56 protein-coding genes (1 of these 56 only partly in view) are annotated in these 54,873 nt (G+C 68.4%); 29 read left to right on the top strand and 27 right to left on the bottom strand.

Annotated features, from left to right (window positions below; genetic code table 11):
• Together VG502_RS02845 and VG502_RS02840 are read left to right on the top strand one after the other, a co-directional pair.
• On the top strand, positions 1–474 hold the 3' portion of the coding sequence (locus tag VG502_RS02845) for an ArnT family glycosyltransferase (protein ID WP_325548489.1). The gene continues 1,683 nt to the left of window position 1, outside the view; the window shows 474 of its 2,157 coding nt (coding positions 1,684–2,157); the start codon falls outside the window, past its left edge; its stop codon occupies positions 472–474.
• A gap of 14 nt (positions 475–488) precedes the next feature.
• Entirely contained in the window at positions 489–1,388 is a 900-nt protein-coding gene (locus tag VG502_RS02840) for a dolichyl-phosphate beta-glucosyltransferase (RefSeq protein ID WP_414655694.1), read from the top strand.
• A gap of 60 nt (positions 1,389–1,448) precedes the next feature.
• On the opposite strand, the gene ligD is transcribed toward VG502_RS02840, so the two are convergent.
• The 3 genes from ligD to VG502_RS02825 all read right to left on the bottom strand — a co-directional run bounded on the left by ligD (position 1,449) and on the right by VG502_RS02825 (position 3,761).
• Positions 1,449–2,411, bottom strand: coding sequence for a non-homologous end-joining DNA ligase (ligD, locus tag VG502_RS02835; RefSeq protein ID WP_325548487.1), 963 nt, complete (start codon positions 2,409–2,411; stop codon positions 1,449–1,451).
• A gap of 65 nt (positions 2,412–2,476) precedes the next feature.
• Entirely contained in the window at positions 2,477–2,998 is a 522-nt protein-coding gene (locus VG502_RS02830; protein WP_325548485.1) for a gamma carbonic anhydrase family protein, read from the bottom strand.
• 40 nt (positions 2,999–3,038) lie between these two features.
• Positions 3,039–3,761 (bottom strand): response regulator transcription factor, encoded by a 723-nt coding sequence (locus tag VG502_RS02825; protein WP_325548483.1) that lies wholly within the window; start codon positions 3,759–3,761, stop codon positions 3,039–3,041.
• Between the two features lie 153 nt (positions 3,762–3,914).
• Here VG502_RS02825 and VG502_RS02820 point away from each other — a divergent pair, with 153 nt between their 5' ends.
• Both VG502_RS02820 and VG502_RS02815 read left to right on the top strand, forming a co-directional pair.
• Complete coding sequence (locus VG502_RS02820) at positions 3,915–4,190, top strand: GlsB/YeaQ/YmgE family stress response membrane protein (protein ID WP_325548482.1); 276 nt, start codon at positions 3,915–3,917, stop codon at positions 4,188–4,190.
• On the top strand, positions 4,187–4,384 hold the full coding sequence (locus tag VG502_RS02815) for a hypothetical protein (RefSeq protein WP_325548480.1): 198 nt from the start codon (positions 4,187–4,189) through the stop codon (positions 4,382–4,384). The genes VG502_RS02820 and VG502_RS02815 overlap by 4 nt, the downstream gene beginning before the upstream one ends.
• Here the strand turns inward: VG502_RS02815 and VG502_RS02810 are convergent.
• Positions 4,365–5,957 (bottom strand): ABC-F family ATP-binding cassette domain-containing protein, encoded by a 1,593-nt coding sequence (locus VG502_RS02810; RefSeq protein ID WP_325548478.1) that lies wholly within the window; start codon positions 5,955–5,957, stop codon positions 4,365–4,367. The genes VG502_RS02815 and VG502_RS02810 overlap by 20 nt on opposite strands.
• A 225-nt stretch (positions 5,958–6,182) precedes the next feature.
• On the opposite strand from VG502_RS02810, the gene VG502_RS02805 reads away from it, so the two are divergent.
• On the top strand, positions 6,183–7,982 hold the full coding sequence (locus VG502_RS02805) for a long-chain-acyl-CoA synthetase (RefSeq protein ID WP_325548476.1): 1,800 nt from the start codon (positions 6,183–6,185) through the stop codon (positions 7,980–7,982).
• A gap of 43 nt (positions 7,983–8,025) precedes the next feature.
• Here VG502_RS02805 and VG502_RS02800 read toward each other — a convergent pair whose 3' ends face one another.
• Positions 8,026–8,769: a histidine phosphatase family protein gene (locus VG502_RS02800; RefSeq protein ID WP_325548475.1), complete on the bottom strand. Its 744-nt coding sequence runs from the start codon at positions 8,767–8,769 to the stop codon at positions 8,026–8,028.
• A 157-nt stretch (positions 8,770–8,926) separates the two neighbouring features.
• On the opposite strand from VG502_RS02800, the gene VG502_RS02795 reads away from it, so the two are divergent.
• Positions 8,927–9,637, top strand: coding sequence for a hypothetical protein (locus VG502_RS02795; protein ID WP_325548473.1), 711 nt, complete (start codon positions 8,927–8,929; stop codon positions 9,635–9,637).
• Here the strand turns inward: VG502_RS02795 and VG502_RS02790 are convergent.
• From VG502_RS02790 to VG502_RS02775, 4 genes are all read right to left on the bottom strand, one after another.
• Positions 9,592–10,953, bottom strand: a complete 1,362-nt coding sequence (locus VG502_RS02790; protein WP_325548471.1) for an MFS transporter — start codon at positions 10,951–10,953, stop codon at positions 9,592–9,594. The genes VG502_RS02795 and VG502_RS02790 overlap by 46 nt on opposite strands.
• Positions 10,954–11,122: 169 nt before the next feature.
• On the bottom strand, positions 11,123–11,413 hold the full coding sequence (locus tag VG502_RS02785; RefSeq protein ID WP_325548470.1) for a hypothetical protein: 291 nt from the start codon (positions 11,411–11,413) through the stop codon (positions 11,123–11,125).
• Positions 11,414–11,506: 93 nt separating this feature from the next.
• Positions 11,507–12,772 (bottom strand): fatty acid desaturase family protein, encoded by a 1,266-nt coding sequence (locus tag VG502_RS02780; protein ID WP_325548468.1) that lies wholly within the window; start codon positions 12,770–12,772, stop codon positions 11,507–11,509.
• Between the two features lie 18 nt (positions 12,773–12,790).
• A complete protein-coding gene (locus tag VG502_RS02775) occupies positions 12,791–13,846 on the bottom strand; it encodes a ferredoxin reductase (RefSeq protein ID WP_325548467.1) in 1,056 nt (351 codons plus the stop codon).
• Between the two features lie 93 nt (positions 13,847–13,939).
• Here VG502_RS02775 and VG502_RS02770 point away from each other — a divergent pair, with 93 nt between their 5' ends.
• From VG502_RS02770 to VG502_RS02755, 4 genes are all read left to right on the top strand, one after another.
• On the top strand, positions 13,940–15,157 hold the full coding sequence (locus VG502_RS02770; protein WP_325548465.1) for a PucR-like N-terminal domain-containing protein: 1,218 nt from the start codon (positions 13,940–13,942) through the stop codon (positions 15,155–15,157).
• Positions 15,158–15,179: 22 nt separating this feature from the next.
• Complete coding sequence (locus tag VG502_RS02765; protein ID WP_325548463.1) at positions 15,180–15,584, top strand: VOC family protein; 405 nt, start codon at positions 15,180–15,182, stop codon at positions 15,582–15,584.
• A gap of 83 nt (positions 15,585–15,667) precedes the next feature.
• On the top strand, positions 15,668–16,603 hold the full coding sequence (locus tag VG502_RS02760; protein WP_325548461.1) for an alpha/beta fold hydrolase: 936 nt from the start codon (positions 15,668–15,670) through the stop codon (positions 16,601–16,603).
• A 144-nt stretch (positions 16,604–16,747) separates the two neighbouring features.
• Positions 16,748–17,356: a hypothetical protein gene (locus VG502_RS02755; protein WP_325548459.1), complete on the top strand. Its 609-nt coding sequence runs from the start codon at positions 16,748–16,750 to the stop codon at positions 17,354–17,356.
• Here the strand turns inward: VG502_RS02755 and VG502_RS02750 are convergent.
• The gene (locus tag VG502_RS02750; RefSeq protein WP_325548457.1) at positions 17,343–18,197 is read right to left on the bottom strand and encodes a hypothetical protein; all 855 of its coding nucleotides are present in this window, start codon (positions 18,195–18,197) and stop codon (positions 17,343–17,345) included. The two genes, VG502_RS02755 and VG502_RS02750, sit on opposite strands and share 14 nt — an antisense overlap.
• A gap of 104 nt (positions 18,198–18,301) precedes the next feature.
• On the opposite strand from VG502_RS02750, the gene VG502_RS02745 reads away from it, so the two are divergent.
• The 5 genes from VG502_RS02745 to mraY all read left to right on the top strand — a co-directional run bounded on the left by VG502_RS02745 (position 18,302) and on the right by mraY (position 22,937).
• Positions 18,302–19,969, top strand: a complete 1,668-nt coding sequence (locus tag VG502_RS02745; RefSeq protein WP_325548455.1) for an FAD-binding dehydrogenase — start codon at positions 18,302–18,304, stop codon at positions 19,967–19,969.
• On the top strand, positions 19,969–20,478 hold the full coding sequence (locus tag VG502_RS02740) for an NUDIX hydrolase (RefSeq protein WP_325548453.1): 510 nt from the start codon (positions 19,969–19,971) through the stop codon (positions 20,476–20,478). The genes VG502_RS02745 and VG502_RS02740 overlap by 1 nt, the downstream gene beginning before the upstream one ends.
• 48 nt (positions 20,479–20,526) lie before the next feature.
• Positions 20,527–20,895 carry an ArsR/SmtB family transcription factor gene (locus tag VG502_RS02735; RefSeq protein WP_325548452.1) on the top strand — a complete coding sequence of 123 codons (369 nt, stop codon included), beginning with the start codon at positions 20,527–20,529 and terminating at the stop codon, positions 20,893–20,895.
• A gap of 2 nt (positions 20,896–20,897) precedes the next feature.
• Entirely contained in the window at positions 20,898–21,605 is a 708-nt protein-coding gene (locus VG502_RS02730) for a cation diffusion facilitator family transporter (RefSeq protein ID WP_325548546.1), read from the top strand.
• A 234-nt stretch (positions 21,606–21,839) separates the two neighbouring features.
• Positions 21,840–22,937, top strand: coding sequence for a phospho-N-acetylmuramoyl-pentapeptide-transferase (mraY, locus tag VG502_RS02725; protein WP_325548451.1), 1,098 nt, complete (start codon positions 21,840–21,842; stop codon positions 22,935–22,937).
• A gap of 21 nt (positions 22,938–22,958) precedes the next feature.
• Here the strand turns inward: mraY and VG502_RS02720 are convergent, their stop codons facing one another.
• Positions 22,959–23,318 (bottom strand): ArsR/SmtB family transcription factor, encoded by a 360-nt coding sequence (locus tag VG502_RS02720; RefSeq protein ID WP_325548449.1) that lies wholly within the window; start codon positions 23,316–23,318, stop codon positions 22,959–22,961.
• An 86-nt stretch (positions 23,319–23,404) separates the two neighbouring features.
• Here VG502_RS02720 and arsM point away from each other — a divergent pair, with 86 nt between their 5' ends.
• From arsM to VG502_RS02705, 3 genes are all read left to right on the top strand, one after another.
• Positions 23,405–24,214: an arsenite methyltransferase gene (arsM, locus tag VG502_RS02715; protein ID WP_325548447.1), complete on the top strand. Its 810-nt coding sequence runs from the start codon at positions 23,405–23,407 to the stop codon at positions 24,212–24,214.
• Positions 24,215–24,279: 65 nt separating this feature from the next.
• Entirely contained in the window at positions 24,280–25,341 is a 1,062-nt protein-coding gene (arsB, locus tag VG502_RS02710; RefSeq protein ID WP_325548545.1) for an ACR3 family arsenite efflux transporter, read from the top strand.
• A 54-nt stretch (positions 25,342–25,395) separates the two neighbouring features.
• Positions 25,396–26,151 (top strand): class I SAM-dependent methyltransferase, encoded by a 756-nt coding sequence (locus tag VG502_RS02705; protein ID WP_325548445.1) that lies wholly within the window; start codon positions 25,396–25,398, stop codon positions 26,149–26,151.
• 8 nt (positions 26,152–26,159) lie between these two features.
• On the opposite strand, the gene VG502_RS02700 is transcribed toward VG502_RS02705, so the two are convergent.
• The 4 genes from VG502_RS02700 to VG502_RS02685 all read right to left on the bottom strand — a co-directional run bounded on the left by VG502_RS02700 (position 26,160) and on the right by VG502_RS02685 (position 29,634).
• Positions 26,160–27,254, bottom strand: coding sequence for a mannosyltransferase family protein (locus VG502_RS02700; protein ID WP_325548443.1), 1,095 nt, complete (start codon positions 27,252–27,254; stop codon positions 26,160–26,162).
• Positions 27,255–27,334: 80 nt separating this feature from the next.
• On the bottom strand, positions 27,335–27,898 hold the full coding sequence (locus VG502_RS02695; RefSeq protein ID WP_325548441.1) for a bacterial proteasome activator family protein: 564 nt from the start codon (positions 27,896–27,898) through the stop codon (positions 27,335–27,337).
• Positions 27,899–27,939: 41 nt separating this feature from the next.
• Positions 27,940–28,908, bottom strand: a complete 969-nt coding sequence (locus tag VG502_RS02690) for an NAD(P)H-quinone oxidoreductase (protein WP_325548439.1) — start codon at positions 28,906–28,908, stop codon at positions 27,940–27,942.
• Positions 28,909–28,983: 75 nt separating this feature from the next.
• Positions 28,984–29,634, bottom strand: a complete 651-nt coding sequence (locus VG502_RS02685; RefSeq protein ID WP_325548437.1) for a class I SAM-dependent methyltransferase — start codon at positions 29,632–29,634, stop codon at positions 28,984–28,986.
• Between the two features lie 151 nt (positions 29,635–29,785).
• Here VG502_RS02685 and VG502_RS02680 point away from each other — a divergent pair, with 151 nt between their 5' ends.
• Complete coding sequence (locus tag VG502_RS02680; RefSeq protein ID WP_325548435.1) at positions 29,786–30,880, top strand: flavin-containing monooxygenase; 1,095 nt, start codon at positions 29,786–29,788, stop codon at positions 30,878–30,880.
• Positions 30,881–30,958: 78 nt separating this feature from the next.
• Here VG502_RS02680 and VG502_RS02675 read toward each other — a convergent pair whose 3' ends face one another.
• Positions 30,959–31,729 carry an IclR family transcriptional regulator gene (locus VG502_RS02675; RefSeq protein WP_325548433.1) on the bottom strand — a complete coding sequence of 257 codons (771 nt, stop codon included), beginning with the start codon at positions 31,727–31,729 and terminating at the stop codon, positions 30,959–30,961.
• Between the two features lie 81 nt (positions 31,730–31,810).
• On the opposite strand from VG502_RS02675, the gene hutH reads away from it, so the two are divergent.
• From hutH to hutI, 6 genes are all read left to right on the top strand, one after another.
• Positions 31,811–33,352 carry a histidine ammonia-lyase gene (hutH, locus tag VG502_RS02670; protein WP_414655693.1) on the top strand — a complete coding sequence of 514 codons (1,542 nt, stop codon included), beginning with the start codon at positions 31,811–31,813 and terminating at the stop codon, positions 33,350–33,352.
• A gap of 70 nt (positions 33,353–33,422) precedes the next feature.
• Positions 33,423–35,078 carry a urocanate hydratase gene (gene hutU, locus VG502_RS02665; RefSeq protein ID WP_325548429.1) on the top strand — a complete coding sequence of 552 codons (1,656 nt, stop codon included), beginning with the start codon at positions 33,423–33,425 and terminating at the stop codon, positions 35,076–35,078.
• A 5-nt stretch (positions 35,079–35,083) separates the two neighbouring features.
• Positions 35,084–36,508: a purine-cytosine permease family protein gene (locus tag VG502_RS02660; protein WP_325548427.1), complete on the top strand. Its 1,425-nt coding sequence runs from the start codon at positions 35,084–35,086 to the stop codon at positions 36,506–36,508.
• Complete coding sequence (locus VG502_RS02655; RefSeq protein WP_325548426.1) at positions 36,505–37,704, top strand: allantoate amidohydrolase; 1,200 nt, start codon at positions 36,505–36,507, stop codon at positions 37,702–37,704. Before VG502_RS02660 ends, VG502_RS02655 begins: the two co-directional genes overlap by 4 nt.
• A complete protein-coding gene (locus VG502_RS02650; protein WP_325548424.1) occupies positions 37,701–39,026 on the top strand; it encodes a formimidoylglutamate deiminase in 1,326 nt (441 codons plus the stop codon). Before VG502_RS02655 ends, VG502_RS02650 begins: the two co-directional genes overlap by 4 nt.
• Position 39,027: 1 nt before the next feature.
• Complete coding sequence (gene hutI, locus VG502_RS02645; protein ID WP_325548422.1) at positions 39,028–40,227, top strand: imidazolonepropionase; 1,200 nt, start codon at positions 39,028–39,030, stop codon at positions 40,225–40,227.
• On the opposite strand, the gene VG502_RS02640 is transcribed toward hutI, so the two are convergent.
• From VG502_RS02640 to VG502_RS02610, 7 genes are all read right to left on the bottom strand, one after another.
• The gene (locus VG502_RS02640; RefSeq protein ID WP_325548421.1) at positions 40,217–40,930 is read right to left on the bottom strand and encodes a hypothetical protein; all 714 of its coding nucleotides are present in this window, start codon (positions 40,928–40,930) and stop codon (positions 40,217–40,219) included. The genes hutI and VG502_RS02640 overlap by 11 nt on opposite strands.
• 30 nt (positions 40,931–40,960) lie before the next feature.
• Positions 40,961–41,710 carry a hypothetical protein gene (locus VG502_RS02635; protein WP_325548419.1) on the bottom strand — a complete coding sequence of 250 codons (750 nt, stop codon included), beginning with the start codon at positions 41,708–41,710 and terminating at the stop codon, positions 40,961–40,963.
• 35 nt (positions 41,711–41,745) lie between these two features.
• Positions 41,746–42,723: a magnesium transporter CorA family protein gene (locus VG502_RS02630; protein ID WP_325548418.1), complete on the bottom strand. Its 978-nt coding sequence runs from the start codon at positions 42,721–42,723 to the stop codon at positions 41,746–41,748.
• Entirely contained in the window at positions 42,720–43,028 is a 309-nt protein-coding gene (locus VG502_RS02625) for a DUF4333 domain-containing protein (RefSeq protein WP_325548416.1), read from the bottom strand. Before VG502_RS02625 ends, VG502_RS02630 begins: the two co-directional genes overlap by 4 nt.
• Positions 43,029–43,115: 87 nt before the next feature.
• Positions 43,116–44,507: a dihydrolipoamide acetyltransferase family protein gene (locus tag VG502_RS02620; protein WP_325548414.1), complete on the bottom strand. Its 1,392-nt coding sequence runs from the start codon at positions 44,505–44,507 to the stop codon at positions 43,116–43,118.
• A complete protein-coding gene (locus VG502_RS02615; RefSeq protein ID WP_325548413.1) occupies positions 44,500–45,513 on the bottom strand; it encodes an alpha-ketoacid dehydrogenase subunit beta in 1,014 nt (337 codons plus the stop codon). Before VG502_RS02615 ends, VG502_RS02620 begins: the two co-directional genes overlap by 8 nt.
• On the bottom strand, positions 45,510–46,634 hold the full coding sequence (locus tag VG502_RS02610) for a thiamine pyrophosphate-dependent dehydrogenase E1 component subunit alpha (RefSeq protein ID WP_325548411.1): 1,125 nt from the start codon (positions 46,632–46,634) through the stop codon (positions 45,510–45,512). The genes VG502_RS02615 and VG502_RS02610 overlap by 4 nt, the downstream gene beginning before the upstream one ends.
• A 78-nt stretch (positions 46,635–46,712) precedes the next feature.
• On the opposite strand from VG502_RS02610, the gene VG502_RS02605 reads away from it, so the two are divergent.
• Both VG502_RS02605 and VG502_RS02600 read left to right on the top strand, forming a co-directional pair.
• Complete coding sequence (locus tag VG502_RS02605) at positions 46,713–47,228, top strand: Lrp/AsnC family transcriptional regulator (RefSeq protein WP_325548409.1); 516 nt, start codon at positions 46,713–46,715, stop codon at positions 47,226–47,228.
• A 71-nt stretch (positions 47,229–47,299) separates the two neighbouring features.
• Complete coding sequence (locus tag VG502_RS02600) at positions 47,300–48,829, top strand: APC family permease (protein WP_325548407.1); 1,530 nt, start codon at positions 47,300–47,302, stop codon at positions 48,827–48,829.
• Positions 48,830–48,836: 7 nt separating this feature from the next.
• Here VG502_RS02600 and VG502_RS02595 read toward each other — a convergent pair whose 3' ends face one another.
• Both VG502_RS02595 and VG502_RS02590 read right to left on the bottom strand, forming a co-directional pair.
• Positions 48,837–49,220, bottom strand: coding sequence for an ankyrin repeat domain-containing protein (locus VG502_RS02595; RefSeq protein WP_325548406.1), 384 nt, complete (start codon positions 49,218–49,220; stop codon positions 48,837–48,839).
• A 50-nt stretch (positions 49,221–49,270) separates the two neighbouring features.
• The gene (locus VG502_RS02590) at positions 49,271–49,597 is read right to left on the bottom strand and encodes a DUF4235 domain-containing protein (protein WP_325548403.1); all 327 of its coding nucleotides are present in this window, start codon (positions 49,595–49,597) and stop codon (positions 49,271–49,273) included.
• Between the two features lie 386 nt (positions 49,598–49,983).
• On the opposite strand from VG502_RS02590, the gene VG502_RS02585 reads away from it, so the two are divergent.
• Complete coding sequence (locus tag VG502_RS02585; protein WP_325548401.1) at positions 49,984–51,078, top strand: phosphatase PAP2 family protein; 1,095 nt, start codon at positions 49,984–49,986, stop codon at positions 51,076–51,078.
• On the opposite strand, the gene VG502_RS02580 is transcribed toward VG502_RS02585, so the two are convergent.
• Together VG502_RS02580 and VG502_RS02575 are read right to left on the bottom strand one after the other, a co-directional pair.
• Entirely contained in the window at positions 51,001–51,843 is an 843-nt protein-coding gene (locus tag VG502_RS02580; RefSeq protein WP_325548399.1) for a thioesterase family protein, read from the bottom strand. The two genes, VG502_RS02585 and VG502_RS02580, sit on opposite strands and share 78 nt — an antisense overlap.
• A 100-nt stretch (positions 51,844–51,943) precedes the next feature.
• The gene (locus VG502_RS02575; RefSeq protein WP_325548397.1) at positions 51,944–53,374 is read right to left on the bottom strand and encodes a protein kinase domain-containing protein; all 1,431 of its coding nucleotides are present in this window, start codon (positions 53,372–53,374) and stop codon (positions 51,944–51,946) included.
• 140 nt (positions 53,375–53,514) lie between these two features.
• Here VG502_RS02575 and VG502_RS02570 point away from each other — a divergent pair, with 140 nt between their 5' ends.
• A complete protein-coding gene (locus VG502_RS02570; protein WP_325548395.1) occupies positions 53,515–54,816 on the top strand; it encodes an MFS transporter in 1,302 nt (433 codons plus the stop codon).
• The last annotated feature ends 57 nt before the right edge of the window (positions 54,817–54,873 follow it).

The raw sequence follows: 54,873 nt of genomic DNA, 5'->3' as shown, positions 1-54,873 counted from the left end.
GGCACCGGCACTCCCGGTGGAACCACCGGCGGGCCGCCGACCGGCAAGGCTGCGACCACACAGCGCCAGGCTGGTGGCATGGGCGGCCTGCTGGATGCCAGCACGCCGAGCACCGCCATCGTCAGTGCTCTCCAGTCCGGCGCGAACAACTACACCTGGGTCGCCGCGGCGATCGGCAGCAACAACGCGGCCGGATTGCAGCTGGCGACAGGGCAGCCCGTCATGCCGATCGGTGGCTTCAACGGGAGTGACCCGTCGCCGACGCTCGCGCAGTTCAAGAGCTATGTGCAGTCGGGCCGGATCCACTACTTCGTGGCCGGTGGCATCGGCGGTGGCGGTCGGTCGGGCGGCTCGAACGCCGCGCAGCAGATCACCACCTGGGTCGAGGCGCACTACACGAAGGTGACGATCGGGGGATCGACCTTCTACGACCTGACCCAGCCGACCGATTCCTCGAGCGCGTCGACCAACTGAGAAGGACTTGAGTGATGAAAACCCTTCAGGAACTTCAAGATTCGCCGGGTGGCTACTTCGATCCTCCTCAGGTCGTGCTCGACGTGGTCATCCCGGTGCACAACGAGCAGCACGTCCTGGCGGCCAGCGTCGAGGCCGTGTGGCGGTTGCTGCACGACGAGTTCCCCTATCCCTTCCGGATCACCATCGCGGACAGCGCGTCGACGGACGGCACCCAGGTGGTCGCGCGCCGGCTCGCCTCGACACTGCCCGAGGTGCGGTTGCAGGTGATGGACAGGAAGGGCCGGGGGCTCGCCCTCAGTCATGCCTGGCTGGCCTCCGACGCACTGGTGCTCGCCTACATGGACGTGGACCTGTCCACGGATCTCGCTGGGCTCTTCCCGCTCGTGGCGCCGCTGTTGTCCGGGCACTCCGATGTCGCGATCGGCTCCAGACTGGCTCGCGGGTCGCACGTGGTGCGCGGACCGAAGCGCGAATTCATCTCTCGCAGTTACAACTTCATCCTGCATTGCGCGTTGCGCACCCGGTTCACCGATGCCCAGTGCGGCTTCAAGGCGATCCGTAGCGACGTCGCGAAGGCACTGTTGCCGTTGGTCGAGGACGAGACGTGGTTCTTCGACACCGAGCTGCTGGTGCTCGCCGAGCGGTGCCGGTTGCGGATCCACGAGGTGCCGGTCGATTGGTATGACGACCCCGACAGCCGGGTGCACATCGCCAGCACCGCACGTGACGACCTGCGCGGGGTATGGCGCCTGCGCCGCTCCCGTGGAGAGGATGACCCACAGATCCAACAGCTCCGAAACACACTGGGGCGACTCGGCATCGAGGTGTCAGCACGCACAGAGCCCCCGGTTCCAGGCGCACCCGTGCCGAGAGGACACCCAATTGCCGACAGGACACCCGTTTCAGGGTGATTTCGGCCCGAATTGGGTGTCCTCTCGATGATCGGGTGTCCTCTCGGCATGAAGGGCGGCTCAGTCGGTCGGAGGATCGTCGGCCCCTGCGCGTTCGTCACGTTCGGCCCACTCCAACAGGGTGTCGAGCCGGAACGCCTCGTCGTCGATGCCGGCCGCCGGGTCGCCCCGCTCGGCATACCGCTTCGGCACCGTGGCGATCGTGCACTCCTGCGGCTCGATGTCGTCGAGTTCGTCCCAGGTGAACGGTGTCGACACGGTGCCAGCGGCGTTGCCACGCACCGAGTAGGCGGCGGCGATCGTGTGGTCGCGGGTGTTCTGGTTGTAGTCGACGAAGATCATCCGCGGGTCGCGGTCCTTGCGCCACCAGGTCGTCGTCACGTCGTCCGGCATACGCCGTTCGACCTCCCGCGCGAAGGCGAGTGCCGCGCGGCGGACGTCCTGGAAGCCCCACTCGGGCTCGATGCGCACGTAGACGTGCAGCCCGGAGCCGCCCGAGGTCTTCGGATAACCGGTGATGCCGAGCTCATCAAGCAGTTCCTGAGCGACGTGCGCGGTCCGGCGCACCCGGTCGAAGCTCGCGTCCGGCATCGGGTCGAGATCGATCCGCCATTCGTCCGGGCGCTCGACGTCGAAGCGACGGGAGTTCCACGGGTGGAACTCCACGGTCGACATCTGCACGGCCCAGATCACCGCGCCGATCTCGGTCACGCACAGCTCGTCCGCGGTCCGATTCCACCGAGGGAAGTGAATGTTGACTGTTTCCAACCAATCCGGGGCGCCGCGGGGCACGCGCTTCTGGTGCACCTTCTCGCCGGTGACGCCGGTCGGGTAACGGTGCAACATGGTCGGCCGGTCCCGCAGCGCCTGCACGATGCCGTCGCCGACCGACAGGTAGTAGTGCGCCAGGTCGAGCTTGGTCTCGCCGCGCTCGGGGAAGTAGACGCGGTCCGGGTTGGAGATCCGGACCGTGTGCTCGCCGGCCTCGACCTCGGTCGCCGGAGTGCTGCCCTTGGCTGCCATGCCGCCAACCTACTGCCCGTCGTCGCCTTCCGCTGCTGCTCGGAGCGCGTCCAGCCGGTGCAGGCTCAGCTCACGACCTCACCGGCGGCGTGTATGCCGGCCAGATCGACATACGCCGAGCCGTTCAGCTTGATGCCGGCGCGCTCCTCGTCGCTCAGCTCGCGACGGACCTTGGCGGGGACGCCGGCCACCAGCGAGCCGGGCGGCACCTGCATGCCCTCGGGCACGACCGCGCCCGCGGCGATCAACGAACCCTCCCCGACGACAGCGCCGTTCAGCACTCGCGAGCCCATGCCGACCAGCGCGTCGTCCCCGATCGTGCAGCCGTGCAGGGTCGCGTTGTGCCCGACGGACACCCGCTCGCCGACGCGCAGCGGGCTGCCGGGATCCGCGTGCAAGGAGCAGTTGTCCTGGATGTTGCTGCGTGCCCCGACGCTGATGGACTCGATGTCGCCGCGGACCACAGCGCCATACCAGATGCCGACCTCGGCGCCGAGCGTCACGTCACCGACCACGGTGGCGTTCGGGGCGACCCAGGCCGAGTCGTCGATCGTGGGCGTCTTGTCCTGGATGCGGATGATCGTCATCGCGACAACGTATCGGCTCCCCGCCGGGCCAGCGCGACCGTCAGTCCGCGGAGACCGACGCCGGGTCCGTCGTGATCGTCGTCCCGTCACCGTGACGCCACGCATCGAGGCGGTGATGATCCGGCGTGAAGCCGTGCCCGATACCCCAGAGCACGGCTTGGGTGCGGCTGGTGACACCGATCTTGCGGTAGAGACTGCGGATGTATGACTTGATGGTGTTCGGGCTCAAGTAGGTCGCCGAGGCGATGTCGGCGTTGCTGCGGCCCTGCGTGATCAGCGCGAGGACCTCCGACTCACGATCGGTCAGGCCCTCGTGACGTCCCGGCCAGTCGAGTCCCGGGTCGACGTGCAGGTGCGACGGGTGCTCGCTGATCACGGTCCGGCCGGCGTGCACCGCCTCGAGGGCGTCGACGAGCTCGTGCGCCGGAAGGGTCTTCGACAAGTAGCCGTCCACCCCGCGCTCGCGTGCCGACGCGATCAGCTCGGGATGGAAGCTCCACGTGTAGACGACCACGCGCCGCGCCCGCGGGCTGGACACGAGCAGGTCGATCTGGCCGGTGTCGGCCTCACCCTGTGCGAACGAGTCGTAGAGGGCGATGTCGACGTCTTCGGCGAGTGGCTTGTTCGCATCGATCTCCGTGATGACGACCCGGTCGCGGTAGGCGGCCAGAATGTGCGCCAGCCCGCCGAGGACGACGTCGTAGTCGTCGACCAGGGCGAGCCTGATGGGTCCAGTGGTGCGGGGAGGCATGCGGGGAGGCATTGCCCGAAGATAACCGCCTTTGGGGTGTGCCGCACCGGCCCTAGGGGTGAAAACGTCGTGTTCGGGCCAATCCGGCCCAGCGGGGGCTTCACGGCCGTGATCGGATCAACCCGTCGCGGTCAGCACACACACACCTGGAAAGTGGATCTCATCATGCTCGGTCTCGTCATCAGTCTGGTCATCATCGGCCTGATCGCAGGAGCGGTCGCCCGTCTGCTCGTGCCCGGTCGTCAGCACATCGGCATACTGGCGACGATCGTGCTGGGGATCATCGGCTCCTTCATCGGCGGTTTCCTCGGGTACCTGATCTTCCACAAGGACAGCCAGAACGGCTTCTTCCAGCCGTCCGGCATCATCGGCTCGATCATCGGCGCAGTGATCGCACTGCTCATCTACCTGAGCGTGGGCAGCCGCCGGGCCGTGCGATGACGCCCGGCCGCGATGTCACGTATGCCGTCATCGCGCGCCGGCGCCAGCTGCGCTGGCACGTTTCCGTCCCCGGGTTCGGCAGGGCGACGACGTTCCGCCGCGGCCGGGTGGAGGTCGTGGCCCGACAGCTGATCGAGCAGCACACGGGGCAGACCGCGGTGCGCCTCGTCGTGCTCAGCAGGCCCCGTCCTTGACAGGCCGGAGCTGCACCCGATCACCCGTCCACCGGTCCCGCAGCCACCGGTCATGGCTGGCGAGTATGACGGTGACCGGACTCGCGCCGAGCGCTTCCTCCAGCTCGTCCACCAGTGCCAGGGACAGGTGGTTGGTCGGCTCGTCGAGCAGCAACAGATCCGGTTGCCGGGCGATCAGCAGCGCCAGCTCCACCCGTCGCTGCTGACCGAGGCTGAGCTCGCCGAGCGGGCGGCCGTGATCGCGCGGGTGCAGCAAACCCAATGACGACAACGTGATTCGATAATCCGCCAGTCGGAAGAGTTCGCTCGCCGAGGTGCGCAGGTCGGGCAGGCTCACGTCCTGGGTCAGCAGTCCGACCTGGCGCGCTCGGACGTCGACCCGCCCCGAGTCGAGCACCCGTCGACCTGCGATCACGTCGAGCAGCGTCGACTTTCCGGCGCCGTTGGTTCCGGTCACCAGCAGGTGCTCACCCGGTACGACGTCCAGCCGGTCACACCGCAGCCGATCGCGCACCCGAGCGTCCCTGACTGACACGGCAGCGATCGGCTGCCGATCGAAAGATCCCGAAAAGCGCATCACCGCAGGCGGTTTCGGTATCCGCTCACGTTCCAGCAGCTCGATGCGCTGCTCGGCATTGCGGCGCCGGCGGCTCACCGTGGCCTGCACCCGCTGGCCCTTGAAGGCGTGGATGAACTTGTCGTTGTCCCGCGGCCCACGGTTGTGCGCGATGTCGGTGTTGGTCGTGCGTGCAGCGGCCCGCAGCTCGGCCAGCTCGTCCTGTTGCGCCTCGAACTCCTCCTGCCAGCGGTGCCGCGACGCACGTTTGGCGGCCAGGTAGTCGGTGAAGTTGCCCGAGAAGAGCCGTCCGCCCCGCCCGTCGGTGCCGAAATGGGACGGGTCGAGGTCGAAGATCGCGGTGCACACCCGGTCCAGGAAGACGCGATCGTGCGACGCGACCAGGGTCGCCCCGTCCATCGAATTCAGCTCCTGCTCAAGGAAATCCAACGCCTCGTCATCCAGGTGGTTGGTCGGCTCGTCCAACAACAACACTTCGGGACGCCGCGTGAGCAACGCCGCGAGGGCGAGCCGCGAACGCTCACCGCCGGACATCGACGCGACGGTTCGCCCTGGATCGAGCGCGCCCAGGCCGAGCCGGTGTGCCGCGACCTCGGCCCGCCGGTCGGCGTCCCAGGCGTCGTGCACCATCGCCCAGTCCAGTAGCCGCGCGTACTCGTCGGCGAGCTCCGGGTGGTCCTCGAGCTGCCCGGCGAGACGCTCCATCCGCTCGACGCCGTCGTGCAACGGCGCGAGGGCGTCATACATGACCTGAGCGAGCGTCGCGGCCGGGTCCAGTCCGGAGTCCTGGCTGAAATACCCGATGTCGTCCGGTAGCTGGACACTTCCGCCGTCGGCTTCGCGCAGCCCGGCAGCCACCTGCAGCAGCGTCGATTTGCCGGAGCCGTTCTCGCCGACCAGGCCCACGGTCGAGCCGGGTATGACGGAGAGGCTGACGCCGTCCAGGACGCGCCGGTCGGCATACGAATGAACAAGATCGGTGATCTGAAGTGACATGAAGGATCCGTTTCACGAGGCTTCCACAAGGAGTGGGAGTGCTCGCCGGGCGTGGCCTCGGGCGCGAGCGATGACGGACTCAGTTCTTCATGATGCAGACACGATGACACGAGGCGCGGCGGGCGTGCAATCCGATTAACCGTGGACGATCCATCGAACGTTTGGTTACTCGTGGGTATCGTGGAGCAGTCCCGGGAGCCGTGGCACCAGCAACAAGGAGTTCGAATGAGCCCACAGACCCGTCAGCGCGTCAGCCTGCTCGACCTTGGCAAGGGAGCGCTCGGCATCCTGCCGGACCTGCCGCTGCTCGCGCGCGAGGCGCCGGGCCTGCTGCTGCGCAAGCCGACCGCCAAGAACTCGCTGGGCCTGATCTTCCAGCACAACGCGGCCCGCCACCCGGAGCGCGACTTCCTCAAGGGGGAGGGCGCCGACGGGGCCGTCCGCACCCTCACGTATGGCGAGGCGAACGCCCTCGTCAATCGCTACGCGCACGTCCTGCAGGCACACGGTGTCCGGCGTGGGGACGTCGTCGGACTGATGGCGCACAACGGCATCGACAACCTGCTGGTGATGTTGGCGACGGTCAAACTCGGTGCGATCGCCGGCCTGCTCAACTACAACCAGCGCTCGGACGTCCTCGCGCACAGCCTGGGCATCCTGGGCGCCCGCGTCGTGGTCGTTGAGGACTCATGCACGGAGGGTTTGGCGACCGCAGGTGATGCGGCGAGTGCGCAGCAGGTGCTGACGTTCTCGCAGCTGAGCGAGGCGGCCGAGGCGCAGAGTGAGGAGAACCCGGCGGTCTGCGAGCAGATCGTCGCGCACGAGAAGGCGTTCTACATCTTCACCTCCGGCACGACCGGCATGCCGAAGGCGTCGGTGATGAGCCACTTCCGCTGGTTGAAGTCCTACAGCGGCCTCGGCGCGCTCGGGGTCCGGCTGAAGTCGAGCGACACGATGTACTGCCCGCTGCCGCTCTATCACAACAACGCGGTCACGGTCGCGCTGAGTTCGGTGCTGGTCAGCGGTGCGTCGATGGCGATCGCGCCGAAGTTCTCGGCGAGCCGCTTCTGGGACGACTGCATCCGGTATGACGCAACGGCTTTCGTCTACATCGGCGAGCTGTGCCGTTACCTGCTCGCGCAGCCGGCGAAGCCGGTCGACCGCGAGCACAAGGTCCGGGTCATCGTCGGCAACGGCCTCCGCCCGGACATCTGGGCCGATTTCCAGGGCCGCTTCGGGATCGCCCGCATCGCCGAGTTCTACGGCGCGAGCGAGTGCAACATCGCGTTCATCAACGCCTACAACCTGGACCAGACCGCCGGCACCTGCCCGCTGCCCTACAAGGTCGTCGACTACGACATCGAGACCGGCGCCGCCACCCGTGACGCGAAGGGCCGGCTGAGCAAGGTGAAGAGGGGCGAGGTCGGCCTGTTGCTGGCCAAGGTCACCGATCGGGCGCCGTTCGACGGCTACACCGACGACGACGCGTCGGAGGCCAAGTTGCTGCGCAACGGCTTCAAGGACGGCGACGTGTGGTTCAACACGGGTGACCTGGTGCGCGATCAGGGCTTCACGCACGTGGCGTTCGTCGACCGGCTCGGCGACACCTTCCGCTGGAAGGGTGAGAATGTCGCGACCACCGAGGTCGAGGGCGCGATCGACGAGTTGCCCGCTGTCGACGATGTCACCGTCTACGGCGTGGAGGTGCCCGGCACCGACGGCAAGGCCGGTATGGCGGCGGTCGTCCTGCACGAGGGCCAGCAGTTCGACGGTCCCGGTTTCGCCGCCGCACTGTCGGCATCGCTCCCGGCATACGCCATGCCCCTCTTCATCCGGGTCACCGACTCGCTGGAGCACACCTCGACCTTCAAGAGTCGCAAGATCGAGCTGCGCAACCAGAGCTTCGTGAAACCGGGCGGCGACCCGGTCTACGTGCTCACCGACAAGGAGCGCGGTTACGTGCCGCTGTATGACGGCTACGTCGACGACGTCATCGCCGGGAAGTGCCCCCGAATTGCGGGTTGAGTAGGTCGGGGGAGCGAAGCGCAGGAGACCGTATCGAAACCGGTCAGCGAGCGGTGATGAGCTTCGCTTCCGGCAGGTGGCCGACCTCGTTGTAGGTCAGCAGCTGCGGCAGGCCCTCCTTGTCGAGGACCAGCCGGGTGAGGCCGGTGTTGTAGCCGGCCATCGAGGTCGCCCGCCAGATGTTCTCGATCGCCAGGTCGTTGGTGCTGGGGCGCTCCGGGTCGCGCACATCGCGGTCCCAGGGCTCCCGCACCAGCAGGCGGGCGATGATCCAGGAGATCAGCCCGACGCTGGAGATGACCATCGTGCACTCGGCGTCGTGCTCGAGCAGGGACGTCATCGCGGTGCGCACGCGGGTGTCGAACGCGGCGAACGACTCGGCGTATTCGTCGTCGTGCTCGCCGCTGGCCCAGCGGGCGATCGCCTGGGTGAACATGTCCTCGAAGGCCGCCCGCGGTCGCAGGGTGCGGACCATGTCGGCCTTGAGCACCAGCATGTTCTTGTATGCCGGCTTGAACGCGTTGATCACCTCGACGTGGTCGAGCTCGTTCCAGACGTCGTCGACGTCGGTGGGCGTGACCCATCCGGCGGCGACACAGATCCCGGCTGCGGTCTGCCGCTGGCGGTTGAGGCTGCCGCTCACGATGCGATCGGGTGTGATGTCACGGGTGCTCAGGAACTGTCCGAGCAGCCTGGACTGGGTCCGGCCGAGTTCGCTGAGCTGGTCGTAGTCGCTCTTGCCGAACGACGCTTGTCCGTGGCGCACGAGCAGGATCGAGCGGGTCATGGCATCAACCTAGCCGGGGCTCCCATCACGGATCGACGGGGGAGCAAAGCGGGTGACCGGTCGCCTGTTTGACGGCTGCGGCCGCGGGTAGCACGAGCAAGTACCCGGCTGTGCCCGGGGCGGACAGCGCACACGATTACGAATCGAGGTTGACGCCATGCGATTCAACCCTTTGCACAAGGACCAGGACGACGTCGCGGCCGGCGACGTACGAGAAGGTGATGCTGCGCCGGAGCCGGTCGGACGCCATACCGTCGAAACCGACCGCGCGTATCCGGCAGACGTGGCCCGGCCCGTGGCTGCCGGGCCCGGCGTCGAGAAGCTGCGCATCGCGCCGCGCGCTCCGCAATTCGGCAGCGGGCTGTGCGGTTACCTGGCCGCGGGCGGTAGCTACCTCGTCATCATGGCCGTCGTGCACGCCGTGGTCGCGAGGGCCGACACCGGCCACCGCATTGCGAATGCGCTCGACGGTGCCCGTGCGACCCAACCCGCGACGGTGACCTGGAGCGGCGCGATCGCCCTCCTGATCCTCGCCTTCGTGGCCCTGCTCATCGGCGGTTACGTGTGCGGCACGATGGCGCGCAAGCACGGCCTGCTCGAGGGATTGTCGGTGTGGCTCTGGGCGGCGGTGGCGGCCGTGGTCGCGTCCCTGATCATCGAACTGTCCAGCGCGAAGTACGCCTCGCTCTACCAGTTCGACCTCTTCCCGCGGATCCGCGTCGGATCGTGGGACAGCAACTCCGCCGCCATCATCACGGCGATCATCCTCGCCGCGGGCGGGTTGATCGGCGCCGTGTTGGGCGGGGCGGTCGGTGCCGCGGCTCACCGCCGGGTTCGCGTCGATGCAGCGTCCTGGTCGCGCGGGTAGGTACGACGCGCGACAGTGATGAGGACGAGGCCCTCGGCGACGAGAGCCAGCAGGGTGAGGGCGAACGCGTCCCGCAGCCCATGACGGCCCGGGAAGACCGAACCGGCGAGGAAACCGAACAGCAGCGGGCTGCCGCCCTCGGCACCGTCCCGCAACAGCGTCCGGACTCCTTCGGCGCGTCCCCAGGCGTTCGACCGGACGATGTCGAGCCGCGCCGCATCGAGCGGCGCCGACGACGCGCCGATCCCCATGGCACCCACCGACAACAGAGGTATGGCGAGCCACAGCCGCTCGGTGAACACACCCGGCAGGAACGCCGCGGCGGCGATGAACACGCTGCACGCCGGCAGCACGACCCGCGCGGTGCGGTGGCCCCTTCGCAGCAGCCGGTCGGCGAGGCGCCCTCCCACGGCGAGTCCGATGACGGCGAAGACCCCGATGGCCAGCCCGACCAGCACCGCGACGGGCTGCGACAGCGAGTACTGCTGTTCGGCGAACTGCACCGCGAAGCCGCGCACCCCGGCGAAGAAGAGGTAGCCCAGTGCGGAAGCGAAGATGAGCACGATGTTCGTCCGGACGCTGAGCACGTACTTCACGGCCTGCCACAGCGACAACCGCTCGTGGGCCGCACGCCGGTCCCGCGGATCCAGTTGAGCGCCGCGCGGCGGCTCGGGTAGTCGCGACACCGCGACGCATACGACAGCGGAGGGAATTGTGAGTGCCACCAAGGGGATTCGCCAGTTGAACGCTGCCAGCTCGCCAGCAATGGCGAGGCCGAACCCGGCGCCGATCAGCTCGCCGCACAGGACGTAGCCATAGATCCGGGCGCGTTGCTCGGTGGCGACATAATCACCCATGAGCGAGGCGATGGACGGGCCGGCGACGGCCGCCAGACCGCCGAGACCGATCCGGGCGGCCAACAGCCAGCCGTACCCGGCGGAGGCCGCGGACGCAGCCATCGTCACGCCCCAACCGGCGACCGCCCAGGCCAGCAGGCGCGCCCGGTTGACCCGGTCGACCAACACCCCCGCAGGTAGCGACATGACGGCGCCGACGAGGGTGCCCACGCTCAGCAGGAGGCCGATCTGGGTGACCGTGATGCCGAGGCCGGACTCCAGCGGCGCGGCATCCGCGCCGACGGCTGCGCTGTCCGCGGCTTGCAGGCCGAGCACGGCGGCCAGGGTCACCACGACCCGCAGGGCCACCTGCTGGCGAATCTCGCGGCGGATGGTCCGCAGGCGGGTGTCGACGAACCCGCGCACCCGACCGTGACTCACTCGCTCGGCCTCGGCGCGGTGTTCGTCGTGTGCGTGCACGTCGGATCTTCGGCTCGCAGGATGCGGTGCGGATGGTCCGATTGCGCTACCCGCGCAGCGGCGGGTGCAAACGGGCCGGCAGCCGTCCCAGGTGGGTTGTTCCCAGGTGGGTTGTTCCCAGGTGCTTGTCACTGTGCGCCCGATCCCGGGCGGAGCGCGGACCCTGCGGTCAGTCGAGGCGGGTCAGCGAGCCGTCGTCCCCGACGCGGAAGCGCGCTGCCGAGGCCCGGGTCTCGCTGGGCAGTGCGCTGGGGCTGACGGCGGTGCCGTGCGTCGCGTGCTGGGCCGGGACGTGCTTCAGCCCGCTGGCGACGCCGGCGGCCGAAGCGCTCGCGGTCGGTATGGCGCCGGCGCCGACGATGAGGATCGCTGCGCTACCGAGCAGGGTGCGGCCTGCCCGGCGAAGGAACCCGGAGCCCTGTTCGGCCTCCGCCTGCAGGAGTGCGGTTGTGGTGTTCATGCGGACCACCCAACCGTGGGTCGGTATGGCCGTCCTGTGCGAGCTCTATGCCGCTGCGATGGGCAGCGGCACAGAGCTACCGCACACGATCGTTCAGAGCGAGCGCTCGACCGGCTTCGGCAGTGCGAGGCGGGCCAGGCGTCGCTTCTCCTTGTTGGGGGAGTAGACGGCCTTGATGGTCTCCCACTTGTTCTCGTCCGGCAGCGCCAGCTGGCAGATCTTCTTCCAGGTCTGGAAGAGCTGCTTGGGCAGCGGACCCGTGGTGTAGGGCAGGCCGTACTTGCGGCATACCTCGCGCATCTTCGGCGCGACCTCGATGTAGCGGTTGGACGGCAGGTCCGGGAAGCAGTGGTGCTCGATCTGGTGCGACAGGTTGCCGGTCAGGATGTGGAAGAGCTTGGACCCGGAGAGGTTCGCCGAGCCGAGCATCTGGCGGATGTACCAGTCGCCGCGGGTCTCGCCGTCGATCATGTCCTCGGTGAAGACGTCGACGCCGTCGGGGAAGTGGCCGCAGAAGATCACGGCGTGCGCCCAGACGTTGCGGATGCCGTTGGCGACGACGGTGCCGGCGAGGCCGCGCTTGAAGGAGTTGCCGGCCAGCAGGCCTGCCGCGGGCGTGGCGATGTAGTCCTTGGCGACCATCCGGATCGCCTTCTTCTTCAGCGCCGCGAGGTCGGTGTCGAACTCTTCCTTGGTCTTCAGCCCGGCCTTGACCATGTCCCACTCGAGGTCGTACGACGCGATGCCCCACTCGAACAGCGGCGCCAGCGCGGCGTTGACGATCGGGTTGAACACATCACGCGGCTGCCACGGCTGGTCGTCGCTGACCCGCAGGATGTTGTAGCCGACGTCGCGGTCCTTGCCCAGGACGTTGGTCCAGGTGTGGTGGATGTCGTTGTGGGTGTGCTGCCAGCCACGCGCCGGCGCCACGAAGTCCCACTCCCAGGTGGTCGAGTGGATGTCGGGGTCGCGCATCCAGTCCCACTGACCGTGCAGCACGTTGTGCCCGATCTCCATGTTCTCCAGGACCTTGCAGAGCGCGATGGCGCCGGTGCCGAGCGTCCAGCCGAGCTTGCTCTTGCTGAAGGCGAGGGTGATCCGGCCACCGGCGTCCAGGCCGCGGGCGATGCGGATGACCCGGCGGATGTATGCCGCGTCCGAGGCGCCGCGCTCGGCGATGACCTCGTCGCGGATCGCGTCCAGCTCGACGCCGAGCTGGTGGACCTGCTCGTCGGACAGGTGTGCCGCCGCATCGGGCCTCGCCAGCGGCGCACCGGTCGTCGGCAGGACGCCGGTGCGCTTCTTGGGCGCTGTGGTGGTCGCAGTGGTTTCGGTCGTCAGGTCAGTCGTCACAGTCATGATCTTGGGGGTCCTTGATCAGATATCGAGGTGGCAGGTCCCGGCGGCAGCCGAGATGCAGGTTTGGATGAGGTCGCCTTCGGTGTCGTTGATCTCACCGGTGCGCAGGTCGCGCACCTGGCCGGACAGGAGCGGGGTCAGGCAGGTGCGGCAGATACCCATGCGGCAACCGCTCGGCATCAGCACACCGGCCTCCTCGCCGACCTCGAGCAGGGGGGTGCTCGCGTCGGCCTCGACCTCTCGGTCGGACTTCTCGAAGATCACCGTGCCGCCGTTGCCGGAGACCTCGGTGAGCTTCGCCGTCTCGAACCGCTCAACGGTCAAGCTGTCCGGAAGGTTCGCGTCCTGCCACAGCCGCTCGGCGTCGTCGAGCATGGCGGCCGGACCGCAGACGTAGGTCTTGCGGCTGCGCCAGTCGGGGCACAGTGCGTCGAGGTCGGTGATCGAGCCGAAGTCGATCCGGCCGTCGTCCGCGGTGTAGCGGTGCACCACGTGGAAGCCATCGTGCTCAGCAGTCAGATCCGCGAGTTCCTCACTGAACAAAGCGGATTCGCGGTCGCGTGCGGAGTGGATCAGCACCACGTCGGCGTCCGAACGCTTCGGCAACAGGGTGCGGATCATCGACATCACCGGAGTGATGCCGCTCCCACCGGTCAGCATGAGCAGCGGCCGCGGGCCGGTCGGCAGCAGGAACTCGCCCTGCGGCGGAGCCAGGAAGAAGATGTCGCCGACGCGCGTCTCGTGCGCCAGGTGTGAGGACACCTTGCCGCACGCGGTGACGGTGATCTCCGGGTCACCGCCCGCAGGGGCGGACAGTGAGTAGGAGCGCCACTGGCGGACGCCGTCGATCTCCACCCCGATGCGGGCCCACTGGCCGGCGTCGTGCGGCGACCAGCCGTCGCCGGGCCGGAACGCGATCGTCGTGGACTGCGCCGTCTCGGGACGGACCGCGGTCACGACACCGCGCAACTGGCGGGATGAGGACAACGGGTTGATCAGCGCGAGGAAGTCATGCGGCGGCGCAGGATGCGTGAACACCGAGGCAGCGCGCAGCGCGACCGACTTCAAACCCATGCATCCACTGTAATTGGCTTGCGGCGCTGATTCATCCACCCCCCGCCTACAATGGAGTGCATACTTTTAGCGTCAGACGATAAAGGAGCTGGTATGGCGAGCCCTGCGCCCTCCGGCAAGGTCACGATGATCGGCTCCGAACTGCCCTGGGCGGAGCTCCCGCGGGACATCAGCACGCTGCTCGCGGACTCCCTGCCCGGGCTCGTGGAGGAGATCGTCTCGCGGATCCCGCAGGAGGTCCCGGAGTACTCCCGGCCCCTGGAGGGCGAGTTCGGCACGGCCGTCCGGCGCGGTGTGGAGATCGCACTCGGCCGGCTGTTCATCGACCTGCCCGGCCGCGACGAGCCGGCCCTGATGCCGGAGACCCGGGCGGTCTACCGGCAGATCGGCGTGGGGGAAGCTCGCACCGGCCGCTCCCTGGAGGCGCTGCTGTCGGCATACCGGCTGGGCGCCCGCGTGACGTTCCGGGCGGTGTCGGCGATCACGGACCGGGTCGGGCTCGAGCCGCGCCTGATGCTGCCGCTCGGTGAGGCGATCTTCGTCTACATCGACGAGATCTCGGCTGCCAGCATCGAAGGGTTCACCGAGGAGCAGTCGCGCCAGGTCGGTGAGCGTGACCGGCGCCGCGAGTCACTACTGCGCCGGCTGCTGGCCGGCAATCTTCCCGAGGCGGAGGGCCGGCGGCTCGCGGGCCGGGCCGGCTGGACCATCCCGGCGCGGCTGGTCGCCGCAGTGGTGCCGGCCGAGCACGGCGAGGGCTTGCGCGCTGCGGTCGGGGAGGACGCGCTGATCAGCGGCCGCACGGGCGAGGTCGTCATACTGCTGCGCGCGCCGGAGTCCGCCCCCGAGCGTGCCCGGCTGGCTGCGATGCTGGCCCCTCGGCCGGGCTGGATCGGCCCGGTCCGCACCTGGGACAGGGTGGAGGAGTCCTATCGCATGGCGGCCGGCGCTGCGGCGACCCCCGCCCTCGCGTATGGCGACCCGGGCGTCCGGTGGGTCGAGGACCACCTGACCGCGATCGCGCTGCACGCGGACCCGCTGGTGATGGCCGATCTGGCCGCGCGGTGCCTGGGGCCGATGACGCAACTGCGGCCGGAGCAGCGTGATCGACTGGCCGAGACGCTGCTGGTCTGGCTGAAGCATCGCGGCGAGCGGGGTCGGATCGCCAGGGAACTGCATGTGCACCCGCAGACCGTCGGCTATCGCCTCGGGCAACTGCGGGACGTCTTCGCCGACGACCTGGACGACCCCGAGCGTCGCTTCGAGCTGGAACTCGTGCTGCGGGCGGGTCACCGCCCGAACGTCGAATGACCGTATGACGGAAGGAGCCGGAATGTCGCTTCGATGGGACAGCGTGGTGGTGGACTGCCACGATCCGCGATCGCTGGCGCACTGGTGGGCCGATGTCCTCGACTGGCAGGTGGTGCTCGACTCCGAGGAGGAGCTCGTGATCGCTCCCGAGCACGCCGCCGGAGCCGGACCGCTGTCCGCTACGCAATGGCGGACACTCGGCCCGGTGATGGTGTTCGGCGTCAGCTCGGACGACAAGCAGGTGAAGAACCGGTTGCACCTCGACCTCGCACCGCACACCTCCGACGACCGGGACGCCGAGATCGCCCGGCTGGTGGGTCGGGGCGCGTCACATGTCGACATCGGGCAGGGTGACGACCTGCCGTGGACGGTGCTGGCCGACCCGGAGGGCAACGAGTTCTGTGTGCTCAGCGCTCGCGATCGCTGACCGGAGACCGCGGTCGGGCCGTGACGGCACTGTGACCAAGCGTGCGCACCACGCGGAGCCTTCCGTCTCGTAAGTTGTGCATCGTGACGACTGCGAAGCTGCGTGAGCGATACGTCGACCTCGACGGCGTCCGTGTCCATTACGTGACGGAGGACGGTCCCAAGGACGGTCCGAGATTCGTGCTGGTGCACGGTTTGGGCGGGTCGTGGGCCAACTGGGCCGACGTGATGCCGCTGCTGGCCAAGCGCGGGCGGGTCGTCGCACTCGACCTCGGCGGGCACGGTCTGACCCGGGCGACGCCCGAGCAATCGACGGTGTCGGCCAATCTGGAGCTGCTGCAACGCTTCGTGCAGAGCACCTGCGACGGACGACCCGCCATCGTGGTCGGCAACTCGATGGGTGGGTTCCTGGCCGCGCAGCTCGCCGCACTGGACAAGCGAGCGGTCGCGGGGGCGGTGTTGATCGATCCCGCCATACCTCCGACACCGGTGAGCCGCCCGGACCCGATGGTCCTCGTGGGCTTCGGTGTCAGCTCACTGCCGGTCGTCGGGCCACGTGCCCTCGCCGGTCAGGGCAAGCGCGTGCCGATCGAGAAGCAGGTCGCCTTCACCATGCGGCTGGTGACGTCGAACTTCGACCGGATCAGTCCGGAGCTCTACAAGTTGCATCTCGATGACGCCATACAGCGTCCGGAACGTGTCGGGAACACCGATGCGCAATACCTCGCTGCGACGAAATCGCTACTCTGGCAACTACTTCGGCGCGGTCGTTACGCCCGGACGATGAACCGCATCCTGCAGCCGGTGCTGCTCATGCACGGCGCACACGACCGCCTGGTCCACGTCCGGACCGCGCGTGCGCTGGCGGCGGCCAACCCGCACTGGAGCTATGTCGAAGGCGCCGATCAGGGCCACACCCCGATGCTCGACTACCCCGAGTGGGTGGCCGATCAGGTGCTCGGTTGGGTCGATGCGCATCCGGCGATGGGATTTTGTTCTGAACAGGCACAGGAAGCTTGAGCTGCGGTGGCGTTGCAGGGAGCTTGCGACTCGCAACGCCACCACAGAACAAGCCTCATGAGCGTCCGGGGAGTGCTGACCGCCGGTGCGTGACGGCCGTCACGCGATTTGGAGACTGGCGGAATCGCCGGGCATTCTGGGTCGATGAGCACAACCCTGGTCCACGCCCGTCGTCTGAGTGTCGTCGCGGTCGCAGCATGCGGTCTCGTCGGCTTGAGCGCTTGCTCCGGCGGCAGCTCCTCGGATTCCGCATCGTCTCCCAGCGCGACCTCGTCGAGCACGCTGCCCACCACCTCGTCGACGAGCAGCGCGCCGTCCACGAGCAGCGCGGCCGCGCACAGCAGCAGCTCGAGCGCCGCTTCCTCCTCCAAGTCCGGCAAGCCGTCGTCGAGCAGCGCGAAGCCGAGCAAGAGCACCAAGGCCAAGCCCAAGCCGGACCCGGTCGCAGCGTGCAAGACCGCCAACAGCCAGAGCAACCAGGCGATCAGTCAGTGGAATGCCGCCGTCAGCTCGCAGTCGAAGAGCAAGCTCGACTCCGCTGCGCACAACTTCCGCACGGTCTCCGGCAGCCTGCGCAAGCTGCCCGCCAAGGCCGGCAACAAGAGCTTCACCGTCCGGGTGAATGCCGTCGCGAACGACCTGGACGCGATGGCCACGGACCGCTTCGCCGGCAAGAGCGTCGATCCGTCGAAGTACAACACCGACTCGGAGACGCTGCGCAGCTTCTGTCAGAAGATCCTCACGTCCGAGTAGTCCCGGCGGCGGCTTCGGCCGTCGTGACCGCCTGCTCGGCGGCTGATCGGGCAGCGGTTGCCTGGTCCGCCCGGGCGCGGGTGCTCTTCGCCGTACGCCGGGCCGCGGCGAGTGCACGCTCGGCCAGTTCGGCCGACTGCTGCGCTGCCTGCTCGGCCTTGCGGGCGGCGTCCAACGCCTCCCTCGCCTCGGCGAGCTGCCGCTGGGTGTCGGCGTGCCGTTGCGCCTCGTTTCGTTCGGCCTCGGCCTCGTCCTCCTCCGGCTCGGTCGTGGTTGCCTGCTGCGTGTCCTCCTCGCCCTCCGGCGGCTCGTCCGGCGACTCGGGCTGCGGCCGCAGCGGTATGGCGACAGCGTCCTGCAGATCGACGTCGCCGAAACCGCTGTAGCGCAGGCCGCTCACCAGGCGGCCGCTGCCGACCGCGCGGCCGGCTGCCGCATCGGCCACCGCCGCCACCAGGGTGTCGGACAGCTGCTCCTGGACAGTTGACGACAACGGCTCGTCCGCGGTCTCCGCGATTTCGGAGACAAGGTGCGAGATCAGCGAATTGCGCTCGGTGCTCAAGGCTTTCATCGACTTGACGTCGAGCTTGCTCTGCGCGGAGCGCAGCTTCTTCCCGAGCTCGAGCAACTCGTCCAGCCCGGTGCCGTCGTTGCGGCGTTGCAGCTGATTGAGCAGCGCCGCGGCGACGGTCGGGCGACGCAAGGTCTTGATCCGATCGGCCAGTTCCTTGTCGCCGGCGGCCCGGGCCTCCTTGGCCGCGACGTCGCGCCGCGCGATGAATTGGTCGGGCGGCCCGGCATACAGCTGCTCGACGGTCCTCTCGAATTCGTCGGCGGGCATGTTCCCAGTCAACAACACCGGCGAGAAGCTCGCTGGAGTCGAGCACGACCACGGTGCATACCCACGGGTAGGTTGGATGCTTCGCGACTTCGAAAGGTGCACCCATGGACGCGGACGTCATCGTCGTCGGAGCCGGACTCGCCGGCCTCGTCGCAGCGGGCGAGCTGATCACCGCCGGCAAGAAGGTCGTGATCGTCGACCAGGAGAGCGCGGCGAACCTCGGCGGGCAGGCGTGGTGGTCCTTCGGCGGCCTGTTCTTCGTCGACTCGCCCGAACAGCGCCGGATGGGCATCAAGGACTCGGTCGACCTCGCGTGGCAGGACTGGCAGGGCAGCGCCGGTTTCGACCGGCTGGACGACGAGGACTCGTGGGCGAGCAAGTGGGCACGGGCGTATGTCGAGTTCGCCGCGGGGGAGAAGCGCTCCTGGCTGAAGGAGCGCGGCATGGGCTGGCTGGGGATCGTCGGCTGGGCCGAGCGGGGCGACGGTCGCGCCAGCGGTCACGGCAACTCGGTGCCGCGCTTCCACATCACCTGGGGCACCGGCACCGGTGTGGTGAAGCCGTTCGTGGATGCGGCGCTCGCTGCTGTCGAGACCGGTCACGTGCGCTTCCTGCACCGCCATCGCGTCGACGAGCTGATCCGCGACGGGGCCGCTGTGACCGGTGTGCGCGGCCGAATCCTCAAGGATGACAACACTCCTCGTGGTGAGCAGTCATCGCGCGACGAGGTCGGTGACTTCGAGTTGACGGCGCAGGCCGTCGTGGTGAGCAGCGGCGGCATCGGCGGCAACCACGAGCTGGTGCGCAAGTGGTGGCCGCAGCGGTTGGGCACCGCACCGCGGGAGATGATCACCGGCGTGCCGGCCTACGTCGACGGCCGGATGATCGACATCGCCGAGCAGGCCGGCGCGCGCACCGTCAACCGGGACCGCATGTGGCATTACGTTGAAGGCATTAGGAATTGGGCGCCGGTGTGGCCGCAGCACGCGATCCGGATCCTGCCCGGACCGTCGCCGATGTGGTTCGACGCGCTCGGCCGGCGGCTGCCGCACCCGTGCCTGCCGGGCTTCGACACGCTGGGCACGTTGCGTTATCTGCGCACGACGCCGGAGCTCGCGCCATACGACCACTCGTGGTTCGTGGTCACCCAGAAGATCATCGAGAAGGAGTTCGCACTGTCCGGGTCCGAGCAGAACCCCGACATCACGAACAAGGACCTGAAGCTGCTGGCCTCGCGAGTGCGCAAGGGTGCCCCGGGACCGGTCGAGGCGTTCAAGCAGAAGGGCGCGGATTTCGTTGTCGCGGATGATATTTCGACGCTTGTGGACCGGATGAATGCCCTGACGCCGGAACCGTTGCTGGACGCGCGCACGATGGAGCGGCAGATCGCCGAGCGGGATCGTGAGGTCGCGAATCCGTTCAGCAAGGACGCGCAGCTGACCGCCATACAAGGGGCGCGGCGGTATCGCGGCGACCGGCTGATCCGCGTCGCCAAACCGCACCGCATCCTCGACCCTGCGGCCGGCCCGCTGATCGGTGTGAAGCTGCACGTGCTGACCCGAAAGTCGTTGGGAGGCTTGCAGACCGACCTGCAGTCGCGCGTGCTGGACCCGACTGGTGAGCCGATCGAGGGTCTCTTCGCCGCCGGTGAGGCGGCCGGTTTCGGCGGGGGTGGTGTGCACGGCTACAACTCGCTGGAGGGCACCTTCCTCGGCGGCTGCATCTTCTCCGGCCGGGCGGCGGGACGCGCTGCTGCCGCGCAGGTGGGTTGATGTCGCACGATCGGCCGGGCGCGCTGCGGCGTCTCGGGCTGGCGCTCTTCCGGCTGACGCCGTCGAAGGTCGTCTGGCCGTTCATCCGGATCGCGTCGCCGACGTTCACCGTGGGGGCGGTCGCGCTCATCGAGTATGACGGGAAGCTGCTCGCCCTGCGGCAGACCCATCGCAGCGGCGTCAGCCTGCCCGGCGGCCTGGTGGAGAAGGGCGAGCACCCGACGCAGAGCGTCACCCGGGAAGTCATGGAGGAGACCGGGATCCGCATCGACCCCGGTGATGTCATCGCCACCACCTTCGAGACCAAGCTGCGGCACATCGACGTGCTCTTCCGGGTGGTCTGCGACCGCGAACCCGAGGTGCGGGTGGCCAGCGAAGCAACCGGCTACGAGTGGCTGCCGCTGGACGACTGGACCGACATCGACAAGGCGACCGCGCGCGTCCTGCACGCCGTTCGCGCTGTGCAGCACGAGCCGCGTCCCGGCTCGGTGCTCCCCGCTGACGGCTGACGCACCCCAGGTGCGGTGGACGCGCGGTCGTCGGCATACTATCTGCGTATGCACGCAGATAAGCAGGTTTGCGGCCTCGACCCGGACTCGGACTATGTCGAGCTGGCGGTCGAGGTCTTCTCGATGCTGGCCGACGCCACCCGGGTGCGGATCGTGCTCGCGTTGCGCAACGCGGGTGAGATGTCGGTGAACCACCTGGCCGATGTGGTCGACAAGACGCCCGCGGCGGTCTCGCAACATCTTGCGAAGCTGCGCCTCGCGCGGATGGTGGCTCATCGCAAGGAGGGCACGACGGCGTTCTACCGTCTGGTCGATGAGCACGCGTCCCAGCTCGTCATCGATGCCATCAAGCAGGCCGAGCACACCTTCTCGTCCGGGGCCGGACCGCATCACCACGCGCCGGCGGGTCCGGCGTGAGCATGCTGCCCGCCGGTGGCGGCCACGAGCATGGCCACGGACGCGACCACGGACATGGGCACGGGCACAGCCATGGACTGGTGGCCAGGTCGATCCTGTCGTCCCGGGAGGGCCTCAAGGCGGTCGGCTGGAGCCTGTTGGTGTTGCTGTTGACCGCAGCCGCTCAGCTGGTGGTCTTCGTCGTCACCGGGTCGGTCGCACTGCTCGCGGATCTGATCCACAACTTCGGTGACGCCCTGACCGCCATACCGTTGGGGATCGCGTTCTGGCTGCGGTCGTTCGTCGCCGAGAAGCGCGCCGGATACTTCGTGGTCGCAACGATCTTCATCAGTGCGGTGGTCGCATTGGTGGAGTCGATCGGCAGGCTGATCCACCCCCAGCACCTGAACCATCTGGTGCCGTTGGCCATCGCCGGAGTCATCGGATTCGCCGGGAACGAGATCGCCGCGTTGATCCGCACCAGGGCCGGTGAGCGGTTGCAGTCGCCGGCATTGATCGCCGATGGCGCGCATGCCCGCACCGATGGCCTGGTGAGTTTGTCCGTCGTGGCCGGCGCGGTCGTCGTGGGCCTTGGCTTCCAGCCGGCTGACCCGATCATCGGGCTGATCATCACCCTGGTGATCCTGCGCATCACCTGGCAGTCGTTCCGGACGGTCCAGCAGGATCCGGGGGATGCCCTCGAGCATCACGACCACCACGGCCACGACTGAGCGGGCGTCGTACGGCGGGTGGAATCCGGGCTGACCTGAGCAAAACCCGTCGGTCGTGATGCAACCTCGGGCGGCGCCGGGCGTCATACACCTGGAGTCCAATCGTGATCCGTGCTGCCCCCGCGGGCCGGGTCGCCGTCGAACAAGGTGGAGTTTCTGCAAGAACATGGACCGACACATGTGTAGGCCCTCGGCCGTCCCGGCGACGCTGTCTCTTCTGCGAGCAGGATTCCGGTGAAGCTCGTCCTCATCGGCGCGCTGGTCGCGCTGCTCATCGGTCTGCTCGGGACCCGCTGGTTCATCGGACTTGCCAAGCGCAAGGGCTGGGGTCAGTTCATCCGCGATGACGGACCGACCAGCCACCACACCAAGCGCGGCACGCCCCAGATGGGCGGCATCGTCATCATCGGCGGCACGGTGGTCGGCTACGCGCTGGCGCACCTGCTCACCTGGGACGCGCCGAGCGTGTCCGGGATGCTCGTGCTCTTCCTGATGGTCGGCATCGGGTTCGTCGGGTTCCTGGACGACTGGACCAAGATCACCCACGAGCGGTCGCTGGGCCTGACCTCGGTGCAGAAACTCGTCGGGCAGACCGCCGTTGCGGTGGTGTTCGCCATCCTGGCGACCCGATTCTCGCGCGGCGGGATCACCCCGGCGAGCTACCGGATCTCGTTCGTGCGCGACACGTGGTTCAACTTCGCCTTCGCCGGCTCCGTCATCGGAGTGATCCTCTTCCTGCTCTGGGCCAACGTGATGATCGCGGGCGCCAGCAACGGCGTGAACCTCACCGACGGGCTCGACGGTCAGGCCGCGGGCGCCTGCGTGATGGTCTTCGGCGCCTACGTGCTGATCAGCGTGTGGCAGTTCAACCAGAACTGCCAGTTCGTCACCTCGTCGAAGTGCTACAACGTGCGTGACCCGCTCGACCTGGCAGTGGTCGCGGCGTGCGTGATGGGCGCCTGTTTCGGGTTCCTGTGGTGGAACGCCTCACCGGCCAAGATCTTCATGGGCGACACCGGCTCCCTCGGACTCGGCGCTGCGCTGGCCGGCCTGGCGATCATGACGCGCACCGAGCTGTTGATGATCATTCTCGGCGGACTCTTCGTGCTGGAGACGCTGTCGGTGATGCTGCAGGTCGGCTACTTCAAGGCGACCAAGAAGAACAACGGCGGCGTCGGCAAGCGGTTGTTCCGGATGTCGCCGATCCACAACCACTTCGTCCTGCTCGGTTGGGCGGAGGTCACCATCACGGTCCGCTTCTGGATCATCTGCGGGATCTGTGTCGCGACAGGGCTGGGCGTGTTCTACGCCCAGTGGGTCGTCGGTGTATGACGACAGGCCCCTCGCTGTCGGCTACTTGTCGAGGCTGATGGCGGTCCGCAGCGCATCGAAGGTGTCGGCGACGAGTCGGAAGTAGGCCCATTTGCCGCGCTGCTCCCGAGTCACGAGACCCGCCTCGGCGAGCAACCTCATGTGGTGCGACACGGTCGGCTGACTGAGGCCCACCGGCTCGGTCAGGTCGCAGATGCACGCCTCGGCACCGTCGGCCGCCGCGATCAGCGAGATCAGCCGGACTCGGGTCGGGTCGCCGAGCGCCTTGAACACCCGCGCCAAGTGCTGCGCGGAATCCTCGTCGAGCACGCCGCCGGTCAGCGGCGAGCAGCACGCGGCGACCCCCACGGGCGTGATCGGCAGCTCGGTTCTGGTGGCCATGCTCACCACTCTACGCTCATACATTGACGAACGTCGATGTGTGCGCCACGATAGTCATATCGACATACATCAATCGGAGGTTGGCGATGACTGACACGAAAAACGAGGTCCGTGAGCAGGTCCGCAGTCGGTATGCCGCAGCAGCGACGGCCGTCACGCGGGGGAACCGCGACGCCCTGGCAGTCGTGGATGCCGACCAATCCTGTTGCGGCCCAGCGGAAAACGTCTCCTGCTGCGGAGGGTCCGGCGAGGTGGACGACGCCTTCGGTGCGGGACTCTACTCGGCGGACGAGCAGGGTGAGCTGCCCGCCGAGGCGATCGCCGCCTCCTTGGGCTGCGGCAACCCGATGGTGGTCGCCGAGCTGCACGAGGGCGAGAAGGTGCTCGACCTCGGTTCCGGCGGGGGCATCGATGTGCTGCTGTCGGCGCGCCGGGTCGGACCGACCGGTTTCGCGTATGGCGTCGACATGACCGACGAGATGCTCGAGCTCGCCAACGCCAACAAGGCCAAGGCGGGAGCCACCAATGTCGAGTTCCTCAAGGGCACCATCGAGGACGTGCCGCTACCGGACGGCGCGGTCGACGTGGTGATCTCCAACTGCGTGATCAACCTGTCGACCGACAAGCCGGCGGTGCTCGCCGAGATGTTCCGGGTGCTGGCACCCGGCGGACGCATCGGTGTCTCGGACGTTGTCGCCGAGGACCACCTGACACCGGCCGACCGGGCCGAGCGCGGGTCGTATGTCGGGTGCATCGCCGGGGCGCTCTCGCGTGCGGAGTACCTGCAGGGCCTGGCGGCAGCCGGTTTCGTCGACGCGGAAGTCACCTTCACACACGAGGCCGCTCCCGGGATGCACTCCGCACTGGTCCGCGCGACCAAGCCCGGACAGGCCTGAACCCGGTGGCCGAGACCGACCTGCGCCATACGTCCACGCCCGCCGGCGACGACGCCGCGCCCGTCATGGCGCGGCTGTCCACCCTCGACCGGTTCCTGCCCGCCTGGATCATCGCGGCCATGGCGCTCGGGCTGATCCTGGGGCGAGCGATCCCGTCGCTGTCCGGACGCCTGGACGCGGTGCAGATCGGGTCAGTCAGCCTGCCGATCGCGGTCGGCTTGCTGCTGATGTTGTACCCCGTGCTCGCCAAGGTGCGCTACGACAAGCTCGACCGGGTCACCGGTGACCGGCGACTGCTGGCGACGTCCCTGCTGCTGAACTGGGTCGTGGGACCGGCGCTGATGTTCGCGCTGGCCTGGATCCTGCTGCCCGACCTGCCGGCATACCGGACCGGACTGATCATCGTCGGCCTCGCCCGGTGCATCGCCATGGTGCTGATCTGGAACGACCTCGCATGCGGTGATCGGCAGGCCGCCGCCGTGCTGGTCGCGATCAACGCGATCTTCCAGATCCTCGCTTTCGGCATCCTCGGTTGGTTCTACCTGCGTGTCCTGCCCGGCTGGCTCGGCCTCGATCAGGTCGACGCGGGCTTCTCGATCGGCACGATCGTCGTGTCCGTGCTGGTCTTCCTCGGCATACCGCTGGTGGCCGGGTACCTCACCCGCACGATCGGTGAACGCACCAAGGGCGTTGCCTGGTACGAGCAGCGCTTCCTGCCCAGGGTCGGACCGGTCGCTCTCTACGGGCTGCTCTTCACGATCGTCGTGCTCTTCGCCCTGCAGGGCCACACGATCACCACCCAACCGTGGAACGTCGTGCGCATCGCCATACCGCTATTGGCTTATTTCGCAGTCATGTTCACCGTCAGCTTTGCGCTCGGACACCGCTTGCGGCTCGGCTACGCCAAGTCCACGACGGTCGCGTTCACAGCCGCCGGCAACAACTTCGAGCTCGCGATCGCCGTCTGCATCGGCGTTTTCGGCGCCACCTCCGGGCAGGCGCTCGCGGGCGTGGTCGGGCCGCTGATCGAGGTGCCCGTGCTGGTTGCGCTGGTGTATGCCGCACTCGCGCTCCGGCGTCGCCTCTACGCGGGCGATGCTCGCTCTGCCGAGCTGCTCGCCGACTGAGGGACGACGAAACGCGGTTGCCGACTGCTGTGCAGCATCGCAATAGTCGAGGGCATGACCAATGGGCGAGCGCGCAGTTTCGGAGCTGCAGCCGCGATGTACCAGCGATACCGGCCGGAGTATCCGGACCGGATCGTCGAGATCGTGCGTGAGTATGCCGAAACGCCGGTGCGGACCGCGCTGGAGCTCGGCGCCGGCACCGGTAAGGCGACCAGTGTCTTTGCGCGGGAAGGGATTTCAGTCACGGCCAGTGAGCCGGATCAGGGCATGCTGGATGAGTTGAGCCGGCGGCTGCCCGACGTCGCGACCGTGCACGCCCCGCTGGAGGAGCTTCCGCCGCTCGGACCCTTCGATGTGGTCTTCGCAGCGGCCGCGCTGCACTGGACCGAGCCGACCGGGCGGTGGGACCGGATCGCGGGACTGTTGTCGCCCGGTGGCGTCTTCGCGAATTTCGGTGGGGCGCCCCACGTGGCGGACGCGGCGCTGGACGAAGCTGTGGCGGCGAACCAACGACATTGGCCGGTCGATGATGCACCGGCCGGCCCGGTCGAGTTGTCTGACGATGGATTGCATTGGCCGGCAACCCAACTCGTTGCTGATGCACGTTTCGCTGACGTCCGCGAGACCGTTATCGAGCGGAGACTCCAGCTCACCAGGGCGGAATGGATCGTGTACCTGTCGACCGTCTCAGCATACCTGGTGCTGAGCGAGGAGGATCGAGCAGCGGCGCTCGCTGCGATCGCGGACGTCCTGCCCGATGTGGTCGAGCTGCGTGCGGACCTGACCGTGCAGCTGGCCCGCCGCGTGTGAAGCGGTGGTCAGATCGCGTAGGGATAGATCCCGAGCATGTAGGCGCCGAACCACGCGCTGGTGATGGTGGTCGCGGCGCCGACGGTGATCTGGGTCGTGCGTGACCGTTGGGCCAGCGCCAGTGCGACCGGGGTGAGCAGCACGAAAGCGGGCAGCAGCAGGCGCACGCGCGAGTTCATCAACCCGGTCGACAGCAACACGGTCGACGCGGCGAGCGTGCCGTAAACGCTGACCTGCCAGGGCAATCGGGTGACGAAGGCCAGCACGATCAGCACGATGGTCGCCACGATCACCCAGGCCGTGATGACGTCCCCGGCGGTCTCGTTGAGTGACAGCGTGTCGACCAGATAGCGCAGGGTGGCGGCGCCGAAGTCGAAACGGGTGTCCCAGCCGGTGCTCTGCACACGGAACCAGCCGGTCGGTGTGCCGACCCGGATGCCGACGAACACCATCCAGAACAGCCAGCCGAGTGGAGCCAGTGCCGCACCCACCCAGGGACGCCATCCGTCACGTCGGCTGAGGAACGCGGCGATCAGGAGGACGGCGATCAGCCCGACCGCAGTCGTGCGAGTCAAGCCCGCACATGCCGTCAGTAATCCCGCTGCGATCCAACGCTTTTCGAGGATCATCCACAACGCCCAGCCGGCGAACGCGCAGTAGATCGCCTCGGTGTAGGCCATCGTGAGCACAACGCTCATCGGGGTGGCGGCGAAGAGGACCGCCATGATCAGTCCGGCCCGGTCAGCCTGCGGCTGGTCTTCCGGCCATCGGCGCTGCGCGCACCAGCGGCCGATCCGGTATGCCGCGACCGTCGCCACCGCGCCGGCAACCAGGCTGGTCATGATCGCGGCGGCATACGTGCTCGGTCCGAGGGCATGGAGGGCTCGTACGGCCATCGGGTAGCCGGGGAAGAAGGCGTATGCCGTGTCGGCAGAGATGTTTCCGTGCGCGTCGGTGAGCTCCGGCGGGATGTGGTCGTAGCCGTGCCCGGCGAGCGCGAGCATCCACTGACCATCCCAGGCCGAGAGCATCGTGTGCAGCGACCTGCCGTTGCGGTGCCCGACATACAGCAGCCACCACGCGCCGACGACGCGCACCACCACGAAGGCGGCGAGCCCGGCCGCCCAGGATCGGGCTGCCGGGCGGTCCGCCCAGCCTGCCCGCTCGGGCGGGGTGGCGAAACTCAGAGGTATTGGCCCGTCGGCGAGGTAGGTCCGGCTCCGTCGTGGCCGCTCGGGTCGACGCCGTGCCCCGGCGGAAGCCCGCGCCGCATCGCCTGCAGCTGTGCCTGGGAGGCCATCTGCTGCGCCACGATCGCGGTCTGGATGCCGTGGAAGAGTCCTTCGAGCCAGCCGACCAGCTGTGCCTGCGCGATGCGCAGCTCGGCGTCGCTGGGGGCGCCCTCGCTGAAGGGAAGGGCGATCCGGTCCAGTTCCTCGACGAGTTCGGGGGCCAGACCGTCCTTGAGCTCATCGATCGAACGGTGGTGTATGTCGGCCAGGCGGCGCCGTCCGGCGTCGTCCAGCGGGGCGTTGCGCACTTCTTCCAGCAACTGCTTGATCATCGAGCCGATGCGCATCACCTTCGCGGGCCGCTCGACGAGGTCGGCCGGGTTCTCCTCGACGGTCGCCTCGTTCTCCGCCGTGTCCCCGTCGTCGTCCTCGCTCGGTGGCGAGGCCACCCCCATGCCGTCCTGGGTCACGACGACGATGCGCTGTTGTTCGTCCTGGTTCTCGTCCGGCGTCATGACATCCATACTGCCAAACGGCTCATGGGGCTTGGACCACCTCATGTCGTGAGGAGCAGCTTGCCGACGTGCTGCGACTCCGCGAGCGCGCGGTGTGCGTCGCCGGCGCGTTCCAGCGGCATGGTCTCCTGCACCACCGGACGAACAGCGCCGGTCTCCAGCAGCGGCCACACGTGCTCGCGGACGCTCGCGACGACCTTCGCCTTGTCGGCGCGGTCGCGTGCCCGCAGGCCCGTCGCGATGACCGAGCCACGTTTGGCCAGCAGGTCGGCGATGTTCAACTCGGCCTTGACGCCGCCCTGCATGCCGATGATGTCGAGGCGACCGTCCTTGGCGAGGGCGGCAATGTTGCGGGACAGGTATTTCGCGCCGACGACATCCAGGATGACGTCTGCGCCGCCTTCGGCGGAGATGACCTCGACGAAGTCCTGCTCGCGGTAGTTGATGAGTATGTCGGCGCCGAGTTGCGCACACCGCTCGAGCTTCTCGGCCGTTCCGGCGGTGACCGCCACGCGGGAACCGAACGCCTTGGCGAGTTGGATCGCCATCGTCCCGATGCCGCTGGACCCGCCGTGTGCGAGGAGCAGCTCGCCGGGTTGCAGGCGGGCGGTCATGAAGACGTTGGACCACACGGTGCACACGACTTCCGGCAGCGCGGCCGCCTCGACGAGGTCGAGGCCCTCGGGCGCCGGCAGCAGCTGCCCGACGGGGACCGCGACCTGCTCGGCATACCCACCACCGGCGAGCAGGGCGCAGACCCGATCGCCGACCGACCAACCGGCGACGGCCGATCCGATCGCGCTGATCGTGCCGCTGACCTCGAGGCCGGGGATCTCCGACTCACCCTTCGGTGGCGGGTAGAACCCTTGGCGTTGCATCAGATCCGCCCGGTTGACCCCCGCGGCCGCGACGTCGACGAGCACCTCGTCGTCGCTGATCGTGGGCGGCGGTATGTCGGAAGGCGTCAGCACGGATTCGTCGCCGAAGCTCGGCAGGGTGATCGCACGCATGGTGTCGACGTTACTGCGTGCACCGAACCGCACACTTACCGCCGAGTCGCACGGCTGTAGGTGTGCGACTCGGCGCTACGTGTGCGGCTCGACGGGCGTGGCGGCGCGGAGGACCGCCCATTGGTAATGCAGGTCGGAGTCGTCGTCCGCGGGCCAGGTCTCGAAGGTCTCGACAGCGCCGTGCCGGGCGAGCGCGGCGCGGAGGTCGTCGTCCGACCGGAGGGCGAAGAATCGCGGCGGCCCGTATGCCGGATCGCCCCACCGTTGCTCGCGCGTCTCGAGTGCGCCCCAGACGCCGATCGCGATCGGTGATCCGGGGCGTACCACGCGCACCAGCTCTGCGAGGGCGGTGTCCAGGTCGTCATCGGCGATGTGCAGCAGTGTGCTGGCCGTGTATGCCGCGTCGAAATCGTCTGTGTTGAAAGGGAGTTCGAGGGCGGACGCGACCTGGACGTCGAGGCCGGCCTCGACGCAGAGCGCCACGCTCGCCGGCGCCAGGTCGATACCGCGTATGGCGAAACCGGCGTCCCGGAAGGCGATGGAGTCGCGTCCGGGCCCGGTGCCGACTTCGACCACCGACGAGCGGCCTTCCGCCTGGAGCAACCGGAGGAACGCATCGCGGTGTGCGACGCGTGCGGGCCGCACCGGGTTGTCCCGTCGGGAGGATGCCTCGTTGTCGTAGAAGGTCCGCAGGTCGGCTTCGCGCTCGGCGCGGCTGGTCGGCATGCGTGCATCGTTTCATGCACCGAGCCGCACACTTGATACCGAATCGCACAGCTACAGGTGTGCGACTGGACGCTACGTGTGCGGGTCGGTGGGGCACTGTGCCGGATCCCGGTTCGGGAATGCGGGTCTCGGCGGCATCGTTCAAATCTGTATGACCGCCCCGACCGTGCCGACATTGCGCCGGGACGTGGTCGTCATCGGCGCCGGACAGGCGGGACTGTCGGCGAGCCACTTCCTGCGCAAGGCAGGACTGCAGCCGGGCGTCGACTTCGACGTACTCGATGCGAACCCGACACCCGGAGGCGCGTGGAGCCACCGGTGGGACGCGCTGACGCTGGGGGCCGTGCACGGCATACATGACTTGCCCGACTTCCCGCTCGGCACTCCGGACCCGACCGAGCCTGCACGCGAGGTCGTCAAGCGCTATTACGGCGCCTACGAGCGGCACGAGGACCTGCGCGTGCAACGGCCGTGGAAGGTGACATCGGTCGAGGACGCAGGTGAGCCACTACTGGTGCGCGCGGAGCGCGACGGCGAGCGGCGCGACTATCTCGCGGACGCCGTGATCAGTGCGACGGGCACTTGGGACCGCCCGTATGTCCCGCGCTATCCCGGCCGTTTCGCCGGCATACAACTGACGACGCGGGATTTCGGTGCGCCGCAGGATTTCGAGGGCAAGCGAGTGCTGGTCGTCGGCGGTGGCGCGTCGGCGGTGCAGTTCCTCCTGCTCCTCGAGCGGTATGGCGTCTCCACCGTCTGGTCCACTCGGCGCCCGCCGCAGTGGATCGACCGGCGAGTCGACCCGAAATGGGGCGCCGAGGTCGAGCGTCGCGTCGCGGCGAAGACGCGCGCCGGCCTCCCAGCGGGATCGGTGGTCTCGAACACCGGCTTGTTACGCAACGCCGAGTACGAAGCGGGGATTGCGCGCGGGACGCTGGTCAGCCGTGGTGGCATCGCACGGCTCACCGACCACGGCGTCGACTTCACCGATGGCAGCCACGAGGACGTCGACGCCATCCTGTGGGCGACCGGATTCCGGGCGTCGCTGGGGCATCTCACCCCGCTCAAGCTGCGCGAACCCGGCGGAGGAGTGCGTATGGCGCCCGACGACGTCTCGGTGGTCAAGGAGCCGCGGCTGTTCGTCGTCGGTTACGGCCCGAGCGCGTCCACTCTGGGCGCGACCCGCGCCGGACGCCGAGCGGCCCGTGGGGCATTGCGCGTCATCGTGGATCGCGCGGCGGCCTGACACGCACAAACCCATCCCGAATGACGGCTTTCTCGGCGAGTGACGGTCAGATCAGACCGTCACTCGCCGAGAAAGCCGTCATTCGGCAGGTGGGGCGGGGCGGTGGCCGAGGCGGCGGCTGAGGTCGGCGGCGGCCGATCGGACCGCGGCCACGAGCGGGCCGGCCGGTGGGGGATCCTCCGCGGGATAGGTCACCGCGATGCCGGCCGCGGGACCGCCGTTGTGGTCCAGCGCCGCCACCGCGACGGACGCGAATCCTTGTGACACGGAGCCGGATTCGACGGCATACCCGCGGCGACGAACCTGCGCCAGCTCGGAGTTGAGGACGGTCAGCGAGGTCGGCCCGAGGTCGTTGCGCTGGACGAACGACGCGCGATCCGGGTAGAGCGCACGCAGCTGCGGTGCCGGCAGTGCCGCCAACATGGCGAGCCCGGATGCGGTCACGGAGGCGGGCAGCCGGACGCCGACATCGGTGACCAGCGACGGCCGGCGCGGCGCGCGTTCCTCGATCACGTAGAACACGTCCCGGCCGTGCAGGACCGCCAGGTGCGCGTTGTGGGTCGTCGCGTCCACGAGGCGACTCAGCACCGGTCGCGCGATCCGTTGCAGCGGCGCCTGTCGGACGTATGCGGTGCCCAGCTCGAAGGCCGCGACGCCGAGGCCCCAGCGCCGGTCGTCGGACAGGTGGGTGACGAAACCGGACTCCGACAGCACCGACAGCAGGTGGTACGTCGAGGACCTCGGCAGGTCCAGCTCACGGGCGATCGCAGCGGCCGGCATCGGTTCGGCGTGCCGGGCCAGCAACTGCAGGAGAGCCACGGCCGAAGCCGCGGCGGGGGCGTTCGCCATACGGGGGATTGTCTCAGATGCGAGACAGTAAGGCGGTGCGGGCGGTATCCGTCCCCTCGCTGCGGGTATGCAATGGATCACATGAGCGAATCTGTTGTCGTGGGAGTCGGCGCCCTGTCCATCGCCGATGTCGTCGCCGTCGCCCGTCACGGAGCGCACGTCGAGGTGTCCGAGGAGTCGCTGGCCGAGGTCGAGCGCAGCCGCGCGATCATCGAGCGACTGGCCGACGACCCCATCCCGCACTACGGCGTCTCCACCGGTTTCGGGGCGCTCGCGACCAAGCACATCCCGGTCGAGTCGCGGGCCCAGCTGCAGCGGTCATTGGTCCGTTCGCACGCCGCCGGCTCGGGCCCCGAGGTCGAGCGCGAGGTCGTCCGCGCCCTCATGCTGCTGCGCATCAGCACGCTCGCGACCGGCCGCACCGGCGTCCGCCCCGAGGTGCTCACGACGTATGTCGGCATGCTCAACGCCGGCATCACCCCGTGCGTCCGCGAATACGGGTCGCTCGGTTGCTCCGGTGACCTGGCACCGCTGGCGCACTGCGCGCTCGCACTCATGGGCGAGGGCGAGGTCCGCAACGCCGACGGCGAGCAGGTGACCGCGGCCGAGGCCCTCGCCGCAGCCGGCCTGACCCCGGTCGAGCTGCGCGAGAAGGAGGGCCTGGCCCTCATCAACGGCACCGACGGAATGCTCGGGATGCTCTGCCTGGCCATCACCGACCTCACCGAGCTGGCGAAGGTCGCCGATATCACCGCCGCGATGTCGGTCGAGGGACTGCTCGGCACCGACGACGTCTTCGCCGCCGACCTGCACGAGCTGCGTCCGCAGCGCGGCCAGGCCGACAGTGCCGCCAACCTGCGAGTCCTGTTGAAGGACAGCGAGATCCGCGAGAGCCACCGCGACCCCGCGGCGTGCACCCGAGTGCAGGACGCCTACTCATTGCGCTGCTCCCCGCAGGTCGCCGGCGGTGTGCGCGACACCATCGCGCACGCCACGAGCGTCGCGAATGCCGAGCTGGCCGCCGCCGTCGACAACCCGGTCGTCACCAAGGACGGGCGCGTGGAGTCCAACGGCAACTTCCACGGCGCACCGGTCGCCTACGTGCTCGACTTCCTCGCCATCGTGACCGCCGACCTGGCCAGCATCAGTGAACGCCGTACCGACCGCTTCCTCGATGTCGCTCGCAATAACGGACTGCCGCCGTTCCTGGCCGACGACCCGGGTGTCGACTCCGGGCACATGATCGCCCAATACACCCAAGCGGCAATCGTTTCCGAGCTGAAGCGGCTCGCGAACCCGGCATCGGTCGACTCGATCCCGTCGAGCGCGATGCAGGAGGACCACGTGTCGATGGGCTGGTCGGGCGCACGCAAGCTGCGTCGGTCGGTGGACGGCCTGCGTCGCGTCCTGTCGGTCGAGCTGCTCACCGCTGCGCGCGGCATCCGGCTACGCGCCCCGCTGAAGCCGTCGGCGGCCACTGGGGCCGTCATCGAGGCACTGCCGAACATCGGTGTCCCCGGCCCGGACCGCTACCTCGCGCCGGAGATCGAGCAGACCGTCGAGTTCGTCAACGACGGTCGTGCGCTCCACGCGGCAGAGGCAGTCACCGGCGCGCTGCGCTGAGGCGGCGAGTGCGGCTACTCGACCCGCGCGAATCTTTGAAAACACTTGAGAAGGAAAGGATCTGACGATCATGGAAGGTGCAAGGCCCGTACGCGCCCCGCGAGGGACCAAGCTGACTGCCCAGTCCTGGGCGGCCGAGGCTCCGATGCGGATGCTGATGAACAACCTCGACCCGGAGGTTGCCGAGCACCCCGACGAGCTCGTTGTGTATGGCGGCACCGGTCGTGCCGCACGTGACTGGCGATCGTTCGACGCGATGGTGCGGACGCTGGAGACGCTGAAGGCCGACGAGACGATGCTGGTGCAGTCCGGCCGTCCGGTGGGTGTCATGCAGACCCACGAGTGGGCACCACGTGTGCTCATCGCCAACTCCAATCTCGTTCCGGACTGGGCGAATTGGCCGGAGTTCCGTCGCCTCGAGAAGCTCGGCCTGACGATGTACGGCCAGATGACCGCGGGCTCCTGGATCTACATCGGCACCCAGGGCATCGTCCAGGGCACCTACGAGACCTTCGCGGCGGTCGCCGAGAAGCGCTTCGGCGGCACCCTCGCCGGCACGCTGACCCTCACCGCCGGCTGCGGGGGCATGGGCGGCGCCCAGCCGCTCGCGGTCACCATGAACGACGGTGCCTGCCTCATCGTCGACGTCGACGAGTCGCGGCTGCGGCGCCGGGTCGAGCACCGCTATCTCGACGAGGTCGCCGACAACCTGGACGACGCGATCGAGAAGGCCGTCGCTGCCAAGAACGACCGCCGGGCCTGGTCGGTGGGCGTCGTGGGCAACGCTGCTGAGATCTACCCGGAGCTGCTGCGGCGCGGTGTGCCGATCGACATCGTCACCGACCAGACCAGCGCGCACGACCCACTTTCCTATCTGCCGGAAGGCATTTCGCCGGAGGACTGGCACGACTACGCGGCCAAGAAGCCGGAGGAGTTCACCGACCGGGCGCGCGTGTCCATGGCGAAGCACGTCCAGGCGATGGTGGAGTTCCAGGACGGTGGCGCCGAGGTCTTCGACTACGGCAACTCGATCCGGGACGAGGCCCGACTGGGCGGCTACGAGCGCGCGTTCGAGTTCCCCGGCTTCGTGCCGGCATACATCCGCCCGCTGTTCTGCGAGGGCAAGGGACCATTCCGCTGGGCGGCGCTCTCGGGCGACCCGAAGGACATCTACGCGACCGACAAGGCCGTGATGGACCTCTTCCCGGACAACGACCGGCTGCAGAAGTGGATGCGCGGCGCCCGGGAGAAGATCGCCTTCCAGGGGCTGCCGGCCCGCATCTGCTGGCTCGGTTACGGCGAGCGTGACAAGGCCGGCCTGGCCATCAACGACCTGGTCGCCAGCGGCGAGGTCAGCGCCCCGATCGTCATCGGACGCGACCACCTCGACTGCGGGTCGGTCGCCTCGCCATACCGTGAAACCGAAGCGATGGCAGACGGGTCCGACGCGATCGCCGACTGGCCGCTGCTCAACGCACTGGTCAACACCAGCTCCGGCGCGAGCTGGGTGTCGATCCACCACGGTGGCGGCGTCGGCATCGGCCGCTCCATCCACGCCGGGCAGGTCTCGCTGGCCGACGGCACGCCGCTGGCCGCGCAGAAGCTGGCCCGGGTGCTCAGCAACGACCCGGGCATGGGAGTCATCCGGCACGTGGACGCCGGCTACGAGCGGGCCGAGGACGTGGCGACCGAGCGCGGCGTGCGCGTCCCGATGCGGGAGGGCTGAGTCCGATGGCCGTCGGCGGCGCGCAGTTCGAGAAGCGCAGCATCGAGGTCGTGCCCGGTCATGAGCGGCACGGCTCACCGATCAACCAGTTCACGCTGTGGTTCGGCGCGAACATGCAGATCACTGCGGTCGTCGACGGCGCCCTCGCGGTCGTCTTCGGCGCCGACGCGATGTGGGCGATCATCGGCCTGCTGATCGGCAACGTGCTCGGCGGTGCGGTCATGGCGCTGCACTCCGCGCAGGGCCCGCATCTCGGCCTGCCGCAGATGATCAGCAGCCGCGCGCAGTTCGGCGTCCTCGGCGCCGCGCTGCCGCTGGTGCTCGTGGTGGTCATGTATCTCGGTTTCGCGGCCACCGGCACCGTGCTCTCCGGGCAGGCGATCAACAAGATCCTGCACGTCGACGCAAAGCCGGTCGGGATCATCATTTTCGGCGTCCTCACCTTCGTCGTGGCGGCGTTCGGTTACCGCTGGATCCACAAATTGGGCCGGCTGGCAACGGTGCTCGGGTTCATCGGCTTCGCCTACCTGACCTTCCGGGTCTTCCACGAGCACAGCGCGCACACGCTCTTCGGCTCGCCGCACTTCGACGGCGCACCGTTCCTGCTCGCGATCGCTCTCGGCGCCGGCTGGCAGCTGACCTTCGGGCCGTACGTCGCCGACTACTCCCGATACCTGCCGCGAAACACCACGATCGCCAGCACTTTCTGGGCGACGCTGGGTGGCAGCGTGATCGGTTCCATGTGGTCGATGACCCTCGGCGCGCTGATCGCGTCCATCCCGAAGTCGACCTTCCTGGACAACCAGGTCGGCTTCGTCGGTGACCTCGCGGGCGGCGGTGCCGTTGCGTTCGTGATCTACATCGTCATCGTCGTCGGCAAGCTGACCGTCAACACGCTCAACGCGTATGGCGGCTCGATGACCCTGCTCACGACGACGACGGCCTTCACCCGCAACGCAACGGTGCGCCCGCGCACCCGGATCGCCTTCGTCTTCGGCTTCCTCGCCTGCTCGATCGTGGTCGCACTCGCCGGCTCCGCGAACTTCCTGGACAACTTCAAGAACTTCGTGCTGCTGCTGTTGACCGTCTTCATCCCCTGGAGCGCGATCAACCTGGTCGACTACTACCTGGTCTCCAAGGAGCGCGTCGATGTCCCCGCCCTGTATGACGAAACCGGTCGCTACGGCCGCTTCAACGTGTGCGGCCTGACCACTTACGTCATCGGCGTCGTGGTGCAGATCCCGTTCCTCTCCCAAAGCCTCTACACCGGACCGATCGCGAAAGCGATTGACGGTGCTGATGTTTCGTGGATCGTCGGGCTGGTCATCACCGCGGCTGTCTACTATCCGTGGGCGCGTGCCACGTCCCGGCCGCCCGAGCAGTCGATCCTGCCGCCCGACCTGCAACAGCTCGAGGAGGAACTCGTATGACGGAGTTCGACCGGATGTGGGCCGACCTGGACCCCGTCGGGCGCGCGTCGTCCGGCGGGTACCGGCGCTTCGCCTGGACCGCCGAGGACGACACCCTGCGCGAATGGTTCGCCGGTGAGTGCGCCACCCGCGGCCTCGACCTGGTCCAGGACCGGATGGGCAACCAGTGGGCGTGGTGGGGAGACCCGGACACCGACGGCCCCGGTGTCGTGGTCGGATCGCATCTCGACTCCGTGCCCGACGGCGGCGCGTATGACGGGCCACTCGGCGTCGTGTCGGGGCTGGCCGCGCTGGATGCGTTGCGGGAGAAGGGTTTCAAGCCAAAACGTCCCATCGCCGTCGTGAACTTCGGCGACGAGGAGGGTGCCCGGTTCGGCGTTGCGTGCGCCGGATCACGGGTGATCACGGGGGCGATGACCGCGGAGCGCGCACTCGGCCTCACCGATGCCGATGGCGTCACCATGGCCGAGGCGCTGCGCCGGGCCGGTCGCGACCCCGAGGCCATCGGCCCGGATCCGGAGACGCTGCGCCGTATCGGCCAGTTCGTCGAGTTGCACGTGGAACAGGGCCGCGCCCTCGCCGACCTCGACCCGGCCACCTCCGCGGTGGCGATCGGCACGGACATCTGGCCGCACGGACGCTGGCGGATCGACCTGCCAGGCACCGCCAATCACGCTGGAACGACTGCGTTGTCGGACCGGCGCGACGCCATGCTGTCGGCTGCGGAGGTCGTCCTCGCCGCACGTGAAGCCGCGGCGACGCACGGGTGTGTCGCCACCACCGGCAAGATCGCGGTCGAGCCGGGCGGCGTGAACGCCATACCCTCGCACGTGCGGCTGTGGCTGGACGCTCGTGGCGCCGACCAGAATGCCGTGCGCGCAACGGTTTCCGCGGTCGAGCGGGCCGCTGCACGGTGTGGCGGCACCATGACCGAGGAGTCCTGGACCGACACCACCCGCTTCGACGACGACCTGTCCGGCCGGCTGCGGCAGATCCTCGGTGCGCACACGCCGATGCTCGGCACCGGCGCCGGACACGACGCCGGCGTGCTCGCAACGGCGGGCGTCTCGACGTCGATGCTGTTCGTCCGCAACCCCACCGGCGTCTCGCACTCGCCGGAGGAGTTCGCCGAGCGCGACGACTGCCTACGCGGCGTCGACGCCCTGGCCACAGTGGTCCAGGACCTCTCCGCATGACGACCTACTGGGCCGAATTCGCCATACTGCCAGAGGGTTTGGCGCGAGACGTCAGCTTCGACATCGAGGGTGACGTCTTCGACCGGATCGAGACCGGGCAGCCGCAGGGCGATGCCCACCGGCTGCCCGGAGTGGTGCTGCCCGGCTTCGCCAACACGCACAGCCACGCGTTCCACCGCGCGCTGCGTGGTCGCACCCACTCCGAGGGTGGCACCTTCTGGAGCTGGCGGTCCCGGATGTATGACGCAGCACGGCGTCTCGACCCGGACAACTACCTGGCTCTCGCCCGCGCGACCTACGCCGAGATGGCGCTTGCCGGTGTGACGAGTGTCGGTGAGTTCCACTACGTCCATCACACGCCCGACGGCACGCCATACGCCAATCCGAACGCGATGGGGGAGGCATTGCAGCAGGCGGCCCGCGAGGCAGGGGTACGCCTGACGCTGCTCGACACCTGTTATCTCGCAGGGGGATTGAGCGCGGACGGGCACCAGCCGCTTGCGCCGGAGCAGCGCCGCTTCGGCGATGCCGATGTCTCGGCCTGGGCGGGTCGGGTCTCCAATCTGTGGGATGACGCGACCAACCGCGTGGGCACCGCGATCCACTCGGTGCGGGCGGTGCCGCGCGAGCAGCTCACCGACTTCGTGCGGTATGTCGAGCAGGGGCAGACCTGGCAGACGATGCACGCACACGTCTCCGAGCAACCCGCGGAGAACGAAGCGTGCCAGGCGTTCTACGGGATGACGCCCGTGCAGTTGCTGGCCGAGGCGGGTGCCCTCGGGCCGGATTTCAGTGCCGTTCACGCCACCCACCTGACCGATGCGGACATCGCGAGGCTCGGCCGGGCGCACGCGACTGCCGCGTTCTGCCCGACCACCGAGCGCGACCTCGCGGACGGCATCGGGCCGGCTCGGGAGCTGCTGGACGCCGGCGCACGACTCAGTCTCGGCTCCGATCAGCACGCGGTCATCGACCCCTTCGAGGAGGTCCGCGGACTGGAGTCGCACGAGCGGCTGCGCAGCCTGCACCGCGGCCGGATCAGTCAGGGCGAGCTGATTGCGGCAGCGACCGCGCACGACACGATCGGCTGGGCCGAGGCGGGCACACTGCGCGAGGGCGCCAAGGCCGACCTGGTGGCCGTCGACCTTTCCTCGCCCCGAACCGCCGGAGTACCAGCGGAATTCGTGCTCACCGCCGCCACCGCGGCCGACGTCACCGACGTGATCCGCGACGGCGAGCCGGTGGTCACCGACCGGCAGCACCGGCTCGGCGACGTGGGTCGCCTGCTGCATGAAGCCATCGACACGCTGTGGGAGGACTGACATGAGCGCCAGCGCATTGACCGGTATCGGGGAGCTGGCCACCGCCGACGCCACGCACCCGGACGGCGACGGGTCGCCGCTCGGCCTGATCCAGGACGCAGCGGTGGTCGTCGAGGACGGGCGGATCGAATGGGTCGGCCGCGCTACAGCGGTGCCGGCCACGGACGACCGCCGCGAACTCGGCGGCCGCGCCGTCATCCCGTCCTTCGTGGACAGCCACAGCCACCTGGTCTTCGCCGGTGACCGATCGGCCGAATTTGCGGCCCGCATGACCGGCGAGCCGTATGACGGCGGCGGCATCGCCGTGTCGATGCAGGCGACCCGAGCCGCGAGTGACGACGAGCTGCGGGCGCTCGTCGGCCGCCGGATCGCCGAGATGCACGCGCAGGGCACCGGTGTCGTCGAGATCAAGAGCGGCTACGGACTCGACGTCGACAACGAAGCGCGCGCCCTGCGCATCGCGTCCGAGTTCACCGACGAGACAACGTTTCTCGGCGCACACGTCGTGCCGCCTGAGTTCCGCGAGAGCGCCACCGGGCGCACCGACTACCTGGACCTGGTGTGCGGCGAGATGCTCGCGGCGTGTGCGCCATACGCGCGCTGGATCGATGTCTTCTGCGAGCCGAACAGCGCCTTCGCGTTCACCGGCGAGGAGTCCGAGCGAGTGCTGCGTGCGGGCGCCGACGCCGGTCTCGAGCTGCGTGTGCACGGCAACCAGCTCGGGCACGGTCCGGGAGTGCAGCTCGCGGTCTCCCTCGGCGCCGCGAGCGTCGACCACTGCACGTTCCTGTCGGACGCGGACATTGCGGCGCTGGCCGGATCGTCAACGGTCGCAACGTTGTTGCCCGGTGTGGAGTTCTCCACCAAATCGCCATACCCGGACGCGCGCCGGCTGATCGACGCCGGCGTCAGCGTGGCACTGGCGAGCGACTGCAACCCGGGCACGTGCTACTCCAGCTCGATCCCGTTCGCGATCGCCGTCGCCGTCCGCGACATGGGTATGACGCCCGCCGAGGCATTGCTCGCCGCGACCTCCGGTGCGGCGAAGTCGTTGCGCCGCACCGATATCGGTGTCATTCGCGTCGGTGCGCGTGCCGATCTGACGGTGCTCGACGCCCCGTCATACCTGCACCTGGCCTATCGGCCCGGCGTGCCGATCGCGAGAGCACTCACCGCAGAGCGGCCGACGGTCAGTAGGTGAATGAGGCTGCGGCGCTGTCGCGAAAGTCATCGAAGTCGGTAGCTGACACCTTCTTGAAGGCTGCCGCTGTCAGGCAGTAGCTGGTGTAAGCGATCGCGAACTCACCGTTGCGATAAGCGAGTGTCTGGGATCGGGCCGCGCCGTAATCGACGGTCGATTGCGGGACTCGCACTGTGCCTATGGCTTCGATGCTCCCAGCCGCGGTGTGGAGCTCGACGGTGCCGTTGCTCCTGAACTTCGGTTTCGGCTTTCCGGGAAAGATTGACGAATTCGCGATCACGATTTCCTTGACGATGTCTCGCGAGGTCGTCGGGTCGGAGTCGCTGTAGCCAAAGTATTGCCACAAACGGATATGGCAGCCCGGCTTGACCTGCCATTCCTTGAGACCTACGTCGGTGGGGCTCGCCGGTATCTCGGTCCAGGGTCGGGACCCATAGCGCCAGACCATGTTCTTCGGCGGGGCGAGCGCTCGGAAAGAAGCCCGGATGCGAGCCTTCTTCGCGGTGTCGTCCGCGGTGGAGCTGGTGTTCACGCTGGGTTCGGGTGCGGAGGTCGTCGGCACGGCCTCTGTCGTAGCCTGAGCCGTCGAGGCGGCCGTCGGCGTGACGACGGCGCTCGATGCGTGCTCGTTGCACGCAGCGAGTGGTGAGGCGAGGAGTGCGGCAACACCGGCGATGCTGAGATTTCGGCTGAGCTTGCGCACGCGGGGAGGTCCTTCCTGGGCCAGGGCGGGTCAGTAGGTGGTGCGTGCCTGCAGCTTGTTGATGAACGGATCGAGATCGGACTTCGATGCGGTCGCGAAGAGTTCGGGCGTTGCGCACAGGCTGGTGACCGTCAGGGCGAAGTCCCCGTTGCGGTAGGCGATCATCCGGGAGCGGATCGACTTGCCGTAGTCGACCAGCGACTCCTGCATCTTCACCTGCGATGTGCCGTTGAGACCGTCGACGAAATTCGTCACCATGCGGGACTTCCGGCCGTGGTACTTCGGTGCGGGTTTCCCCGGGAAGGCCGAGGAGTTCTGCTCGGCCGTGTGCTCGAGCACGCCTCGGGAGTCCGGTGTCTTCGCGGTGCCGAGACCGGCCGGCTGCCCGAGCGTGATGACGCACCTGCCCTTGAGCTGCCATTGCAGGGTGCCGGGGTCGGTCTTGAGCTTCTTCCACGCTGCCGGCGGGTGCGGATAACGCCAGGTGAGGTCCTTCGGCGGCGCTCCGGCGGCGATCTTGGCGACCAGCTCCTGCTGGCTCGGCGTGCCGCTGGAGTGCGAGGACGTCCCACTGGCGGAGGAACTGCTCGGCGTCGAGCCCGTTGACGCCGAAGTCGTCGGAGACGCCGCGCTCGTGGGAGCCGCTGACGTCATACCGCTCGAATGGCCGGCCGATGGCGCAGCCACATCGGGCGACCCGCTGTTGCATCCACTGAGTGTTCCGGCCACCAGTGCCGCCACGACACAACCTGCCGCCCGGCGGCCTCCCCTTGTCAACATGTGGCCAGAGACTACCGTGCCTCGATTCGCTGACGTCACAACCAGTTCCGTCGTTTGAACACGACATACAGGACGACGGCGATGACGACCATGAGAACGGTGCTGAACCAGAATCCCCACTGCGCACCGAAGCCCGGGTAGGGGACGTTCTGGCCGTACCAGCCGGTGATCAGCGTCGGCACCGCGATGATGGCCGCCCACGAGGTCAGCTTCTTCATGATGTTGTTCAGGGCGGCGTCACCGAGTGCGAGGTTCGTGTCCTGGACGGTCTGCATGGTGTCGCGCAGCGACTCGGTCCACTCCGCGACGCGCATGGTGTGGTCGTAGAGGTCCTCGTAGAATGGCAGCAGGTCGTGCTGCTCGTCATCACCGCCGATGCGACGCAGGATCGTCGTGACCACCTCGCGCATGGGCAGCGCCACCCGGCGCATCCGGCTGATGCGCTTGTGCAGGTCGTAGGCCTCGCGGGCGATCGCCGGCCCGGCGTGCCGCTCGGCGAAGAGGCGGCCCTCCAGGTCGTCGACCTGATCGTCGATCCGTGTGGTCACGTCGAAGTAGCCGTCGACGACGGTGTCGAGGATCGTGTGCAGCAGGGCCTTGGCGCCCAGTTTCACCAGGTCGGGGTTGTCCGCGAAGGCGCTCTCGACGTCGTCGACAGGGAAGTTGCCGCCCAGTCGCAACGTCACCACTGCTCGCGGCAGCACGATGATCGACATCCGGTGCAGGTCGCTGTCGTCGGCCAGCTGGGAGACCGTGAAACAGGTGATGAAGAAGTAGGACGTGAAGCGCACGGCCTTGGGCCGCTCGTGCTGGGTGAGCGCGTCCTCGACGGTGTGCTCGTCGAGGTCGAGTGCGGCCGCGAGTTCGCGGACGTCGGCGTGCTCGGGGTCGATCAGATCGACCCAGGTCAACGTCCCGTCCTGCGACAGCAACTCGGGCAGGTCGCGCAGCGAGACGTCGCTGCGATCAAGCTCGCCGGAGCGCCATACCAGGCTCCGACGCTCGCAGGTCATCCCTTGCGTTTGATGCTGTAGCTCACCTTGTCGCCGTCGACCTTGTCGACGACCGCGGTGATCTGCTGCTTCTTGCCGTCGATCTCGACGGTGCAGTCGGTGCTCGCCTTGACCTTGGCCTTCAGGTTGTCGTCGCACTTGACGTCGCCGACCTTGGAGCCGGTCGCGGCCGCGCTGACCTTCTCCTTGATCTGCGACTGCAGGTCGCCCTTCTTGACGACCTTGTCGCCGCAACCGGCGAGCAGCCCGACGACCGCGACACCTGCCGCCAGACCGGCCGCACCGCGGCGGACAGAGTTGTTCATGGAGCCTCCAGCTGTCATGCGCATCACGCGCGAGAGTTTACGTGCTGGGCCGCCCGGTTGGTATGTCGCGCGTGGTCGCCCTGCTCGTCATACGTCGCCGAGCAGCTGCAGGGGGCGTTCCACGGCGTCGGCGACGAACCGTAGGAAGCCGCCCGCCACCCCGCCGTCGCACACCCGGTGGTCGAACGTGAGCCCCAGCTGGACCACCTTGCGCACGGCGAGTTCGCCGTCCACGACCCACGGCCGGGCGATGATCCGGCCGACGCCGATCATCGCCGCTTCCGGATGATTGATGATCGGCGTGCTGCCGTCGACCCCGAAGACGCCGTAGTTGTTCAGCGTGAACGTGCCGCCGGTGAGTTCGGCCGGCGCGAGGCTGCCGTCGCGAGCCGCGTCGACCAGTTGCACCATGCGCTCGGCGAGCTGGCGGGTCGTCAGCTTGTCGGCATCGTGGACCACCGGCACGACGAGCCCGCGCGGCGAATCCGCCGCGAACCCCAGGTGTATGGCGCCGTGGCGCACGATCTCCTGCCGCTCCGTGTCGACCGAGGCGTTCAGCTCCGGGAACCGCTTCAGGCCCGCGATGCAGATGCGACCCAGCAGCGCCAGCAGGCCACCGCGCTCCAGGCCGATCGCCCGGCGTGCCTCGACCAGGCCGGTCGCGTCGGCATCGACCCAGGTCGTCGCGTCCGGGATCTCTCGTCGTGAGGTGGTCAGCTTGTCGGCAACCATCCGGCGTATACCGGTCAGCGGCACGCGCGTGTCGCCATTCGCTGCGCCCTGAGGAGCGGTGAGGGACGAGTCGCGTCTCGAAGGGGAGCGCGGTGCGGCGGGCGTATCGAGACCGGCTTGCAGGGCCGCCTCGACGTCGCTGCGGCGGATGATGCCATCCGGGCCGGGCGCGATCGTGCGCAGGTCGAGTCCGCGCTCGGAGGCCAGCCGCCGCACGATCGGCGAGATGACCTTCGGCGCGATCGGACTCGCGCCACCGGGTTGCGGCCTCTCCTGCCGAATGACGGCTTCTTCGGCGAGTGACGGCGAGATCGGACCGTCAGTCGCCGAGGGAGCCGTCATTCGGGATGGGGTGGGGCTGGTGTCGCCCGTGCGTCGGCGGAGGCGCGCGGCGCGGCGGCCGGACGAGCCGGAGGCGCCGACGTCGGTGGTGCCATAGCCGACCAGCACCGCGCCGGAGCCGTCCTCCTCATCGCTGTCACCCGTCGCGGGCGCCTCACTCGAAACCCCGGAAGTCACTGTCAGCAAAGGAGATCCGACAGCAATGGTGTCGCCCTCGGCGCCGTGCCGGGTGTGCACGCGACCGGCATACGGGCAGGGCACCTCGACGGTCGCCTTGGCGGTCTCAACCACGACGACGTGCTGGTCGATGGCGACCTCGTCGCCGTCGGCGACCAGCCACTCGACGAGGTCGGCCTCGGTGAGGCCCTCGCCGAGGTCGGGCAGGTTGAAGGTCTGCTCAGCCACGCGCGCCCACTCCTGCGAACGTCAGGTCCGGCTGGTCGTCCCACTGCAGGCGGGAGATCGCATCCAGGATGCGTTCCACGCCAGGCAGATACGTCTTCTCCAGCATCGGTGCGGGGTATGGCGTCGGCAGCCCGCTCACCCGCGCGACCGGCGCGGCCAACGAGTGGAAGCAGCGCTCGGTGACCCGTGCGGCGACCTCCCCGGAGACGCCGGCGAAACCCTGCGCCTCGGCGACCACCACACAGCGGCCGGTACGGCGCACCGACGCGACGACGGTCTCGTCGTCGAACGGAACGATGGTGCGCAGGTCGATGACCTCGACGCTCCAGCCCTCCTCGGCGGCGGCCTCCGCCGCCTTCAACGCCGTCGGCACGGACGGGCCATAGGTCACGAGCGTGACGTCGTCGCCGTCCCGGCGGACCTTCGCCTTGCCGAATGCCGGTTGTTTCGTGGGGAGTTCGATGTCCTGCTTGGACCAGTAGAGCGCCTTGGGCTCCATGAAGATCACCGGGTCGGGATCGTCGATCGCCTCGCGCAGCAGGCTGTAGGCATCGGCCGCGTTGGACGGCGTGACGACCTTCAGGCCGGGCGTGTGCGCGTAGTAGCCCTCACTGGAGTCGCAGTGGTGCTCCACACCGCCGATGCCGCCGGCATACGGCACCCGGATGACCATCGGCAGGCCGACCGCACCCGAGGTGCGGTTGCGCATCTTGGCGACGTGCGAGGTGATCTGCTCGAACGCCGGGTAGGCGAACGCGTCGAACTGCATCTCGACGACCGGCCGAAAACCGGTGAGACACATGCCGATTGCGAATCCGACGATGCCGGACTCGGCGAGTGGCGTGTCGAAACACCGCTCCTCGCCGAACTGCTCGGTGAGCCCGTCGGTGATGCGGAAGACACCGCCGAGGGTGCCGACGTCCTCGCCGAAGACGAGCACCTCGTCATCCGCTGTCAGTGCGTCCCGCAGTGCGGTGTTGAGTGCGCCGCCCATCGTCACGGTCATGAGTTCGTCTCCTCGCGCTCGGTCTCCAGCTCCGCCGCGACCATTGCCCGCGCTTCCTCGAGTTGGGGGGTGCGCTGGGCAAAAACGTTGTCGAACAACGACATCGGGTCGACGCTCGGGTCGGCATTCATCCGCTCACGCAGGTCGGCGGCCTTCGTCTCGGCCTCGGCATTCGTCGCGGCGACCATGTCGTCGTTGAGCTCGCCCCGTGCGCGCAGCCACGCCTCGATCCGCGCGATCGGGTCGCGCTCCAGCCATGCCGTCACCTCGTCCGAGGAGCGGTAGCGGGTGGCGTCGTCGGCGTTGGTGTGGGCGTCCATGCGGTAGGTGTGCGCCTCGATGAGGAACGGTCCCTTGCCGCTGCGGCAGTGCTCCAATGCGACGTCCATGACCGCGAGCACCGCCGCCGGATCGTTGCCGTCGACCTGCTCGGCGGGGACGCCATACCCGATTCCCTTGTAGGCCAACGATGGTGCCCTGGTCTGCTTGGAGAGCGGGACGCTGATGGCGTACTTGTTGTTCTGGACGAAGAAGATCACCGGCGCCTCGAAGACCGCGGCGAAGTTGAGCGCCTCGTGGAAGTCGCCCTCGCTGGTCGCGCCGTCGCCGATGAAGGCCAGCGCGACGTGGTCGGTGCCGCGCCGCTTCTCGCCGTATGCCGCACCGGCCGCGTGAACCAGCTGGGTCGACAGCGGCGTGCACTGTGCCGCCGTCCTGGTCGCGATCGGGTCGTAGCCGCAGTGGCTGTCGCCGCGCAACAACGAGAGCACCTCGAGCGGGTCGATGCCACGAGTCACCAGCGCCATCGACTCGCGGTAGGTCGGGAAGAGCCAGTCGCCACCGCCGATCGAGAGCGTCGCGCCGACCTGGCAGGCCTCCTGGCCGCGCGAGCTCGGGTAGACCGCGAGGCGTCCCTGTTTGGTCAGCGCGGTCGCCTGCACGTCGAAGCGGCGACCGACGACCATGGCGTGCCACATCGCCCGCAGTCGTGCGGCGCTCGGCATGGGGTAGTCACGACGCGTGCCGGACTGCTCGACCTGCGCGCCCGTCGGGTCGATCAATTGCACCGGGTTGGGCGATGGCAGCAGCGCATCCGTCATCGCCTCGGCTGTGGTCTCCATCACACAAGTGTCCCGCGCGCCAGGCATATTGCACCGTTCGCTCCGATATCACGAGACAGATGGCGTCATACTGGCTGTATGGCGAAGCGAACGTCCACAACGAACGCGCGAGCGGCCGGAGCGACCGGACAGGTGGAGCATCGCGTCCTCGATGACGTCGACCTGCAGATCATCGGTGCGCTGGAGCGGGACGCTCGGCTGTCGGTGCGTGCGCTGGCCGAGCGCCTGCACCTGTCCCGGGCGGCGACCTACGCACGCCTGCAGCGACTGCTCGACGACGGCGTCATCGAAGGCTTCTCGGCGCGGGTGGTGCCGCACCTCGCGGGGTTGCAGACCACGGCATACATCGCGTTGCAGATCGAGCAGAACACCTGGCGCTCGGTGTCGGCCGCCCTGGCGAAGCTGGACTACATCGACTCGATCTCGTTGCTGGGATCCGAATTCGACGTGCTCGCGCTGGCGCACGCCCCGGACAACCAGGCGTTGCGGACGCTGGTGCTCGAGCGGATCCAGGCGATCCCCGGCGTCATCGGCACACGAACCTGGTTGGCGTTCGAGGAAATTCGCGGCGCGGGAGCCCCCTGGACGAGATGAAGCGGTCTCGGTCCCTGAACACAGCACGGCGGAACCGACCCCGGGCGGTCCATAACTTTTAGTCTGCGGCGATGGGAATGCTGCGAACGCTGGTCCGCACCAAGGACGTCGACACCGTCATTCATCAGAATGACGAGGCCGAGAGCTCCGGCGAAGGACTCGCCAAGAACCTGTCTGCCAGGGACCTGATGGGTTTCGGCATCGGGATCGTGATCGGCACCGGCATCTTCACCCTGACCGGTGTCGAGGCCAAGAACCAGGCCGGGCCGGCGATCGTCATCTCCTTCGCCATCGCGGGGATCATCGCGATGATGGCGGCGCTGTGTTACGCCGAAGTCGCCGCTGCGGTGCCGACCGCGGGCAGCTCCTACACCTACGCCTACACGACGATCGGTGAGATCTTCGCGTGGATCATCGCGTGGGACCTGGTGCTCGAATTCAGCCTCGGCGCGGCAGTGGTCGCGCGCGGCTGGTCGGGTTATCTGCAGAGTTCGCTCGGCCTGCACGGAGGCATCTGGGATCACATTCTCGGCGAGGGGTCCACGGTCAACCTGGGCGCCGTCTTCATCGTGGTCGTCCTGGGCGTCGTCGCAGCAGTCGGCATCAAGGAGGCCAAATGGGTCACCAACGCCCTGGTCGTCATCAAGGTCACCGTGTGCATCTTCGTGATCGTGGCCGGCCTGTTCTTCCTCAAGGCATCGAACCTGACGCCGTTCTTCCCAAAAGCGGTCCCGACGCACGGTAGCGGTGACGAGCTGAAACAGCCTCTGTGGCAATGGGTCTCCGGGATCGAGCCCTCATCGTTCGGCATCGCAGGAGTGCTCGTCGCAGCAGCCGTGGTCTTCTTCGCCTACAGCGGCTTCGAGGCGGTGGCCAACCTCGGTGAGGAGACCAGGAATCCCGGCAAGGACATGCCGCGCGGCCTGATCGGCACGCTGGTCATCTGCACCTTCCTCTACCTCGCAGTGTGTTTCGTGATCACCGGGATGGTGAAGTACACCAACCTCGACGAGGGCGCCCCGATCTCCGAGGCGTTCAAACCGCACATCGGGATCGCCGGATTCCTCATCGGACTGGCAGCCGTGTGCGGCCTGAGCTCGGTGATCCTCGTCGACATCGTCGCGATGGGGCGGATCGGTTTCGCCCTGTCCCGCGACGGGCTGCTGCCGGAGGCGGTCGGTCGCGCGCACCCGAAGTACAAGACGCCGTTCGTCCTGACGCTGGTCGTCACGGCGGTCGTCGCGGTCATCGCGGCCTTCGTGAAGCTGGCGACCCTGGCGGAGATGGTGAGTATCGGCACGCTCTTCGCATTCGTGGTCGTGGCGATCGCGGTCGCGGTGCTCCGGCGGACCAAGCCGCGCATGGACCGGCCGTTCCGCACGCCCCAGGTGCCGCTGCTGCCGATCATCACGGCGCTCTGCTGCTTCGCGCTGATGGCCAGCCTCGCGGTGGAGACCTGGACCCGGTTCCTGGTGTGGCTGGTGATCGGCCTGGTCGTCTACTTCGCCTACGGGCGCAAGCACTCCACGCTGGCGCGCGGAAGTCGCGGCCGGAAGCCGGGCCTCGAGCTCGGCAAGGAGCCCGTCGCCGACCGGGACTGACCCGCAGTCAGCGCAGCAGGTCGCCGCGGCCGAAGAGTTCGGCCGCGGCGGCGGCCGACGGTGAGCCGGCATTCACGTCGGCGCCGGCTTCGAGGAGCAGCCAGACGATGGTGTCCTCGCCCTTGAAGACCGCTCCGGCAAGCGGCGACTGGCCGCGGTCGTTGAGCCGGTTGACGTCCGCGCCTCGCTCAAGCAGCGCGGACACCACGGCCGCGTGCCCGTGGTAGGCGGCCAGCATCAGCAAGGTGTTGCCGCAGGAGTCGGCGGTGTCGACCGGCATACCGCGGTCGAGCCTGTCGAGCAGAGCCTCGGTGTCGCCGTCGCGTGCCAGGTCGGCACACACGGCGGCGTTGTCCGCCGTCGCCGCATCGGCCGGGTTCGCGTTGCTCATAAGGCGACCCTAACTCACGAGCAGCCTGAGCATAAGTCGCCGAAAAGGGCTCAGACCCGGCTGGCCTTCTTGTCGGCCTTCAGCTGCGCGGCCTTCTTCTGCTGCGCCTTCACCACCGGCGGTGGGACATGACCCGAGGTTTTGGTGTAGTAATCGGACGCCTTGCGCTGTGCGTAGGCGCGGAAGCCACCGGCGATGGCGGAGGAGACGATCGCGAAGACCGCGACCTGCATCGCGGAGTATTCGGGGTCGTGTTTGTCGACCGGCGGGGTGCCTCCGGTCGCCGTCTTCCAGGTCGCCGTCGTGGCCTTCTTCGCGGCCTTGCCCGCGGCGATGCCGGACACTGTGAGAAGCACCTTGTACGCGATCCCAGCCATACTGCTCAGTCTCCCTTGGTGTTGCTGGTCGCGAGCTCCCCGCAACACCCACGGAGCCCGAGCCTCCTGAGCCTGTGCTGAATCAACTCCATAGCCTTGCAATCTCCGTTCCGTATGCCGACGCGGTCGTCCCACGTCCGTATGCCGACGCGGTCGTCCACGCCGCGCGCTGTCCTCCTCTGAGCCTGCCACATCCGTCACGGTCACGGCGAGACGTCGTCACGCCGTGGGCGCCATACGGGCTTGTCCGGACCGGCAGTCAGGTGGGGAGTGTTTGTTTACTATGTGAACAGTGAAGTTCATCCAGGACAACAGCAGGGGGCTTTAGGATGCGGAGCTGTTGCAGGGAGCGCGCGACCGGCAACGGCGCCGCGGGCTAAGCCGCAGTGGCCGCAGCAGGGGAGAACAACGTCCCCACGCCGTTCTCCTCCCGGGTGTCTTGGGACACCGTCCGGTGGGGCGTCATCGGGCTGTATGTCGTGGTCCTCGCCGCGTTCTGCGCGACGTGGGGTGTGCCGATGGATCGCGTCGGACTCACCCTCTGGATCATCGCCGGGCTGAGCGCGGTCTGCATCGGCAAGGGCTGGCACGCGTGGGGCCGGATGATGCTGGATTGGCTTCCGTTCCAAGGGATCCTGCTGGCCTACGACTACAGCTACGGAGCCGCGTCGCACTTCAGCGGCGGACTCATCGCAGGCTTCCCGCAGGAGGGCGCGCACAACAGCATCGGTATGCCGTTGCACGTCACGTTCCCGGTCGACGTCGACCGCTGGCTGTTCGGCGGCAACCTCCCGAACCAGTGGTTGCAGGAGCACCTGAGCGGCGCCGTGAACCAGGCGCCGTGGTGGTCGGTCTTCGTAACCCTCTGCTACTGCAGCCATTTCATGGTGTCGCCGATCGTCGCCGCGGTGCTCTGGGTGCGCTCGCGTGACCGGTTCCGCGCCTGGGCCGCGTTGCTGGTCGGGCTGGCGGTCGCCGGGATCGCGACCTACTTCCTCTTCCCGATGAGCCCGCCGTGGCTCGCGTCGCAGCAGGGATACGTCGGCGGCGCCGAGGTGCTGCGTATCTCCGGCCAGGGCTGGTCCTGGCTCGATTTCCACGGTGCGGCGCAGGTGCTGGGCGATGCCCAGAACCGCTCCAACCCGGTCGCCGCGATGCCGTCGCTGCACATGGCGACCGCCACGCTGGTCATCGGGTTCTTCTGGTTCAGCGTGCGGCGCTGGGTGCGGCCGCTGCTGCTGCTCTACCCGGCACTGATGGCCTTCTCGCTCGTCTACTCCGGCGAGCACTACGTCATCGACGAGATCGCCGGCGTCCTCTACGCGCTGGTGCTGCTGGTCGCCTGGCGGGTGTTGCGCCGCAGGCCACTGCACCTGCCGCGCACGCTCGGTGGCGCCGGCGTTCTAACGAGTTGGAAAGTTCCGGACCGTCAGGCACTGCTCGACCCGACCGACCGGCCCGTGGACGTCGTTCAGCACTGACGAGGTGAGTCCGAGACCGGTCGGCCCGAAGCTCACGGTGGTGTCCAGTCCGATGGCGGTCGGGTCCGGCTCGCGCAGGAAATGCAGCGTCAGGTCGACGTTCGGGAACATCAGCTCGGTGGGGCGCACCCGCGTCGCGATGCCGTTGGCCGTGTCGACCAGCATCGTGTATGCCGCGATCGGCGCCGCCTTCACGCCGTCGATGAGATCGCAGTCGGTGCGGACCCACACCTGCCGCCGGCCCTCGCGGCCACCCGGAACCGCCTGGATTTGCAGAGAGCGGATGTAGCCGCCCGGCCATTCGAGGCTCCCATCGACCTGCTCGGTGTCATCCGGGCTCGGCATGGAGGGCAGTTCGATCCCGGTCACGTCGCTCATGTCGGAGACCGCCAGGCGCCAGGCGCGGGCGCGGATGATGGTGCGGCCGCCGATGGTCAGGGTCGCCTCGAGCAGCTCGATGGTGCGCCCGGGACGGATGGTCTCGACATGAATCGTGCTCTCCTGCAACGGAATCATGCCGAGGATCTCGAAACAGATGCGGCCGATCTGCATGTCGTCGCGGCGTTCGTGCATGGCCAGCTCGTGCGTGATGAGGCCGCTGATCGGCGCCATGTGCTGCTCAGTCTCCTGCCAGGCGCCCTGCACGTGGTGCGTCGGCTGGTAGACGCCCGGGCCCACCGGGACGTAGTAGGCGAGCGGTGTGGCGTCCGCCGCCGGATCGGCGGCTGCTGTGGTGTCGGGCGTAGCGGCGTTCAGGTCGGTCACGGGACAGCAGCGTAAGACCGAGAGGCGTACCAACTGACCGAGGGGAGTAGCAAAGGGACACATTTTGCTACTCCCCTCGGTCGAGCGGTGCTCCTCTCGGTCACTGGGGTGACGCGATTGCCAGCCCCAGGGCATCGACGAGCGCCGGCAGGCCGGACTCCCAGCCCGCCGACACGTTGCGAACCTTCCAGGCGTCTCCCCGGCGGTAGATCCGGGCGAGTATGGCGGCCCGCTCGCCGCCGAGCTTCGCCGGCAGGTGGAACTCCTCCCGCTGGCCGCCGCCCTCGGCATACAGGGTGGTGCGCAGGTCGGGCAGCTCGCCCAGAGTGGCCGGCGCGTCGACCGCCATACCGAGGACCACGGCGTGGACTTCGGGACCGAGGGTTGCCGCGTCGAACTCGATGCGACCCGAATCCGACAGTCGCACAACGCCGTCGGCGGACGTGCGGTTGTTGAAGAAGACCAGGCTCTCATCGCCGAGCGCGCGGTCGTCCGCGCCCAGCTCGCAGGCGATCAGGTCGACGCTGGCGTCGCCGGTGGACTCGATCCGCAGGGTCAGCCGCGTGCCGGACAGTGGTGCGTTCTGACCACGCGACAGCGTGAACACCGCCTGCTGCTCTGGCCGGGACTCCGTCTGCGGGACCGGCGTGGTCGGTGCGGACTCCGGCAGGTGGGCGACGCGCACCGGCGAGATCCGGTGGGTGACCATCGGGGTGGCACCGATCGCGGCCTGCAGCTGCTCGGCGAGCTCGACGGCGCCGTGCGGGCGGGCGCCCGGATCCTTGGCGAGCATCGCGTGCACGACCTTGCGCAGCGGCTCCGAGACCGAGGCAGGCAGGGTCGGCACCGGCTGCTGCACGTGTGCCAGCGCGAAACCGACCGCGGTGTCGGCGTGGAACGGCAGGTGCCCGACGAGCATCTGGAAGGCCACCACCCCGAGCGAGTAGAGGTCCGACTGAGCGGTCGCCTCCTTGCCCATCGCGGCCTCCGGCGCGAGGTACTGGGGCGTGCCCATCACCTCACCCGCGCGTGTCATGGATGATGCGTCCAAGGCCCGCGCGATGCCGAAATCGGTGAGTTTCGCTACGGATTCGTCGTCGACCACGATGTTGGCCGGCTTCACGTCCCGGTGCACGATGCCCTTGGCGTGCGCCGCGTGCAATGCGTTGGCGGCCTGCACGAGCAGGTGTACGGCGTCGACCTCCCGCATCGGCGCGGTCTGCGCAATGATCTTCGACAGGGGTTCGCCGTCGACCAGCTCGAGCACCAGGAACGCCGTCCCGTCGTCCTCGCCGTAGTCGTAGACCTGCGCGATGTTGCCGTGGCTGAGTTTGGCCGCATTGCGGGCCTCGATGCGGAAGCGCGCGACGAACTCCGGGTCGTCGGTCAGGTTGGTCCGCAGCAGTTTGATCGCGACGGGTCGCTCCAGGACCGAGTCGGTGCCGCGCCATACCTCGCCCATGCCGCCGCCGGCGATCCGGGAGGACAGCACGTAGCGGCCGCCGACCTCCGTGCCATCGGTGCGTTGCATCCCTCGAGTCACCTCCGGACCCCCTCCGCGCGTTGTGATGTGCAGCCTAACGACGTCCAGCAGGTGTGCACGCGTTCCATCCGGTCGGTGGTGCGACATACATTGGTTGCCGACACATTGCTGCCCGATCGAGGAGAGAAGTGAGCAGCCTGCGCGGCATGTTCGCCGACACGAGGCCCTTGCAGGTGCCCGCATATCGCCGGTTGTGGAGCGCCAACATCATCACCGTCATCGGCGCCCAGCTGACCGTGGTTGCGGTGCCGGCCCAGATCTACGCCGAGACGCACAGCTCGGCATACGTCGGCCTGACCGGTGTCTTCGGCCTCGTGCCGCTGGTGATCTTCGGGCTGTATGGCGGAGCGCTCGCCGATGTGATGGACCGCCGGCGGTTGCTGATGATCTCCACGGTCGGGCTGATCGGGTGCAGCGCGCTCTTCTGGGTGCAGGCGATGATGCACGTCGACAACGTGTGGGTGATTCTGAGCCTTTTCGCCATACAGCAGGCGTTCTTCGCGGTGAACCAGCCGACGCGTTCGGCGATCCTGCCGCGACTGATCCCGCTCAACCAATTGCCGGCGGCCAACTCCCTGAACATGACCGTCATGCAGTTCGGCGCGATCGCCGGGCCGCTGGTCGGCGGTGCGCTGATCCCGGTGCTCGGCTTCCAGTACCTCTACCTGACCGACACCATCTGCCTCTTCGCGACGCTGTGGGCGGTCATCACACTTCCGGCCATGCCGCCCACGCACGACGGGACGTCGAAGGCCGGATTGCGTTCCGTCATCGACGGATTCATCTACCTGCGCGGCCACAAGGTGCTGCTGATGTCGTTCCTGGTCGACATCATCGCGATGGTCTTCGGTATGCCGCGGGCGCTCTTCCCGCAGGTCGCGCACGAGAGCTTCGGTGGGCCGACCGACGGTGGCCTGGCATTCGCGCTGCTCTTCGCCGCCATACCTGCCGGTGCGGTGGTGGGCGGGATCTTCTCCGGCTGGGTCTCGCGGGTGGAGCGGCAGGGCCTGGCGGTGGTCTGGGCGATCGTGGGGTGGGGCGCGGCGATGGTCGTCTTCGGTGTCGGCGTCGGGCTGGCGGACGGCCGGGCGGACCTGTTCCTGGGACTCGCACTCGTCGGACTGATCGTCGGCGGCGCGGCCGACATGGCGTCCGCGGCCTTCCGGTCCACGATGCTGCAGGAGTCGGCCGCCGATGACGTGCGCGGCCGGCTGCAGGGCGTCTTCACGGTGGTCGTCGCCGGTGGCCCGCGCGTCGCGGACGTCGTGCACGGCGGTGCTGCCGCGGTGGTCGGCACCTCGGTCGCCGCGACCGGCGGTGGCGTGCTGGTGATCGTGCTGGTGGTGGTGGCGGCGCTCGCCATACCCGTGTTCGTGCGGTATCGCGTGGTGCGCTCGCCCGAGCCCGCGGAGACCTCGCCGACCCCCTGAGAACCTTCCTGCCGAGAGGACACCCTTTCACCGAGAGGACACGAAAAACCGCCCAAA

Origin of the sequence: Flexivirga sp., from assembly GCF_035551235.1 — a bacterium.
Lineage (GTDB): Bacteria > Actinomycetota > Actinomycetes > Actinomycetales > Dermatophilaceae > Flexivirga.
This window is presented reverse-complemented; position numbering and strand designations above follow the sequence as displayed.

What these genes read in the sequence shown, in the direction of transcription:
- VG502_RS02840 (WP_414655694.1), top strand. Translation starts at nt 489, where the DNA reads ATGAAAACCCTTCAGGAACTTCAAGATTCGCCGGGTGGCTACTTCGAT.
- ligD (WP_325548487.1), bottom strand. Translation starts at nt 2,411, where the DNA reads ATGGCAGCCAAGGGCAGCACTCCGGCGACCGAGGTCGAGGCCGGCGAG.
- VG502_RS02830 (WP_325548485.1), bottom strand. Translation starts at nt 2,998, where the DNA reads ATGACGATCATCCGCATCCAGGACAAGACGCCCACGATCGACGACTCG.
- VG502_RS02825 (WP_325548483.1), bottom strand. Translation starts at nt 3,761, where the DNA reads ATGCCTCCCCGCATGCCTCCCCGCACCACTGGACCCATCAGGCTCGCC.
- VG502_RS02820 (WP_325548482.1), top strand. Translation starts at nt 3,915, where the DNA reads ATGCTCGGTCTCGTCATCAGTCTGGTCATCATCGGCCTGATCGCAGGA.
- VG502_RS02815 (WP_325548480.1), top strand. Translation starts at nt 4,187, where the DNA reads ATGACGCCCGGCCGCGATGTCACGTATGCCGTCATCGCGCGCCGGCGC.
- VG502_RS02810 (WP_325548478.1), bottom strand. Translation starts at nt 5,957, where the DNA reads ATGTCACTTCAGATCACCGATCTTGTTCATTCGTATGCCGACCGGCGC.
- VG502_RS02805 (WP_325548476.1), top strand. Translation starts at nt 6,183, where the DNA reads ATGAGCCCACAGACCCGTCAGCGCGTCAGCCTGCTCGACCTTGGCAAG.
- VG502_RS02800 (WP_325548475.1), bottom strand. Translation starts at nt 8,769, where the DNA reads ATGACCCGCTCGATCCTGCTCGTGCGCCACGGACAAGCGTCGTTCGGC.
- VG502_RS02795 (WP_325548473.1), top strand. Translation starts at nt 8,927, where the DNA reads ATGCGATTCAACCCTTTGCACAAGGACCAGGACGACGTCGCGGCCGGC.
- VG502_RS02785 (WP_325548470.1), bottom strand. Translation starts at nt 11,413, where the DNA reads ATGAACACCACAACCGCACTCCTGCAGGCGGAGGCCGAACAGGGCTCC.
- VG502_RS02780 (WP_325548468.1), bottom strand. Translation starts at nt 12,772, where the DNA reads ATGACTGTGACGACTGACCTGACGACCGAAACCACTGCGACCACCACA.
- VG502_RS02775 (WP_325548467.1), bottom strand. Translation starts at nt 13,846, where the DNA reads ATGGGTTTGAAGTCGGTCGCGCTGCGCGCTGCCTCGGTGTTCACGCAT.
- VG502_RS02770 (WP_325548465.1), top strand. Translation starts at nt 13,940, where the DNA reads ATGGCGAGCCCTGCGCCCTCCGGCAAGGTCACGATGATCGGCTCCGAA.
- VG502_RS02765 (WP_325548463.1), top strand. Translation starts at nt 15,180, where the DNA reads ATGTCGCTTCGATGGGACAGCGTGGTGGTGGACTGCCACGATCCGCGA.
- VG502_RS02755 (WP_325548459.1), top strand. Translation starts at nt 16,748, where the DNA reads ATGAGCACAACCCTGGTCCACGCCCGTCGTCTGAGTGTCGTCGCGGTC.
- VG502_RS02750 (WP_325548457.1), bottom strand. Translation starts at nt 18,197, where the DNA reads ATGCCCGCCGACGAATTCGAGAGGACCGTCGAGCAGCTGTATGCCGGG.
- VG502_RS02745 (WP_325548455.1), top strand. Translation starts at nt 18,302, where the DNA reads ATGGACGCGGACGTCATCGTCGTCGGAGCCGGACTCGCCGGCCTCGTC.
- VG502_RS02740 (WP_325548453.1), top strand. Translation starts at nt 19,969, where the DNA reads ATGTCGCACGATCGGCCGGGCGCGCTGCGGCGTCTCGGGCTGGCGCTC.
- VG502_RS02735 (WP_325548452.1), top strand. Translation starts at nt 20,527, where the DNA reads ATGCACGCAGATAAGCAGGTTTGCGGCCTCGACCCGGACTCGGACTAT.
- VG502_RS02730 (WP_325548546.1), top strand. Translation starts at nt 20,898, where the DNA reads ATGCTGCCCGCCGGTGGCGGCCACGAGCATGGCCACGGACGCGACCAC.
- VG502_RS02720 (WP_325548449.1), bottom strand. Translation starts at nt 23,318, where the DNA reads ATGGCCACCAGAACCGAGCTGCCGATCACGCCCGTGGGGGTCGCCGCG.
- arsM (WP_325548447.1), top strand. Translation starts at nt 23,405, where the DNA reads ATGACTGACACGAAAAACGAGGTCCGTGAGCAGGTCCGCAGTCGGTAT.
- arsB (WP_325548545.1), top strand. Translation starts at nt 24,280, where the DNA reads ATGGCGCGGCTGTCCACCCTCGACCGGTTCCTGCCCGCCTGGATCATC.
- VG502_RS02705 (WP_325548445.1), top strand. Translation starts at nt 25,396, where the DNA reads ATGACCAATGGGCGAGCGCGCAGTTTCGGAGCTGCAGCCGCGATGTAC.
- VG502_RS02695 (WP_325548441.1), bottom strand. Translation starts at nt 27,898, where the DNA reads ATGACGCCGGACGAGAACCAGGACGAACAACAGCGCATCGTCGTCGTG.
- VG502_RS02690 (WP_325548439.1), bottom strand. Translation starts at nt 28,908, where the DNA reads ATGCGTGCGATCACCCTGCCGAGCTTCGGCGACGAATCCGTGCTGACG.
- VG502_RS02685 (WP_325548437.1), bottom strand. Translation starts at nt 29,634, where the DNA reads ATGCCGACCAGCCGCGCCGAGCGCGAAGCCGACCTGCGGACCTTCTAC.
- VG502_RS02680 (WP_325548435.1), top strand. Translation starts at nt 29,786, where the DNA reads ATGACCGCCCCGACCGTGCCGACATTGCGCCGGGACGTGGTCGTCATC.
- VG502_RS02675 (WP_325548433.1), bottom strand. Translation starts at nt 31,729, where the DNA reads ATGGCGAACGCCCCCGCCGCGGCTTCGGCCGTGGCTCTCCTGCAGTTG.
- hutH (WP_414655693.1), top strand. Translation starts at nt 31,811, where the DNA reads ATGAGCGAATCTGTTGTCGTGGGAGTCGGCGCCCTGTCCATCGCCGAT.
- hutU (WP_325548429.1), top strand. Translation starts at nt 33,423, where the DNA reads ATGGAAGGTGCAAGGCCCGTACGCGCCCCGCGAGGGACCAAGCTGACT.
- VG502_RS02660 (WP_325548427.1), top strand. Translation starts at nt 35,084, where the DNA reads ATGGCCGTCGGCGGCGCGCAGTTCGAGAAGCGCAGCATCGAGGTCGTG.
- VG502_RS02655 (WP_325548426.1), top strand. Translation starts at nt 36,505, where the DNA reads ATGACGGAGTTCGACCGGATGTGGGCCGACCTGGACCCCGTCGGGCGC.
- VG502_RS02650 (WP_325548424.1), top strand. Translation starts at nt 37,701, where the DNA reads ATGACGACCTACTGGGCCGAATTCGCCATACTGCCAGAGGGTTTGGCG.
- hutI (WP_325548422.1), top strand. Translation starts at nt 39,028, where the DNA reads ATGAGCGCCAGCGCATTGACCGGTATCGGGGAGCTGGCCACCGCCGAC.
- VG502_RS02635 (WP_325548419.1), bottom strand. Translation starts at nt 41,710, where the DNA reads ATGTTGACAAGGGGAGGCCGCCGGGCGGCAGGTTGTGTCGTGGCGGCA.
- VG502_RS02630 (WP_325548418.1), bottom strand. Translation starts at nt 42,723, where the DNA reads ATGACCTGCGAGCGTCGGAGCCTGGTATGGCGCTCCGGCGAGCTTGAT.
- VG502_RS02625 (WP_325548416.1), bottom strand. Translation starts at nt 43,028, where the DNA reads ATGAACAACTCTGTCCGCCGCGGTGCGGCCGGTCTGGCGGCAGGTGTC.
- VG502_RS02615 (WP_325548413.1), bottom strand. Translation starts at nt 45,513, where the DNA reads ATGACCGTGACGATGGGCGGCGCACTCAACACCGCACTGCGGGACGCA.
- VG502_RS02610 (WP_325548411.1), bottom strand. Translation starts at nt 46,634, where the DNA reads ATGGAGACCACAGCCGAGGCGATGACGGATGCGCTGCTGCCATCGCCC.
- VG502_RS02605 (WP_325548409.1), top strand. Translation starts at nt 46,713, where the DNA reads ATGGCGAAGCGAACGTCCACAACGAACGCGCGAGCGGCCGGAGCGACC.
- VG502_RS02600 (WP_325548407.1), top strand. Translation starts at nt 47,300, where the DNA reads ATGGGAATGCTGCGAACGCTGGTCCGCACCAAGGACGTCGACACCGTC.
- VG502_RS02595 (WP_325548406.1), bottom strand. Translation starts at nt 49,220, where the DNA reads ATGAGCAACGCGAACCCGGCCGATGCGGCGACGGCGGACAACGCCGCC.
- VG502_RS02590 (WP_325548403.1), bottom strand. Translation starts at nt 49,597, where the DNA reads ATGGCTGGGATCGCGTACAAGGTGCTTCTCACAGTGTCCGGCATCGCC.
- VG502_RS02575 (WP_325548397.1), bottom strand. Translation starts at nt 53,374, where the DNA reads ATGCAACGCACCGATGGCACGGAGGTCGGCGGCCGCTACGTGCTGTCC.